The following is a 56,109-nucleotide window of genomic DNA, read 5'->3' on the forward strand; positions in this document are numbered from 1 at the left end:
GGCGTAATGCCCGATCTGCTCGCCGGTGGTCGGGTTGATCGAGATGGCGTGGGTCTGGCTGGAAATCTGGCTCATGGCGTTGTCCTGCATGTTCGTCGGATGAGCCTAGAGTAGGGTGGTGTTTGTTTTCTGGAAACTGAATAATAAAGATCGTTTCTTTCATGATTGGAGAATGACTGTGGACCTGGTGCAGCTGGAAATCTTCAAAGCCGTTGCCGAACACGGCAGCATCAGCGCCGCCGCCGCGCAGATCCATCGCGTACCGTCGAACCTGACCACGCGGATCAAGCAGCTGGAGCAGGATCTCGGCGTTGATCTGTTTATTCGCGAGAAAAGCCGTTTGCGTTTGTCGCCGGCCGGGTGGAGTTTTCTTGAGTACGCGCGACGGATACTCGACCTGGTGCAGGAGGCTCGCGCGACCGTGGCAGGTGAAGAACCGCAGGGCGCGTTCCCGTTGGGTTCGCTGGAAAGCACGGCGGCGGTACGCATCCCCGAATTGCTCGCGGCCTACAACCAGTTGCATCCGAAAGTCGATCTCGATCTGTCCACCGGACCCTCGGGGACGATGATCGACGGCGTGCTTTCCGGGCGGCTCGCGGCGGCGTTTGTCGACGGCCCGGTGCTGCACCCGACGCTGGAAGGCGTGCCGGCCTTCGAAGAGGAAATGGTCATCATCGCGCCGCTCAATCACGCCCCCGTGCAGCGTGCGGCGGATGTCAACGGCGAGAACATCTACGCCTTCCGCTCCAACTGTTCCTATCGTCACCACTTTGAAAAATGGTTCAGCACCGACGCTGCCGTGCCGGGCAAGATCTTCGAAATGGAGTCCTACCACGGCATGCTTGCATGCGTCAGTGCAGGCGCCGGTCTGGCGCTGATGCCGCGCAAAATGCTGCAGAGCATGCCGGGCAGCGCAACGGTGAGTGTCTGGCCGTTGGCAGCGGATTTCCGCTACCTGACGACGTGGCTGGTGTGGCGGCGCGGTACGGTGTCGCGCAGTCTGAGCATGTTTGTGCGTTTGCTCGAAGAGCGCGGAGTCGTGCGGGCGGAGGAATGAAGACTGCAATAAAAAGGTCAAAAACCGCTGATTCCGGAATTCGGGATCAGCGGTTTTTTCATTATGGCGTGCCGTTTCGCCCATACAGGCGATAACCGTTACGTTGGTTCAAACGGTCGTAGTAGGCGCTGACGGCGGGCAAGTGCGGATGGGCAAGCGGCGTTTCGAACCAGCGATTCACCGACAGCCCGATCGGAATATCCGCCAGTGAAAACACTTTGCCACTGACGTAAGCACCGGTCGATTGCAGCTGTCGATCAAGGATCTGCATGTTCTTCGACCATTGTTCGATCCCGGTGGCCAACGCAGCGCTGTCCTGATAGTCCGGCGACTTGCGCACCAGCGACATCAGCGGATAGGACCACGAGCGATTCAGCTCCGAAGCCTGCCAGTCGATCCATTGATCGACCCGTGCCCGAGCCATCGGCTCAGACGGATAAAGCTGCGCGCCGCCGTAGCGCGAGACCAGATAACGAATGATTGAATTGGATTCCCACAAGGTGAAATCGCCATCCTCGATCACAGGCACCATGGCGCATGGATTCAAGGCGAGGAACTGCGGCGTATTCGTCGATCTGAACCCCGAACCCCAATCTTCACGCGTGAAGGGAATCTGCAATTCAGCACACGTCCACAACACTTTGCGCACGTTGATCGATGAGGCTTTGCCAAGTATTCGCAGCATTGGATATCCCTATCCCTCTAGTCGTCGGACGTAAAGAAATACCACACCGAAACGAAGAAGACCCGCACATGGCGGGCCTCCGTTATTAAACAATCAATCTCACAGACTGCTCGCCAGTTTCCCGCCCATCATCCGTCGACGGTAGGAGGTATCCCGATTGGCCAGCCAGAAGTACAGCGGCGACGTCACCAGCAAACCCACCAGCCACGACAGGTCAGCGCCGTTGATGTGTGCCGACACCGGGCCGACGTACAGCGGCGTGTTCATGAACGGGATCTGCACGGCGATGCCGATCGCGTAGGCCAGCAACGCCTGCGGGTTGTAGCGCCCGTAGATGCCGCCATCGACCTGGAAGATCGACTGGATGTCGTACTGGCCTTTGTGGATCGCGTAGAAGTCGATCAGGTTGATCGCTGTCCACGGCACCAACACCACCAGCAACACCAGCACCATATCGACGAAGTGGCCGATGAAGTCCTTCGAGGCGCCGACGGCGGCGAAGCAGCAGGCCAGCAGCACGATGATCGAGATCACCGCACGGCTCTTGGCAGTGGGGATCCAGCGGTAGGCGAAGGTCTGCACCAGGGTGATCAGCGAGAGTACCGCGCCATAGAGGTTGAGGGCGTTGTGGCTGATCACGCTGAGCAGGAACAGCACCAGCATCAGCGGGCCGATGGAGCCGGTGGCGAGTTTGACCGCGTCCATGGTGTCCATGCCCACCGGCGTCGCCAGCACCGCGACGGCACCGAAGATGAACGCCAGGCTCGAGCCCAGCGCCGAACCCAGATAGGTTGTCCAGAAGGTCGACGAGACTTTGACGTCGGCCGGCAAGTAACGCGAATAGTCGGAGACGTACGGTGCGAACGCGATTTGCCACAACGCCGCCAGCGACACGGTGGCCAGCCAGCCGGAGAGGTTGAAACTGCCACGGGTGAGGAAGTCATCGGTTTGAATATGAGTGAAGATGTAGCCGAAGCCGACGACGATGCCGATCCCCAGCACCCAAGTGCCGATGCGGTTAAGCACGTGGATGAAACGGTAGCCGATGATGCCGATGATCCCCGAACCGAGCGCGCCGATAACAATGCCGACCGGCACTGGAACGCTATCGACCACGCCATGCAGCGATTTGCCGGCGAGGACGATGTTGGAAGCGAAGAAACCGATGTACATGACGCCGGCGATCAGCACCACCAGCAGCGCACCGAGGGAGCCGAACTGGGCGCGGCTCTGGATCATCTGCGGGATGCCCATCTGCGGGCCTTGCGCCGAGTGCAGCGCCATCAGCACGCCGCCAACCAGATGGCCGACGAGAATCGCGACGATGCCCCAGACCAGATTCAAGTGAAACAACTGCACGCCCAGCGCACCGGTGACGATGGGCAACGGCGCGATGTTGCCGCCGAACCACAGCGTGAACAGATCCCTGACCTTTCCGTGGCGATCTTCGGGGGGCACGTATCCTATCGTGTGTTTTTCAATCAGCGGAGCGGAGGATGCTGCAGGGGTAGCCATGACGAACTCCAAGGCAAGGATGAGTACGTGGACGTACTTCGGCAAGCGCCGGCACGGGCGGCGCATTTCTTGTTGAAGTGATCATGTGCAAAGCGTCGGGATAGATAAATTAGTAAGTTTGTTGCTACAGACGTTAAAAAAAATATGCTCTGGGTTACGCGCCGCTCCGGTATGTTCAGGCTTCTCTCTTATCTGAATTCATACCGCTTTCTGTAGGCGCTGCCAAAGGCTGCGATCCTTTGATTTTCTGGAGATTCCCATGGCCGCCTACAACCTGCGCCAGCTCAAATACTTCGTCACCACCGCCGATTGCGGCAGCGTCGCCGAAGCGTCGCGCAAGCTCTATATCGCGCAGCCATCGGTCTCCACCGCGATCAAGCACCTGGAAGAAAGCTTCGGCGTGCAGCTGTTCATCCGCCACCACGCCCAGGGCGTTTCCCTGACACCCAGCGGCTCACGTTTCTATCGCAAGGCGCTGGAGTTGTTGCGCGTTGCCCACGAATTCGAACAGAACGCTTTGGCCGACAACGACGTGGTCTCCGGGCAGATCGATATCGGCTGTTTCGAAACCGTCGCGCCGCTGTACCTGCCGCGCCTGATCGCCGGTTTCAAGGCGCGTTGGCCCGGTGTGGAAATCCGTATTCGCGACGGCGAGCAGCAAGAGCTGGTGCAGGCCCTGACCGCCGGCAGCATCGACGTGGCGATGATGTTCGAACACGATCTCGACAGCACCATCGAAACCACGCCGCTGATGCCGCCGCAGCAGCCATACGCCTTGCTCCCGGCCAACCATCGCTTCGCGCAACAGGCGAAGGTCTCGCTGCATGATCTGGTGCTGGAACCGATGATCCTGCTCGACGTGGTGCCGAGTCGAACCTACTTCGTGAGCATCTTCGAGGAGCGCGGACTGACGCCGAATATCGTCTTCAGCTCACCGTCGATCGAGATGGTGCGCGGCATGGTCGGCAATGGTTTCGGCTTTTCGATTCTGGTGACCAAGCCGTTCAGCGATTACACCTACGACGGCCAGCAAGTCGTGTGCGTGCCACTGGCGGAGAGCGTCACCGGATCGGGATTGTCGGCGGCGTGGCTGCGGCGCGTGCAACTGACCAAACCGGTGCAGTTGTTCGTCGATCATTGCCGAGAGGAGTTGGCCCGACTGTACGCTTGAGTACAGTCGGACCGGGCTTCAAGCGCGGATAAACGCCAGCACACGCTGGAGCATGTCATCGCAAGCCTTCAGTTGATCGAGGCTGACAAACTCGTCGGGTTTGTGGCCCTGATCCATGCTGCCGGGCCCGCAGACCACGGTGGCAATGCCCACCGCATCAAACAGACCGCCTTCAGTGCCGAACGCCACCGTGCCAAAATCTGTTGAACCGCAGAACGCCGCAATCAACTCGGCGGCCTGGCTCTGCGCATCGGTGACCAGCCCCGGATACGCCGACAATGCGCTGAAGCGGATGTCACTTTGCGCACTGACCGCACGCATGCGCGGCAGCACTTCGCGCTCGGCGTAGGCTTGCAGTGCTTGCGCGACCAGCGCCGGATCCTGCGAGGGCAGGGCGCGGATTTCGAAGTCGAAACGGCAATCGGCCGGGACGATGTTCAGCGCTTTGCCGCCGCTGATCAGCCCGGTTTGCACGGTGCTGTAGGGCGGATCGAAACGCGCATCGTGATGCTCTGGCGCCTTCAACTGCTGGCCGAGGCGACCCAATTCGCCGATGAGTTCGGCGGCGTATTCGATGGCGTTGACGCCGAGCGGGGCATACGCCGAATGGCACGGATGGCCATGCACGTCGCAGCGCATTGCCAGTTTGCCTTTGTGGCCGAGTACCGGTTTCAGTTCGGTCGGTTCGCCGATGATGCACAGCAGTGGTTTGACCGGACGCTGCTCCAGCACCTTGAGCAACGAACGCACACCGAGGCAGCCGACTTCTTCGTCATACGACAACGCGATGTGCACCGGGATGCGTAAGGACGCCTGCGACAGGGCCGGCACCAGGGCGAGCACGCAGGCGATGTAGCCCTTCATGTCCGCCGTGCCACGCCCGAACAGTTTGCCGTCGCGCTCGGTCAGTTGAAACGGCGGCAGTGTCCACGGCTGGCCATCGACCGGCACCACATCGGTGTGCCCGGACAGCACGATGCCCGGTTGATCCACCGGGCCGATCGTGGCGAACAGGTTGGCTTTGCTGCGCTCATCGTTGTAGATCAGCGCGCAGGGCACGTCGAAACCTTCGAGGTAATCACGCACGAATTCGATCAGCTGCAAGTTGGATTCACGGCTGGTGGTGTCGAACCCCACCAGCGCCTTGAGCAACTCGACGCTGTTCATCGATCATCACCGGCGACGCCATAACCCTTCGCTTTGGCGGGGTCGAGGGCGCGGTCGATGTAGTCCTGAAGCTGCGGCTGATAGGCATCCCAGAGCTTTTGCAACTGGCCGATCGGGTCTTCATCGGCCCAATCCACGCGCAAATTCACGATCGGCCAGGTCTGTTCACCGACCACGACGACAGCAGCCGAATGCACCGGGCCGGCTTCACCACCGAGCGCTTGCGCGGCGTGCAGGGCTTTGAGCAGACGATCGGCGAGTTGCCCTTCGCCATCCTCAAAGGCACTGACCATGGCTTCGATCACCGAGCGCCCGGCGAGCATGTTGCCGGCGGCAACGCATTGTTCGCCGGAGACCGCGTTGTGCACGCCGAGGGTTTGCGCACCGCTGAAATGCGCGGTCTGGCCAAGGTGGTTGATCGCGGTGATCTGGCGGTACTGGCTGTAGCCGTTGCGGGTGAGGACTTTGTCCAGCGCATCGTCCGGGGCCAGGCCTTGCTCCATCAACGCAAGGACTTCCGGGCCGAGGGACGGCAGGGTGATGTTCTGGCTCGACACGGCGCCAACGCCCGGCAGCAGCCATGGGCAGCGGGCGCCGACGGCGATGCTGGAGGAACTGATGGCGACACCGAACTGGCCGGTTTCGGCGCAGCGGGCTGCGATTGAAAAGGTCATCTAATGAACTCCTTGTGTGTCTGGGCTGGCCTCATCGCGAGCAGGCTCACTCCTACAGGTGAACGCATTCCCAATGTAGGAGTGAGCCTGCTCGCGATGGCCACAACTCGGTGTGATGTCTTACTCGGGAATCACCGCAATCACATCAATTTCCATCAACCACTGCGGCTGCCCCAGCGCCGACACCACCAGCCCGGTGGAGATCGGGAACACACCTTTGAGCCACTTGCCCACTTCGCCATACACCGCCTCGCGATAACGCGGGTCGATCAGGTAGGTGGTGGTCTTGACGATGTGGCTCATGTCGCTGCCGGCTTCTTCGAGCAGTTGCTTGACGTTGCGCATGGCTTGTTCGGCTTGCGCACGCGGATCACCCAGGCCGACCAGATTGCCGTCGAAATCAGTACCGACCTGACCACGGACATACACCGTGTTACCGGCACGCACGGCCTGGCACAGATCATTGTCCAGGGTCTGGTTCGGGTAGGTGTCTTTGGTGTTGAACATACGAATGCGCGTGTGGGTTGGCTTGCTCATGTGCAGCTCCAGAATCAGGGGTGCCCGGCGCAATCGGCGCCGGAGCGAAAAGGACATCAAGCGTCGACGGTGTCGGCAACTTTGTTGTGTGTCGGCGCGTGCAGCTCGGCTTCACGCTGCTCGGCATCGCGGTAGTCCAGATACTTGCGCTGGGTGGCAATGTGATCGGCGACGTGCTTGGCGTCGTGCCACACGCCCCAGATGAACGACGAACCCCGGCGCGACTGCCACGGCAAACCAAGGAAATACACACCCGGCTCGCTCGACACTCCGCGCTGATGCACAGGCTTGCCCTTGTCATCGAACGCGGCGACTTGCAGCCAGGAGTAATCCACGGCAAACCCGGTGGCCCAGATGATCGAGGTGATGCCAGCCTCGGTCAGATTCAAATCGGCCAGTGGGTTTTTCACGCACTCAGGCTCTGGATACGTTTCGCGGGCCTCCGGTTCTTCCGGCAGGTCGAGGCCGTTGCGCTCGATGTAGGCGTCGGCGGCATCGAGCAGCGCCAGATAGTTTTCGTCACCGCGATTGAGGTTGCCGACCAGATCCTGCTTGAAGGTCACCACGCCGTTATTGAACGACTCGGTGACGCCAACCAGCGTCATGCCGCGATGGGCCAGACCCCGGAAGTCGATAGTGCGCCCGCCATGGGCGCCACTGACCGCGATGGTCACGTGCTCACGCCCCGGTTTCATCGCCGCCTGGTCCCACTCGCCGAGCACGCCCAGCCACCAGCAGAAATCACGGTTGCGGTAAGCGCGAGGCGGGCGGTCGTGAGCGCCGACCGACAGGTAAACGCGCTTGCCGGAGCGTTGCAGTTCATCGGCGATCTGTACGCCGGAAGAACCGGCACCGACCACCAGCACCGAGCCTTCCGGCAGTTGCTGCGGGTTGCGATAGTTAGCGGAGTGGATCTGCAGCAGGCGTTCGTCTTGCGGGGCAATGGCCGGGATCACCGGTTTCTGGAACGGGCCGGTGGCGGCGACTACGCGACTGGCTTCGATCACGCCTTCAGAAGTCTGGACGGTGAAACCCGGACGCCCGACATTGCGCACCACGCTTTTGACCTCGACACCGGTACGAATCGGCGCGTTGAATTTCTTCGCATAGGCTTCGAAGTAGTCGGCCACGCGTTCTTTCGGGGCGAAGCCGTCAGGGTCGATGTCATCGAATTCCAGCCCCGGAAAGCGGTCGTGCCATGCCGGACCGTTGGCGACCAGCGAGTCCCAACGTCCGGTGCGCCAGCGTTCGGCGATACGGTCGCGCTCCAGTACGATGTGCGGCACCCCGAGTTTGCTCAGGTGCTCGCTCATCGCCACGCCCGCTTGGCCGGCACCGACGATCAGCGTGTCTGTTGTTATTATTTCAGTGGTCATCTCTACATCCTTCCTAGCAAGGCAGTTGGATTCGGGCGCTGTCAGGCTTGTCCGTTTTGCTTGAGGTCAGACTAGGGAGAGGGGGGGGTGTCGGTAAAATATTATTAAGCTGGGATATGAAGATAAAATTCTGATGCAGATGGGTTGAAGCCTTTGAATACGGGGCTTCAGGCCTCTGGAAGGGAAGGAATGACATCACGCGAGTCAGATACTTTCCACCGTCAGGCAACAAAGCCAGGACGACTTTGATCGCGGCGATTTTCGCTGCAGAACATCATCGAGACGCGCGTGATGACTCAGGGGCCGATTTGATTGCGCCGTGTTGTGCTACAGCGCCTAGGTCTTTCGCGTCTCGATTTGCCCGGACAAGTGGCCGGTCAGCAAGGTTTTCGCAGTCATCGGCTGAGCCGGCAAATGTTCGCTGAGATCCCAGATCTCAAGCATTTTCGCGTACTCGAAGGCATGGCGCGGATCCGCTTGCACCCACTGTTGAAATGCCAGTCGCTCGTCGGCGCGGCAATTGTCGTCGTGCAGCCGCATGCACCAATGAGCGGCCTGGTCGAGGACGGTTGCGTCCGTTTCCTCGGGTCGGGTCGTATACATAGAGCGCTACCTGTTGGGTCGATTCAGCCACTCTACGAAGCGGTTTGATAAAAAAACGTCAAAAAAACACGTGATGAACGTTTTTTCATCGACGGGCACGCTTTGTCGCTGTAGCTACTGAATCGATAGCTGACTGCGAGCTAATTGCCATCGGCAACCTTGCGCTCGATCTCGTCAATCTTGCGCTGCAGTGTTTCGGCATCCTGCTCTTTGGTTCGGTTCGTGGTGGGGGTGATCACCTCGTCCACGGCTTTGGTATCTGTATCCGTGTCCGCCAGATCGCGTTGCACCACATTGACCGGTTTGCCGGAAGTGTCGACGGCCGGTGTTGCGGGGCGGGTGTCGTCAGTGTTGTTCATTTTTCTCAACCTCCAGTGACCTGTACGTTGGATACGGTGGTCGGGCGGGAGTTCGAGATATTTTCACTGAGCAGCGATCATCCCTCTCCGTGGGCCGCCGCTGCCAGTTGCCCGGTATCGACCCGGACAAATACCGAATCGCCAATCGCAGTGAGCACCTCGCCGGCATAGACCTCGCAGATCACCCGGCTCTTGCGCCCGACTGCGCCTTCGACCTTCGCCCGCAGCGTCAGTGTCACGCCCATGGGGGTGGGTTTGATGAACTTGATACCGAGGTTGCCGGTGACGCAGTCGATGCGCGGCAGGCTGCCGGCTTCGCGTTGTTCGTTGCGGTAGTGATAGGCCATGGCGGTCCAGTTGGAGTGGCAGTCGACCAGCATCGCGATCAGGCCGCCGTAGACCAGTTGCGGCCAGCCACAGTATTGGGCGTCGGGCAAATGTTCGGCGACAACATGCACGCCATCTGCATGCCAGTGACTCTTGATGTGCAAACCCTGCGGATTGCTGCCGCCGCAGCCGTAGCAAACGCCTTCCGGGGCGGCGATGTCTTGCAGGGAGGTTTCGGGGCTGGACATGCGATGGGTCATCCTGGAGTAGTAAGCCCGTTCAGGCGTATGCGGTTGCGCCCACCGCGTTTGGACTCATAAAGCGCGGCGTCGCCTTGTTCGATCAGCGCTGTGAGGCTGGCCGGCGGTGTGTCGAACAGGCTGGCGCCGATGCTCAGTGTCACGGCGACGGGCGTGGGGAAAGTCTGTGAGGCGGTCGCGAGAAACTGCTCGCGCAGGGCGTTGCCCAGTTCGACGATGCGCTCAGTGGAGACGTTGCTCAGCAACATGACGAACTCGTCGCCACCCAGGCGCGCGGTCAAGGCATTGCGTGGCAGCAGCGAACGAACGATCTCGCTCAGGGCAATGAGCAATCGATCGCCGGCGGAATGGCCATAGAGGTCGTTGACCAGTTTGAAGTTGTCGATATCGATCAACAACAGAGCGCCGCGGCGTTCTGGCGAAACGTCGGCGAGCAGGTGTGGGGCGCGTTTTTCGAGGGCGCGGCGGTTGTACAGGGCGGTCAGCGGGTCCCGCTCGGCGAGGCGGGCGATTTGCTTTTCCCGGCGGTAGCGTTCGGTGCCGGTCATCGACAGTGCAATCAACATGATTGCCATCGCGCCCTCAACCAGAGAAATCTGGATGATTTCGCCCCTGAACGCGGCCAGATCGATCAGCGTGCCGGGAATCACCACGGTCGCCGCCTTGGCGACGTAGAACATGCCGTGGATCAGCAGCACATAACGCAACTGCACCGCGCCGACGCTCAACGACTTGCCGTGCGGACGCAGCAGAAAGCTGCCTTTGAGCGTTGCCGCCGCGACCAGCAGCGAGTTGGCCACCAGCATGACCTTCGACCACTGCGGTCCGTCCGGCAGCAGCAACAGCCCCAGCCAAAGCACGAAAATCAGGAACCAGGCACGCGACAACCGCGTCTGGGTGAAACGTGCGACACCGAGCAGGAACAGAAAATGTGCGGTGACCAGCAGGCCGTTGGCGAACCAGATTCCGATCAGCAGAAAGCCGTTGCTGCGCAGCAGGGCGAGGGTGGAACCCACGGTGATCGTGGCGAACCCGGCGCTCCAGAACAGCAGCGAAGGTTCACGAATGCTGCGCCACTCGACGGCCAGGTACAGCGCGGCAGCGGCCGCGAGCGCGATCGAAAGGGTCAACATCGTAGGCGGGTCGAGCGGCATTTCTTCTGGGGCCTGTCTGTGGGGCGGCAAGACTGGCGATTGTAAGCGTTTGGGGCGGTTTTGGCAGGAGGCTGGCGCGAGCGGCAGCGGCCGTCGCGCCGAACGGTTACCGACTGGCGTCGAGCACCACGCGGCGGCGCGCCTTGCCGCGGTGCAAATGCTCGACTGACTCGTTGACCTGGCGCGTGAGCAACATCTCGACCGCCGGCAGAGTCTGGTGCCGGACGCAGAATTCAAGCAGCGGCGCCATGGTGGCAAGCATTGCTGTCCAGTCGAGCTTGGCGTTGGCGAGTCAAATCGAACGTTGCGCCTGCGCGAGCCAGGTATCGACCACTCGACGATCCAGCTCCTCCCAGTACGCCATGCCCAATACCCGCGTGGTATTGAGGCCGCGCAAGTAACCGCGCAGTTGATTGGCGGTGTCCTGGATCAACTGCGGATCGGAGATGTTTTTGTCCAGCAAGACGGTTTCATAGTGGACGAGGTATTCGGCCACTCGCTCGCGAAAATCGGGCAGAACGGCGTCGCGGATCAGGTCAAACGTTCTCAAAGCGGGATCCTCATTGATCTTTTTCTACTTGTAGTGAGTGTGTAGCAGTCTGCTCGGCGCGCAACTATTGCTAGAAGTAATAGTGACCATCACTAAACGCAAGTTCTGCTTTGTCGGCAATCAGCGGAAAATCGGCGCCATCGAACACGCAGCTCAAGGAATTTGCGCGATGAAGACTTTGACCCGACTGGCTCTGGTCGCCCTGTTGATGGCCGGCGCGATTGCCACTGCACCGGCCTACGCGGGCAACGCCGGGTCTTGTCATCTTCAGGCCATCGCCGGCAGCAGCGCGGCGTTGCAGCATTCGCAGACCGTGGGTGTGCTGTTCAGCGAGAATACTCTGGAAAACCTGCAATACCTTGAGCGCTACCACGACATGGCGCTGAACGGCGCAAAAGATGCGCTCGATACACGGATTCGCCAGGCGTTCGTTGCCAGCTCCGATCCGGAACTGGCCATCGACTGGTTGATGAGTTCGTTGCAGCAACAGTTTCTGTCGGTGACCGTCTACGACAATCTCGATGCGCTGATTCAGGCGCATCCGGACATCGTGGTCAAGCTCGACACCTTCAATCGCTTGCTGACGCAACGCAACAGCCTGGTCGAAGCGCGGTTCAGCGCACGCTTCTACGACGCCGACTTGCAATACATCGGCAAGGCCGAAGGCGCTGTCGAGAAACAATTGCCTTCGGTCTGGGTGCATGACCAGGCAGCGCCGCAAATCGCCGCGCAGATCGACAGACAGCGTGACCTGCAACTCAGCGCATTGAAGCAATTCGATGTGTCGCTCAGGGCCTTGGTGGCGTCGAGCTGAACACTTAAAACATAAATGGCAACGGCGGCTCCGTGAGGCTGAACCGTTGTCGGTAGAACCGAACCTTTATTTTCAGGATTACACCGATGCGTCCTTTTGTGCCTGCCATGGCTTTTGCTTCCTTGTTGCTCGCCGGTTGCGCCTCTGCGCCGAACAACCCGACCCTGACCTTGCAGACCAGCAAGACCCCTGCGCAATACGCCGATTGCGTTGTGCCGAAACTGCAGGGCAGTGCGCTGAACCCGACGGTTTCGCAGACCCAGCGCAGCTACCGGATCGTGGTGCCGAGCAAGATTTCGGCGGACAACATACTGGAAGCCTACAAGGCTGGCACGGGCGGCAAGGTGTTCCTCTACGAGCGCCACTTGCTGGCCTCGAACTACCTGCCTTCGAGTTTTGAGCGCGCCGCGCAGGACTGCATCTGATTTCCTCCCGTACACGTATGTAACAGAGCTCCTTTGGTTGGCCGCAACCAACCAATTTTTTGCCCCGCGCCTTCATTCGGTCGCGGGGTTTTTTTTGCAATTTTTTCACTGAGAACAGGCAAGACCCATTGCAGGAACGGGCTGCTGTAATATGCCTCACCTCATTTATCACGAGCACTGAAAATGGATTCTCACTCGATTCTGACCTTCACCCTGGTTGCCGCGATCCTGACCATGCGCCGGCAGACGGCATAAACGCAGGGCCCTGGATCAAGCCCACTTGAATTGCGCCGGGAATCTTGCAACAAAGCAGGTTCCCGACTCGGCATGGGATGTCACCTGCAACGTGCCGTTGTGTGCGGCGGTAATCTGCGCGGCGATGTACAGGCCCAGCCCAAGACCTTCACCGCGCTGACCGGCTTCGGATCGGGAGAACGGTTCGAACAGCATTGGCATCAATGGCGCCGGAATCGGCGTGCCCTGATTGCTCACCGAGATGACGATTTCATCGCCCTCGGCACACGCCTTGAGGATGATCGGCGCGCTGGTCGAGCCGTGAGTGACCGCGTTGCCGAGCAGGTTGGAGAGCAACTGGCTGATGCGCAGGGCATCGCAATAGACCCCCGCCGGTACGTTCAATTCATGAATGAAGGTCGCGCGCGGGTGCGAAGCCTGGACCTCTTCCAGGGTCAGCAGCAATGTCCGTTGCAAGTCATCCACCAGTTTGCGCTGGACCGGAATCCCGCCACCCAGACGGCCACGGGCAAAGTCGAGGATGTTCTCGATCAGCACGCCCATGCGCATCGAGCTGTTGCGGATGGCCGACAACAGATTGAGTGAGCGCTTGTCTTCGGTTTTGGTTTGCAGCAGGTCGGCGCTCATGCGAATCGCGCTCAGCGGTGTGCGCAGGTCATGCCCGAGTACCGCGATGAATTGCTCGCGCAGACGCCCGAGTTCATTGGCGCTGGCCAACTCGACTTTGGTGGCCTCCAGATGGCTTTGCGTGTCCAGGCTCATGGCGATCAACTGGGCGAACAGCGTGAGGGTCTTGGCGATCGCCGGTTCATCAAGGTTCGCCGGTACGGAATCGATGGCGCAGAGCGTGCCGAAAAAATCGCCATTGGCTTTGACGATCGGGATGGAAATGTAGCTTTCCAGGCCGTAGGTCTTTGGCGTGTGATGACGGGAAAAGATCGGGTGCGTACTGGCGTGGCCGAAAATCACCGGTTGCTGGTGTTGGCGGATTTCGTGACAGATGGTCGATTCAAGCACCAGTTCGCCACCGGGCCTGAGACCGAAGTCGATCGAGTCGTCGACGGCGCAGGCGACCCAGTGGCGGTCAGTCACCCTTGCCACCGCCGCGAAGCGCATGCCGGTGAGGTGTTTGACCATGCTCAGAATCACCGGCACCGCATCAATCCTGCTGATGGCTTCGATATCTGGGACAAATTCCGGATTGTTCATGAGGCGGCGCTTGGCAATGAATTCGCTCAGAGACTATCCGTTATCGCCGGCCATGACTAATCGGCTGGCCGAAAACGACGAGGGGCGCCGTGGTTTTTCCCGGCGCCCCTCGTGCTCAAGCGTTTACCGCGTTTTTTTTAGAACTTGTACTTGGCCGTCAGCATGTAGCTGCGCGGGTTACCGTAGTTGTCGGTGGAGCCCCACGTGGTGTTGTAGCCGATGGAGGAATAGTAGACGCGGTCAAAGATGTTGTTGGCGTTGACCTGCAGATCCAGGTGCTTGTTGACTTCATAACCGGCCATCAGGTCCGTCACCGCGTAGCTGCCCTGTTCGAGGCGATAGCTGCCGACGGTGAGCGGTACATCGTTGTACATGCGGCTCTGCCAATAGACGTTGCCGCCGACGCGGAATTTCTCCAGCGGACCTTGCAGGCGATACATGGTCGAGACCTTGAACAAATGCTCGGGCGTATCGGTGTCGAAGCGCTGGTTATTGTTGTCCGGGTTTTCGTCCTTGATGTAGTGCGCGCGGGTGTAGGTGTAACCGGCGCCGACTTGCCAGTTCTCGGTCAGTGCGCCTTGCAGTTCGACATCGAGGCCTTGGCTGCGGACTTTGCCGGAGCCCTGGTAGCAGGTCATGACCGGGCAACCCAGCTGACTTTCGGCGAGGGTCGCACGGTTGGTCTGGTCGATCTGGAACACCGCCAGGCTGGCGTTCAGTGCGCCGTTGAAGTACTCGCCCTTGATGCCCACCTCATAGTTTTCGCCGACGATCGGGTCAAGCTGTTTACCGGAGAGATCCTGCTGGGTTTGCGGGGTGAAAATGTCGGTGTAGCTGGCGTACAGCGAGTGGTGATCGTCGAGCTTGTAGATCAGGCCCGAATAGCGCGTCAGGTTGCGGGTGACTTTGTAGTCGCCGTCACCGGTGCGGTCATCGTAGTCGTACCAGTCCAGACGGCCGCCGAGGATCAGCGTCAGCGGGTCGGCCAGGCTCAGGCGGGTGGTCAGGTACACCGCATCCTGCGTGGTCACCGTGCGGGTTTTGCTGTCACGCACGAAATCGGGTTTTGGTGCACCGATCGGCCAGGCCGTGGTGTAGGGGGCGTATTCCTTGGAGGTCGCATCGTAGGCGCGGTTGCTGGCACCCACGACCAGTTCGTGAGTACGGCCGAAGGCTTCGAACGGGCCGCTGGCAAAAGCGTCGAGGGCCGTTTGCTTGTCGGTGTGGTGCGACTGATAGGCAGTGGTCTCCAATGGGCCTGCGTAACGTGACAGGTAGGTGCCGGAGAACTCGCCGTTGAGCGTTGAGGACGAGCCGGCGAGGTGGAGTTTCCAGTCATTGTCGAAGCGGTGCTCGACTTCACCGAAGACGGTGTCGATCTGCAGCTTCCTGTTTTCCCAATCGGTGCCCGGGTAGGTGGAGCGGGGCAGGTCGAGGTGGTGGCCGTCGGTGCCGATTGGCAAGCCGCCCCAGAAATAGTTGGTCTGTTCGTTTTGACGGGAAAAGCCCAGGGTCGCCGTGGTGCTTTCGCTCAGGTCAGCTTCGCCGATGGCATAGAACAGACCGTGATCGTTCTGCTCTTTATCGCGGAAGCTGTCGGCGCCCTGATAGGAACTCACCACCCGGCCACGCAAGGTGCCGCTTTCATTCAGCTTGCTTGAGGCGTCGATCTCGCCACGGTAATCATCCCAGCTGCCGGCGGCGCCAGTGAGGGTCACTCGTTGGTCGGCCGTCGGGCGTTTGCGCACCAGGTTGATCGCCGCCGAAGGGTTGCCGGCACCAGTGACGAGGCCGGTCGCACCGCGGACGATTTCGACCCGGTCGAACATTGCCAGGTTCGGTTGCACCGCCATCGAGAATGGCGAATAAGAACTCGGCAGACCGTCGTACATGATGTTGTCGATGTCGAAGCCGCGAGCGCTGTAGGTCTGCCGGCCAGGGCCGCTGGACTGACTGAGGAACAACCCCGGCGTGGCCTTCACCACATCGTTGATGCTGGTCATGTTCTGGTCGTCCATGCGCTGCCGGGTGATCACCGTCACCGCTTGCGGCGTTTCGCGCATGGTCAGCGACAGCTTGGTCGCAGTCTGCATCGGGCCGGTGGTGTAGGAGTCCGAGCCCTCAGTGGTACTGCTCATCTGCGTCGCGCCGATTTCGGTGGCGCCCAGTTCCAGAGTGGTCGGCGCATCGGCTTTTTCAGGCGCGGCCTGGGGTTTTTCATCTGCAGAAACGCTTGTGATGCCCGCCATGCAGATGGCAATTGCCAGCAGGTTAGGCGAAAGGTTCGAACGGCGGTGAATGGTCTGAAACGACATCAATCTGCTTCCCCAAGGAGTACCAAAACGAATCTGATGCGGGCGCATCTAAGAAGTATTCGTATTAGCATGTCAGATTGATTCGCACGAAGAAAGATATACGAGTCAGATAGTTAACAAATTTTTCACATTTGGCGAGCTGGCTCGCACGCTTCAATCAGGACGATTTTGGCGAGTGAAGCCAGAGAATTCGCGGGGTGTAGAGGCGGGGGCGTGGGGGGGCGAACAGTGCGCAGCGGTGTCGATCCTGTGATTCTCGATCGACACCGCTACCGAAGGGATGATTCAGTCCAGATCTGCAGCCTGGTGGCGCTCGGCAACCTGACTCTCTTCATCGCCCCACGTGCGGTTGACGCGCATGCCGCGAACGACCGCAGGCCGCTGGGCGATGTTTTCGGCCCAGCGTTGGACATGGGTGTATTCCTGCGCGGAGAGAAATTCCGCCGCCGAATACACCGTGTTGCGTACCAGTTGGCCATACCACGACCACACCGCGATATCGGCGATGGTGTAGCTGTCGCCCGCCAGATAAGCGCTTTCGCCGAGACGCCGATCTAGCACATCCAGCTGACGCTTGGTCTCCATGGTGAAGCGGTTGATCGGATACTCAAGCTTCTCCGGCGCGTAGGCATAAAAATGTCCGAAGCCGCCGCCCAGATAAGGCGCCGCGCCCATTTGCCAGAACAACCAGTTCATGGTTTCGGTGCGTCCGGGCAAATCCCTGGGCAGCAAGGCGCCGAATTTTTCCGCCAGATACAGCAGGATCGAACCGGACTCGAAGACGCGGATCGGTGGCTCGACGCTGCGATCGAGCAATGCCGGAATCTTCGAATTCGGATTGATCCCGACGAAGCCGCTGGAGAACTGATCGCCTTCGTTGATGCGGATCAGCCAGGCATCGTATTCGGCACCGCTGTGACCGAGCGCGAGCAACTCTTCGAGCATAATGGTGACCTTCACGCCATTCGGTGTGGCCAGCGAATAAAGCTGCAACGGGTGCTTGCCGACCGGCAGGGTTTTTTCATGCGTTGGCCCCGCAGTCGGGCGGTTGATGCTGGCGAACTGGCCGCCGGACGGTGCGTCGTTTTTCCAGACCTTGGGCGGAACGTAGGGCGCTTTGCTCATGTAACTGACCTCATCGTTGGCTGGCTGAGAATAGACAGACACCCTAAGGAAAATTCAGCGCCCGTGCCAGGCTTACTTCGTGCTGTTTGCGTGACCGATATCCCCACAAAAAATATCCACGTTGCCATCGGTTGCGGCGGTGCGTACGACTACCGAATATTCGCCGGCAAGCAATGTCGACAATGCTACCGGCGCACTTCTGGAAAATGCCCAGCCGCGCACGGGCTGGCGTTCAGTGCTGACTTTATCGTTCATCGCGTAGGCCACCGGCCCCGGTTGTGCGCAACTGCCTTGATTGACGAAGGCATACAGGCGCAGGGGCAGCGAGGCGCCATTCGGTGCGCCGCTGATGAAGAAACTGAAGCCGGTTTGCTTGCCGCCCCAGTCAGCGAGGGTGACGTTGCCGATCTGCCCGCTGTTCTGGCGGGTGGCGGTGAGCGTCACGTTCGCGCCGGGGCTTGCGGAAGTGGCGCAGCCGGACAGGCTTGCTGCAAGCATCAATAGGCTGAGCGATTTTGCGGGTTTCATTGCCGAGCTCCTGTGCTGAAGAGTTTGCAACGATTCAGTTAAGCAGATTGCCCTGAAGGCTCATGCTCTGGCCCCTTCGCTGGCGAGCAGGCGAGATGAGTGCTGGATGTGCCGGCCCCATCGCGAGCAGGCTCACTCCTACAGGGATTTTTGGGTTGCCGGAGCATGGGCACCGCCGTTGGACAGTGTAGGAGTGAGCCTGCTCGCGATGAGGCCGGTGGGGTTACCGGCAATCTGTGCTGGCGTCGGCCGACTCAGCGCTCATCGGCCAACGTGTCTGCAGGTGCCCAGTCAGATAATCGACAAATGCCCGAACCTTTGGCGTCATCGCCGTGCGTTCCTGTACGCAGGCGTAAATTTCCATCGGTTCAACAACCGCGCTGTGCTGATGTTCAAACAGCGGCACCAGTCGACCACTCTCGATAAAGGGCGCCGCGACGAATTCTGCCAGCCGGGTAATGCCTGCACCGTTGGCTGCCATCAGCGCCAGCGCGTCGATGTCATCGCTGATCGCAGTTGCCTTGATGTCGGCATCGTAACGTTCTCCGTCGCGGATAAAGCTCCAGCGCAGAAATCGCCCATCCAGCGGATAACGGAACGCCAGGCAAGCGTGATGTCGCAGATCGTCCGATGATTGCGGCCAACCGGCGCGCTGCAAATAGGCAGGCGAGGCGCACATGATGAAAGGCAGGGAGACGATCTTGCGCGCAACGATGCCGTCCTCCAGTTGCGGCTTGATCCGCAGGCTCAGATCGATGCCGTTCTGGATGTGGCTGATCTTGCCATTGGTGGTCGACAGTTCAACGATCAGGCGCGGATGCAGCGCGGCGAAACCCGCGAGCAGCGGCGCCAGCACATGCCGGCCGAACGCTGAGGTCGAGGCGATGCTCAGGCGACCTTGCAGTTCGGTTTCGTGGCTGCTGATCAAGCTTCGCGCCGACTCCAGATCGGCGGCGATACGCTTGACCCTGTCGTAGTACACCGCGCCGTTTTCGGTCAGCGCCATGCTGCGCGTGGTGCGTTGCAGCAAACGCACGCCGAGATGTGCTTCCAGTCGATTGAGGGTCTGGCTCACCGCTGCCGCGCTGACACCCAATGCCTTGGCAGCGCTGACGATGGAACCCGATTCGACCACTTTGATAAAACTGGCAATCGCCGCTAACAGATTCATCCATGGCCCGCACAGAGGATTGATTCGTAAGTTGTGCTTTATAAAGTACCTGCGATTGGCCGTCTAGTTGCGGGGAAACGCCTTTGCTAAGGTGCCGGCTCCCTGCCAATGGATGGAACACCCATATGAATCAAAGCACTCGTTCCGACGCCGTTTATCCGAGGCGTCGCAGGCTTTCGTCGCGCGCCACCCCGTACGTATTTGCGTTGTACATGGCAACGATCATGGCGTTTCTGATGTCGCTGGTGATCACCGCCGCCAACTCCGGGATTGATAACGAATACCTCAATAATGCGTTGCACGCCTACAAACTGGCGATGCCGGTGGCGTTCCTGTGCATCCTCGTCGTGCGGCCCATCGTGATCAAACTGGTGGCGTTGACGGTGCATCCGCACCATTAGTGTTGCTCGAGCCAATATTGCACCAGCGCACCTTGCGATCCTTACCGGATCCTGCTCGGGAAACGGCGGATGATCGATACGTTGCTGTTGCTCGTGGCTCGGTCTCTCACGGCAGATATCGGCGTGCTACTGCGGTGGATACGCGCCAACGAGCAGAAAGCCTGCGACCTGAACCGGTGCAAATCAATCGAAACTTCGTCGCCGGCCCGACTGTCCAGACCCTTACATCTGCCGACGGGTATTACGTGGGCGAAGGCTCCATGCACCGGTGACAAGCGAGGATCGAAATGACGACGACAGTGGGAGATTTTCTGGTTGAGCGGCTCAGCCAATGGGGTGTCACGCGGATTTTTGGATATCCGGGCGACGGCATCAATGGCGTCTTCGGCGCGCTCAGCCGGGCCCAGGGAAAAATCGAATTTGTTCAGGCGCGGCATGAAGAAATGGCGGCGTTCATGGCCTCGGCGCATGCCAAGTTCACTGGTGAGCTGGGTGTGTGCATCGCCACTTCCGGCCCCGGCGCCTCGCACCTGATCACCGGGCTCTACGACGCGCGGATGGATCACATGCCGGTGCTGGCAATTGTCGGCCAGCAGGCGCGTACCGCGCTCGGCAGTCACTATCAGCAAGAACTTGATCTGCTATCGATGTTCAAGGATGTCGCTGGCGCATTCGTGCAGCAGGCGTCGGCGCCTGCGCAAGTCCGCCATCTGCTTGACCGCGCCGTGCGCACGGCCATTGGCGAGCGACGTGTCACGGCAATCATCCTGCCCAATGACTTGCAGGATCTGCCCTATGAAGCACCGGCCCGGGCGCACGGCACCGCACATTCCGGGATAGGCTATAGCAAGCCGAAAGTTCTGCCTTACGACGTGGATCTGCAGCGCGCAGCGCAGGTGTTGAATGCCGGCGACAAGGTCGCGATTCTGGTCGGTGCCGGTGCGTTGCAGGCGACCGATGAAGTGATTGCGGTGGCGGAAAAACTCGGCGCCGGGGTGGCCAAGGCTTTGCTGGGTAAAGCTGCGTTGCCGGACGATCTGCCGTGGGTCACCGGCAGCATCGGCCTGCTTGGTACCGAGCCCAGCTACAAACTGATGGCTGAGTGCGACACCTTGTTGATGGTCGGCTCGGGTTTCCCCTATTCCGAATTTCTGCCCAAGGAAGGCCAGGCTCGCGGCGTGCAGATCGACTTGCAGCCGGACATGCTCAGCTTGCGTTATCCGATGGAGGTCAATCTGGTCGGCGATGCCGCCGAAACCCTCGCCGCGCTGTTGCCATTGCTGGAACAAAAGACCTCAAGCAAATGGCGCAAGAAAGTCGAAAGCTGGCGCGGCAGTTGGGAGAAAACCCTGGAAAAACGCGCGATGGCCAAAGCCAGTCCGATCAACCCGCAGCGGGTGGTGTACGAACTGTCTCCGCGCCTGCCCGATCAAGCGATCATCACCAGCGACTCTGGCTCCTGCGCCAACTGGTATGCACGGGATCTGAAGATCCGGCGGGGCATGCAATGTTCGTTGTCCGGTGGCCTGGCGTCGATGGGCGCTGCGGTGCCCTATGCGATTGCCGCCAAGTTCGCCCATCCCGAGCGCTCAGTGATTGCTCTGGTGGGTGACGGCGCGATGCAGATGAACAACATGGCCGAGCTGATCACGGTCGCCAAGTACTGGCGACAGTGGGCGAGTCCCCAATGGATCTGTGCGGTGTTCAACAACGAAGATCTCAATCAGGTGACCTGGGAGCAGCGGGTGATGGAGGGGGATCCGAAGTTCGAAGCGTCGCAGAGTATTCCCGATGTGCCGTATCACTTGTTCGCGATTTCCATTGGCCTCAAAGGCATTTTTGTCGATCGCGAAGAAGACGTCGCCGCTGCGTGGGAGCAGGCGCTGGCATCGGATGTACCGGTGCTGATCGAGTTCAAGACCGACCCGAACGTGCCGCCACTGCCGCCGCATATCAAGCTTGAACAGGCGAAGAAGTTCGCCACGACCTTGCTCAAGGGCGACCCTGACGAGGCGGGCGTCATCCTGCAAACTGCCAAACAAGTGCTCAGCTCGGTCCTGCCCGGCAAAAAATGACCGGCTAAATCCCCTGTAGGAGCTGCCGAAGGCTGCGATCTTTTGATCTTTGTTTTTAAGATAAAGATCAAAAGATCGCAGCCTTCGGCAGCTCCAGTACGGGGGAATGGAGGTGTGATGATTTTTGTGGGTTGTGCGGGATGGAGTCTCGGGCGCGAATATTGGCCGGAATTTCCCGCTGAGGGTACGCACTTGCAGCGCTATGCCGCACGTCTCAATAGCGTGGAAATCAACAGCTCGTTCTACCGTCCGCATCGTCGCCAGACCTATGAGCGTTGGGCAGACCCAGTGCCGGACGGGTTTGCTTTTTCAGTGAAGATACCCAAGCTCATCAGCCATGAATTGCGCCTGGCAGGTAGCGCAGCAGCACTCGATGAATTCCTCGAACAGTGCGGCGGACTGGGCGATCGCCTCGGTTGTTTATTGGTGCAGTTGCCGCCTTCGCTGGCGTTTGATGCCGCCATCGCCGAGGCATTTTTCATGGCTTTGCGGGAGCGGTTCGGCGGGGCCGTGGTGCTGGAACCCCGGCATCAATCGTGGTGCGAGGCCGAGCGGTTGTTGCTCGATTACCGGATTGCCCAGGCAGCAGTCGATCCGTCGCGCCTCAGCAGTGACGCTACGCCAAGAGGTTGGGCGGGCGTCAGATATTGGCGCTTGCATGGCTCACCGCGCATTTACCACAGCCGCTACGATTCAGCGTTTCTGCAACGATACGCACAAGCCGTACAAATCGCGGCGGCCGAGGGCGCCGCGACGTGGTGCATCTTCGACAACACCGCCAGCGGCGCGGCGCTAGGCAACGCGTTGAGCCTGGCGGCATTGACGTCGCGTTGAATCAGACCGTCAGGTGTTCAGCGAGAGTTGCCAATCTCTGCTGCATCTTAACGCTGGAGAAACGCCAGCAGGTCTTCATTCAATGCTTGTGCGTGCGTCACCGCAAACCCGTGCGGCGCGCCGGCGTAGACCTTCAGTTCGGCGTCCTTGATCGAAGCGGCGGCCAGTTTGCCGGTGGTTTCGAACGGCACGATCTGATCGCCGTCGCCATGGATCACCAGCGTCGGTACATCGATCTTGGCCATGTCGGCGCGGAAGTCGGTTTCCGAGAATGCCGTCACGCAGTCGACGGTGCCTTTGAGTGAGGCCAGCAGCGCGATGTTCAGGGTTTGCGTGAGGACGCCGTCGGAGACTTTCTGGCCCTGATTGGTGCCATAGAAGGGCGCGGCGAAATCCGCGATGAACTGCGCACGATCCTGCAGCAGGCCGGCCTTGATGCCGTCGAACACCGACGTGTCGACGCCTTGCGGGAAGTCGGCTTTCTTGCCGAACACTGGCGTGACCGCACCCAGCAATACCAACCCGGCGACACGCTCGCTGCCATGCCGGGCGATGTAGCGGCTGACATCGCCACCGCCCATGGAAAAACCGACCAGGGTGACGTCGCGCAGATCCAGATGGTTGATCAGTTGCGCGATGTCATCGGCAAACGTGTCGTAGTCGTAGCCGGTCCACGGTTGATCGGAACGGCCGAAACCACGGCGGTCGAACGCAATGGTGCGGTAGCCGCGACTGCTCAGGTATTCCATCTGGTATTCCCACATGTCGGCATCCAGCGGCCAGCCGTGGCTGAACAGCACGGGCTTGCCGCTGCCCCAATCCTTGAAATAGATCTCGGTGCCGTCTTGAGTGGTGAATGTGCTCATGCAAACTCCTTGGGTCGGGGGAGGGACGTGTCGATGCCGAATTGGCCATGTTTACTATCCGCGCAAAGTCCGTTTGCCACTTGTACGCAGGTGCTGGGTTGCAGCACTGAGGGTTGTATGATGCAACCCTGAGCCACAAGGCCGCCCACCGATCTGCTGGAGAACATTTACGTGAAGCGCAAAAGCCTGCAAGGCAACGCCTGCCCGGTCGCCCGGACACTCGACCTGATCGGTGACTGGTGGTCGCTGTTGATCATTCGCGATGCGCTGGAAGGCATTCGCCGCTTCAGCGATTTTCAGAAGAGCCTCGATATCGCGAAAAACATCCTCAGCGCTCGGCTCAAGGCGCTGGTTGAGCAGGGGATTCTGCAAACGGTGCCGGCCGCTGATGGTGGCGCCTATAAGGAGTACGCGCTGACTGAGCGCGGCAAGGCCTTGCAGACGGTGATCGTTGCGTTGTCGCAGTGGGGCGGGGAATTCATGTACGCGCCGGGTGAGTCGGGCTCGGTGATGGTCGATGCGCAGCATCGTCAGCCGATTCGCAAGCTGGAACTGCTGGCTGAGGATGGGCGAAAGTTGCAGGCGGATGAAGTCGCAACGCGCCTTGGTGTGGCGCACTGAGGTGCTTCGGCGATCTTCCTGTACAGTTCGTGAACTAGAAAATCCGGGAGCAGCAAATTGATCGACAGAAAAACCGGCCAGCGAATTCTGGTTCACATCGATGAGCTCTACGGCCCCTATATCCGTGTCTCAACCTTTGAAGACGGCGGTGCGCTGGAAGACCTGCTGGACGAAAAATTCTTCGTCCTCTACTGGAAGGGCACTCACGACGATCTGAAGGATGCGGGAGGCAACGAGTACTTTTTTGGCGGTGCTGCCGACCCGGTGAAACTGCAAGCGATCCTGGATTCAATCGACTTCGACTGAAAAAAAACCGACTTGCTCGGGGCCTTTTCATCTACGAGCGGAATGCTTTTCAAACAGTGAAGTAATACATCGGTCTTTGAGGGGAATTTTCTCAGCCGCTGCTTGATAACCTGGAGTTGAATTGATGAAGGTTTACCAGGGTCATATATCCAAGGAGTCGTTGAACCTGTTTGTTTCAGGTGTTGGCTCTGGGGAGTTTTTTTCATACGTAGGGAACTTGGTTTCATTGGAGCAAGCGATTTCTGTTGTAGGTGTGCTCTCTCCTGATTTTATCGAGGTGGAAGGCCACGTCTTCTGGCTGCCTGACGCTCAGCAATACGATTCGCAAAAAATTCAATTGAAGGGTTTGGTCGAGTCTGAATCTGGTGTAATGGAACAAAGTACATCGCGTAGAGACGTTGAGCGATACAGAAATGTTTTTTCAATAAGTCAGTTTTTTTCAAAGTGGGAAGATGCGCCGGGCCGACCCATATTCAGGGTTGGCCTGTCGGAAGAAGATTATCGTCTTTGTCGTTTGTTTGCCGAGCAGATCAGTAGATATTGGAGGCGTGCGTTATCAGATTCCTTCCCAGAGAAGGTATTCCAGTTTGAAATTGCTGATGATCTTCTCGATGAATATGGGGTTTGTCTGACTTTCTGGCAGACATAGTTGATGGGGCAGGGGAACCTCGTTTAGAGAATACTCTTCTGTGACTATGAGGGGCTTACGGGTATTCGTTAGCGCATCAATGGCGAAAGCGGAACGGCCAGCTTCCTGCAGGCAGGCGTTTGCTGCCGAAAGTGTCGTTTGTTCCGGGTGGTGAGTTTGTGGTGGATTGTTCAGGTATTTTCAGTCGATTGCTGGGACCGACAACGCCAAAGACAAATTGCGACTCCTGTCTCAGGCGCACAACCCGGTTCTGTCTGAGCTTGCGGCCAGGCACATGGGTCGCAGCGACTGGCCATGAAGCTGGCACGCTTTTTCGTAAATGGCGAGTTCCCCCGAAAAAAATCAGTGGGCTTCTTGAACGTTTTTCACCATTACCTGTAGCGGATTTAAAAACAAACCAGCGCCTTTGAACTGTTTGATTCTGATCCGCCGTGTGGGAGGGAAATTCTGATGCCGTGCGAGCAGTGTGGCGCAAAGCGGGTTGCCTTCAAGGCTGGCCGCACTCAGGGCGTACAGTGTGTCCGGTGTGGCGCATCAGTGGTAACCAGCCATTTTTCGACTATAGAAATTGATGAGACTCAGTATGAGCTGCGCTGTCGTGGGGACTATCGAGATCAGGCGCATGTCAGAGCGGTAGCTGCAGCGACCGGTGACAACTTTTTAGTGGCAAGAAACCTGCTCCAGCAGGACCGCCCTCTGCTGATGGTCGGTCAGGCGCAAGAGGTTTTGAAGGTTCGCAATAGTCTTCTGGCTGTTGGAATGGCTTGCGAAATCTGCCCCGAATTTCGTTGGGAATAAGGGAGTCAGGCCTGAAAAAAACGCCCCGAGTCTATCGGGGCGTTTTTCATTCACCGAACACTGAATCCCAAGTGCTTAGCGAAACGCCGGCACCACATGCTTGATAAACAACTCCAGCGACTTCTTTTTCTCTTCGTGCGGCAAGCTGTTGTCGCACCAGAAGCTGAACTCATCCACGCCCAGTTCCTGGTAATACTTGATGCGCGGAATGATCTCTTCCGGCGTGCCGATCATGGCGGTCTTGTGCAGGCTCTCCAGTTCAAACTCCGGACGCCCGGCAAACTTCTCTTCCGGGCTTGGGTCGAGGAAGCCGTTGACCGGCGTTGCCTTATTGCCGAACCAGGCATCGAACGTGCGATAGAAACGCGAGATCGCTTTGGCGCCGACTTGCCAGCCGTCCGGGTCGTCGGCGGTGTGCACGTGGGTGTGGCGCAGGACCATCAGTTGCGGGCGCGGTACGTCCGGGTTGTTGTCCAGGGCAGTCTGGAATTTGTTCTTCAGGTCGAGGACTTCCTCGTCGCCCTTCATCAATGGCGTAACCATCACATTGCAACCGTTGGCCACGGCGAAGTTGTGCGAATCCGGGTCGCGGGCGGCGATCCACATTGGCGGATTGGGCTTTTGAATCGGCTTCGGCACGCTGGTCGAAGTGGGGAATTTCCAGATGTCGCCATCGTGGGCGTAGTCGCCTTGCCACAGGGCACGGACCACCGGAACCATCTCGCGCAGTGCCTGGCCGCCGGATGAGGCGGGCATGCCGCCAGCCATGCGATCAAACTCAACTTGATAGGCGCCACGCGCCAGTCCGACTTCCATGCGCCCGTTGCTGATGACGTCGAGCAGGGCGCATTCACCGGCCACCCGCAACGGGTGCCAGAACGGCGCGATGATGGTGCCGGCGCCGAGATGAATGGTCGTGGTTTTCGCCGCGAGGTAGGCCAGCAGCGGCATCGGGCTCGGCGAGATGGTGTATTCCATGGCGTGGTGTTCGCCGATCCACACGGTACTGAAACCGCCGGCCTCGGCCATCAGGGTCAGTTCGGTCAGGTCTTCGAACAGTTGGCGGTGGCTGACGCTTTCGTCCCAGCGCTCCATGTGTACGAACAGGGAAAATTTCATGACGCTACCTCGGATCTCTTGTTGATGGCCGGTCGTTTGCGGGCCTGTGTCACTGGCGTGAGCGATGAACGCTCGCAAGTCTTCTCACCATTCAAGCACGCCTTCGAGGACGGCTGGTCGGTTGATTGAATATTGGTATACCATAATACGGAATATCCGCAAAATATTTCTGACCGACACTTCGAACAAGGAAGGCGCAACAGATGAACATCAAACAAAAACTGACCCTGGCGTTCGCGGTGATCGCCAGTCTGCCGGTGTTGCTGGTGGCCGTGCTGATCATCCTCAATGTCCGCGATGGGGCGCGGGACAACTTCATCGACAGCACCGGGAGGGAGGTGCGTCAGGTCGAGAACGCCATGCAGCTGTTCTTCGAAGGCATCAGCCAGAACGTTGCCTATCTGGCTGAGCATCCGCAATTGCAGGGAATTGATGGCAGCCTTAAACGCTACCTGAGCAGTGACGCCGCGCAGATCCCGATGGGGCCGCAGGATCAGCAAGTGTTCACGCTGTTCGCCGGACTGGCCAAGGCCCATCCGGCTTACACCTATCTCTCGCTGGGCACCGAGCAGGGCGGTTATCTGTTCTGGCCGGGTGATCCGAACCTGGCCAGTTACGATCCGCGCACGCGGCCCTGGTACCAAACCGCGATGGCCAGTCCCGGCAAGACGCTGCGCACCGATGCCTATTACTGGGCGGCGGATGATGTGGTGTTGGTGAGCACCGTGCGCAGCTTCAACAATCAGTTGGGCAGCAACGCCGGCGTTGTGAACATCGATGTGTCGCTCAAGCAACTGACTGATCTGGTCAAGCAGATCCGCCTCGGCGACAGCGGTTATCTGATGCTGATGGAGGCCAACAATACGGTGTTGGTCGACCCGAGCGACCCGGCGCACAACTTCAAGCAACTCACCGACCTGGGCGAAGGCTACAAACAACTCGCCGAGGCGGGTAAAGGTCTGGTGGAAGTGGAGCTGGCCGGCGAGCGCTACATGGCGCTGGTCTGGCCGTCAGAGGCGCTGGGCTGGCGCTTCGTCGGTGTGGTCAAGGCTAGCGAAGTCATGGCCGGTGCCACGCGGCTGACGTGGATCATCGGCGCCATCGCTTTGGTGTGCGCGCTACTGTTCGCCATGGCCGGTGCCTGGTTTGCCGGGTTGATGGTCAAGCCGATTCGTGGCGTGGCCAGTGGTCTGGAAGGCATTGCACAGGGCGAAGGCGATCTGACCGCGCGACTGGATGTGCGCGGGCAGGATGAAACCGCGCAACTGGCTGGCTGGTTCAACCAGTTTCTCGAAGCGATCCGCACCTTGATCCAGCGCATCGGTCAGGCGGCCGGGCAGATTCACAGCAGCTCCGCCAGCGCCACCGAGGTCTCGGCGGAAATGGCGGACGTCGCCTCACGGCAACGCGAGGCGGTGGACATGGTTTCCACGGCGTTTCATGAAATGGTCGCCACCTCCAACGAAGTCGCGCGCTCGTGCAGCCAAGCGGCAGATTCGGCCGACAACGGCCAGCGCCAGGCTCACGCCGGGCAACAGCAGATCGACGCAGCGGTGAACAACGTCGGGCGTCTGAGTCAGGAGATTGGCCATAGCGCTGAGTCGATGCAGCAATTGGAGCAGGACAGTAACGACATTCAGTCGATCCTCGGCACCATCCGCTCGATTGCCGAGCAGACCAATCTGCTGGCACTGAACGCGGCGATCGAAGCGGCGCGGGCAGGGGAGCAAGGCCGTGGTTTTGCCGTGGTCGCCGATGAAGTGCGCGCACTGGCCAAACGCACCGCAGACTCCACTGGCGAGATCGACGCGTTGCTCGGCAATCTGGCGCGGCGCACCCATCAGATGGGCAAGCAGATGCACGCCAGCCTTGAGGTGTCGCAGGACACCGTGGTGTCGATCAACGAAGCGCGGGCGAGTTTTGGCTTGATTCGTGAGTCGGTGGACGTGATCCGCGACATGAACACGCAGATCGCCACGGCGGCGGAAGAACAGCATCAGGTGGCCGAGGATATCAATCGGCATATCAGCCAGATTCATGGGGATGCGCAGTTGGTGGCGAGTCTGGCCGATTCGACGCGGCAGGATGCGCAGAATCTGACGGCGTTGTCGCAGACGTTGAATCAGTTGGTGAGCCGGTTCCGCACCTGACCCCGCCAGCCCAAACACCCTAAAACCTGTAGGAGCGAGCCTGCTCGCGATAGCGTTATGTCAGTCGACCTTTAGTTAACTGACACACCGCTATCGCGAGCAGGCTCACTCCTACAGTTGATTTATGTTGATCTGGCGTTCTGGATCAAGCCACCGCAGGCAACGCACCCATCTTCCCGTGGCAATACACCAGCGGTGCGGACACTTGTTCCGGCACGATCAGATTCTTCACCGCACCAACCATGATCGCGTGGTCGCCCCCTTCATATTCGCGCCACAACTCGCACTCGATCACGGCCGTCGCATTGGCCAGGATCGGGTTGCCCAGTTCGCTCAGCGTCCACTCGATACCCTGCGCCTTGTCCTTGCCTTTACGCGCGAAGGCGTAGGCCTCGCTCTGCTGCCCACCGGACAGCACGTGAATGGCGAAGCGTTTGTTCTTGATCAAAACCGGGTAGGAATCGGAGCTGTAGTTGGGGCAGAACAGCACCAGTGCCGGGTCCATCGACAGCGAACTGAAGGCGCTGGCCGTCAGGCCGACGATCTGGCCGTCGTCGTCCAGCGTGGTGATGACAGTGACGCCGGACGGGAACGAGCCCATGACTTGTTTGTAGATGGCAGCATCGATCATTGGGTGGTCCTCGGGTGTTTTGACACGGTTTTTATGTGTTTGTAGGTCTGATGGTATACCGTAATACATTCTTTGCAAGGGATTTTCAGGTGAACCGATAAGCGTGCTGCTTTCGTCGGAAAGCCAATGTTTACGGGGCTTTTATCTAGCCAGAGGCAGGCAGTATCAGCGAGGATAGCAGTGCAGATCGCGTGCAAATCAGCGGATCAGTCTTGTGCAAAGTTTGGAATACCATAATATGGTTGGCATCTGAGGGGCGGCCATAGAGTCCCCCCGGTTTGGCTTCATACAACGATAAGAACAGACAAACTCGAGTTCATGCATATGTCCCAGATGTCCCGGCAAGATCCGTTGATCGAGAACCATACGGTCGACTATGTCCCACTCGCGGAACGCCACGGGAAGGCCCGCGACCTGTTCACCCTTTGGTTCAGCACCAACATTGCGCCACTGCCCATCGTCACCGGCGCCATGGTGGTTCAGGTGTTCCATCTCGATTTGTTCTGGGGGCTGCTGGCGATTGCGCTGGGGCACATGATCGGCGGCGTGGTGATTGCGCTGGCGTCGGCCCAGGGCCCGCGCATGGGCATTCCGCAGATGGTCCAGAGTCGCGGCCAGTTCGGCCGTTATGGTGCGCTGCTGATCGTGTTTTTCGCGGCGATCATCTACATCGGGTTCTTCATTTCCAACATTGTCCTTGCCGGCAAATCCATCGTCGGCATCGCGCCCTCGGTGCCGGCGCCGCTGAGCATTCTGATCGGTGCGTTGGCGGCCACGGCCATCGGTGTGATCGGCTACAACTTCATTCATACGCTGAACCGCATCGGTACCTGGGTGATGGGCAGCGCGTTGCTGGCCGGTTTCATCTACATCTTCGCCCATGACTTGCCTGCGGACTTCTTCACTCGCGGCAGCTTCAACCTGTCCGGCTGGCTGGCGACCGTGTCGCTGGGGATCATCTGGCAGATCAGCTTCTCGCCGTACGTCTCTGACTATTCGCGTTACCTGCCAGCCGACATCGGCATTGCCAAGCCGTTCTGGGCAACCTATCTGGGCGCGACGCTCGGCACCATTCTGTCGTTCACCTTCGGCGCGGTGGCTGTGCTGGCGACGCCGCAAGGCACTGAAGCGATGGTCGCGGTCAAGCAGTCCACCGGTTGGCTGGGGCCGATTCTGATGGTGTTGTTCCTGCTCAACATCATCAGCCACAACGCGCTGAATCTGTACGGCGCGGTGTTGTCGATCATCACCTCGATCCAGACTTTCGCCAGCCAATGGACGCCGAGCATCAAGGTGCGCGTGGTGCTGTCGAGTGGGGTGCTGGCGGGCTGCTGTGTGGTGGCGCTCGGGGCTTCGGCGGATTTCATTTCCGAGTTCATCGGCCTGATTCTGGCGCTGCTGCTGGTGCTGGTGCCGTGGGCGTCGATCAACCTGATCGACTTCTACCTGATCAAGCGCGGCTGCTACGACATCACTTCGATCTTCCGCGCCGATGGCGGCATTTACGGGCGTTTCAATCTGCACGCGATCATCGCCTATTTCATCGGCATCATCGTGCAACTGCCGTTCGCCAACACCTCGCTGTACGTCGGGCCTTACGCCAACCTGGTCGACGGCGCCGATCTGTCATGGCTGGTCGGTCTGGTGGTCACTGTTCCGCTGTATTACTGCCTGGCGACGCGCGGCCAGACTCAGCAGAGCAGGGCAGCGAAACTGGGTTACACCGATTGACGCATTCAACGTAAACAACAATGCCCGGCCAAGTGCCGGGCATTGTTTTTTCAGTATCCGGGCGGTCATTCATATTGGCCATATCGATCCCCTTTTGGCCGATCAACCACTGTGAACCAACTACGCTGTCAGCAAGAATCAAAACCATAATTAAACGCTGGACTGTTTTTGCCCTTGGCTACCTTTCAAGCCGCTGCCGTGTACAGAACATAAAAACCATCGAACTCACGCCGCATTTTGGGGAAACAACCATGGTCACGATGAAACGCATTCTGGGTGCCACCGTGTGTGGGCTGACGCTGTTGGCCTGCGCCGTCCAGGCCGAGCAGCGCGAACTGCGGGTGTACAACTGGGCGGATTACATCCTGCCCTCCGTGCCCAAGGATTTCGCGGCAAAAAGCGGCATCAAAGTGACCTGGGACACCTTCGACACCAACGAATCCCTGGAAGCCAAACTGCTCACCGGCAACTCCGGTTACGACCTCGTCGTGCCGTCGAACCAGTTCCTCGAAACGCAGATCAAGGCTGGCGTGTTCCAGAAACTCGACAAGTCGAAACTGCCGAACTGGAGCCACCAGGATCCCGAGTTGTTGAAACTGCTCGGCAAGAACGATCCGGGCAACCAGTACGGCGTGCCTTACATGGTCGGCACGGTGCTGATCGGCTTCAACCCGGCCAAGGTCAAGGCAGCATTGGGTGACAACGCGCCGGTGGACAGTTGGGATCTGGTGTTCAAACCCGAGAACATGGAAAAGCTCAAATCCTGCGGTGTAGCGATGCTTGATTCGCCGACCGAAATTCTGCCGTTGGCTCTGCATTACCTCGGCCTCGACCCGAACAGCCAAAACCCCGCCGACTATGAAAAAGCCAAAGAGCTGATGCTCAAGGTTCGGCCCTACGTCACCTATTTCAACTCGGCCAAATACATGACCGACATCGCCAACGGCGACATTTGCGTGGCCATCGGTTACTCGGGCAGTTTCTATCAGTTCGGCAACCGTGCCAAAGAGGCGAACAATGGCGTGGTGGTCGACTGGCGCTTGCCGAAGGAAGGCGCGCCGATCTGGTTCGACACCTTCGCGATTCCGAAGAGCGCGAAGAACGTCGAAGAAGCCCACGAATTCCTCAACACCTTGCTCGATCCGAAAGTGATTGCACCGATCAGCGACTTCCTCGGTTACCCGAATGCGAACAAGGATTCGATGCCGCTGATCAACAAGGAAATCACTGGCAACCCGAACCTGACACCGACCCCCGAAGCTCTGAAAAACCTCTACGTCGTCCAGCCATTGCCGCAGAAAATCGAACGCGTACGTACTCGTGTGTGGACCAACATCAAATCTGATAAATAATCTCCGTCCAGACGAAGTTCCCCGGTAGGAGCTGCCGCAGGCTGCGATCTTTTGATCTTGTTTTTAATCATCAAAGTCAAAAGATCGCAGCCTGCGGCAGCTCCTACAGGGGTTCGGTTTGGTTTTGTTTTCGGGTGGTGACCAGGCTCAGCAGCACCGACCCGAAAATCACCGCACCCACCACCGCCAGCGACCACTCCACCGGCATATGCACCCATGGCATCAGCACCATCTTGCCGCCGATAAATACCAGCACAATCGCCAGTCCATACTTGAGCAAATGAAAGCGGTCAGCCATGTCCGCCAGCAGGAAGTACAGTGCACGCAATCCCATGATCGCGAAGATGTTCGAGGTGAACACGATGAACGGATCGGTGGTGACGGCGAAGATTGCCGGGATGCTGTCGACCGCGAACATCAGGTCGCTGGCTTCGATCAGCACCAGCACCAGAAACATCGGCGTTGCCCAGCGTACGCCGTTCTGCAGGACGAAGAATCGTTCGCCATGGAAGCCGCTGGTAATGCGCAGATGCCCGCGTACCCAGCGCAGCAACGGATTGTTGTCGAGATCAGGTTGCTGCTCGGCAAACACCAGCATCTTGATCCCGGTGATGATCAGGAACACCCCGAAGGCGTACAGCAACCATTCGAACTGCGACACCAGCCACACACCAGCGAAGATCATCACCGCGCGCATCACGATCGCCCCGAGCACACCGTACAGCAGCACGCGACGTTGCAACTCGGGGGGCACGGCGAAGTAGCTGAAGATCATGACGAAGACGAACATGTTGTCGATCGACAGCGACTGCTCGATCAAATAGCCGGTGAGGAATTCGAGGGTTTTCTGCCGGGCGATCTCGCCGCCGAACTCGCCGTGCAGATACCACCAGAGCAAACCGGCGAAACTCAGGGCGAGCAGGCACCAGGCAATGACCCAGGACAAGGCTTCGCGCACGGACACCCGATGTGCCTTGCGCCCGCCGAAGACAAACAGGTCCAATGCCAGCATGGCGAGAACGAAAACGATGAAGGCGCCCCACATCCACGGTTCGCCGATATTGATGTTCGTGGCTGGCATGGCACGCTCCCTGTCTTATTGGTTTAGAGTCAGACGGGGTGATGCTAGCGACGACGTTGCGGCAAAGAAAACTCGTTTATTTCTGCTTAACAGTTCGTAAAAAACGAAGTGTCGGGCTACGGCAGTGTCCCCAACCTTTCTCGTCCATCTCTTACAGAGCGGCAATTTCAGCGATGAGCAATGACCCTTTGGAACCTCAAGCCGTCGGCAGTCCGATCACCAGCAGCGCGATTTTCATTGTCGCCACGCTCAATGCAGGCGCCGACGCCGTGCAGACAGTGAAGGACTGGTGCGGTGATGTTGCCGGGCTGGTGCGATCGGTCGGCAAGCGCGTACCGGCGGGCAACCTGACGTGCGTCTGCGGGTTTTCGTCGAATGCCTGGAATCGTTTGTTCGGCAGCCCGCGGCCGGCGTCATTGCACGCGTTTCGTGAGTTCGGCGTAGAAGGGCGGCAGGCACCGGCCACGCCGGGTGACCTGTTGCTGCACATCCGCGCCGATCAAATGGACCTGTGTTTTGAGCTGGCCACCCAGATCATGGCCGTGCTCGGCGATGCGGTGACCGTGGTCGACGAGGTTCAGGGTTTCCGCTATTTCGACATGCGCAGCATCATCGGTTTTGTCGACGGCACGGAGAATCCGGTCGGGCGCAAAGCGCTGAACTTCACCATCGTCGGCGATGAGGATGCGGACTTCAGCGGCGGCAGTTACGTGCTGGTGCAGAAATATCTGCACAACATGACGGCGTGGAACAGCTTGAGTGTCGAGGCCCAGGAGCGAGTGATCGGTCGCACGAAACTGTCGGATATCGAATTGGGGGAAGACGTCAAACCGAGCAATTCCCACAGTGCGCTGACCACGATCACTAACGCTGCGGGCGAGGAAGTGAAGATCCTGCGCGACAACATGCCATTCGGCCGGCCAGGAGCGGGGGAGTTCGGCACGTTCTTCATCGGTTATGCGCGTTCGCCCGAACCGATGGAGCAGATGCTGGAAAACATGTTCGTCGGCAAACCGCCGGGCAATTACGACAAGTTGCTGGATTTCAGCACCGCCGTCACCGGTGGCCTGTATTTCGTGCCGTCGGCCGATTTGCTTGATGCGTTAGCGGATTAATAACGGCAAACGGGGTCGGGACTGAAAAGTCCCGACCCCGTTTTGTTTCAGGACAGCGGCGGCGTGCGCGGCGGCACCAGACGTTTGGAGCCCGTCGATTCAAACGCCGAGGCCAGACGCAGCAGTGTCGAGTCGTCGTAGGCGCGACCGGCAAAGGTCAAACCGGCCGGCATGCCGATGTCGGCCATGACGCCCATTGGCACCGTTACCGTTGGCACGCCAAGGTGGCGAATCGCGAGGTTGCCGTTGGCGACCCAGACCCCGTTGCTCCAGGCGATGTCCGCTGATTGCGGATTGACATCGGCATCCGCCGGGCCGACGTCGGCCACCGTCGGGAACAGCACCGCGTCGAGTTTCAGCGCATCCATCCAGTCTTCAAGATCGAGCTTGCGGGTCTTTTCCAGACCGCGCAGACCGTCCGGCAACGTTGAAATCTGATCCCACGGTGTGATGCCACGCTCGGCCATGCGCACGTATTCGTCCATGCCGGCCGCCAGATCGCCTTCGCGGTTAGGCAGAGTGCCCGGGTCGTGGGGGAAGATTTTCGGCCCATCGACATCGACCAGACGATTGAGCTTCGGGTCGCCGTTGGCGCGCAGGAAGTCGTCAAAAGCCCAAGCCGACAGATCCCACAATTCGTGGTGCAAAAACTCTTTGGAGACGATGCCGCGATTGAACACGGTCGGCGCGCTCGGGCGGTCGCCTTCGCAGTTGGACACCAGCGGAAAATCGACTTCAATGACTTCGGCACCGGCCGCTTCCAGCGCAGCGCGCGCCTGTTTCCACAGGTCGATCATCGACTCGCGGGTGTTGATGCGTTGCCCGGTCGGGCCGCCAATGCCGGGTTCTGCGCTGGTGCCGGCCTCAGGGTCGGCGTTGATGTACATCTTCGGCACGCCCAGACGTTTGCCCGCCAGTGCGTCGGCCTTAACCGCCAGTTCGGCATAGGCAGCAGGGCGCACGGACATCACGCTCGGGATCGGCACCCACGGCTGCAGGCGCCAAAGATCACCACGGGTGTCGGTGTCTTCGGCGACCACGACGTCGAGCACTTCGAGCAAGTCGGCCATGGTGCGCGCGTACGGCACGACGACGTCCATGGTTGGGGTCAGCGGCCAGTTGCCGCGCACCGAAATCACCCCGCGCGACGGCGTGTAGGCGCACAAACCGTTGTTCGACGCCGGGCCGCGCCCGCTCGACCAGGTTTCTTCAGCCAGACCGAACGCGGCGAAACTGGCCGCTGTGGCGGTGCCGGCACCGTTGGACGAGCCGGAGGCGAATGGCGCCGTCAGGTAATCAGCGTTATACGGACTTTCGGCGCGGCCATAGACACCGCGCTGCATGCCGCCATTGGCCATCGGCGGCATGTTGGTCTTGCCCAGGCAGATCGCTCCGGCCGCGCGCAGACGTTCGATGGTGAACGCATCGCGATGGGCGACAAGATCGACAAATGCCGGGCTTCCGGACGCTGCCGTCAGGCCTTTGACCAAGTAGCTGTCCTTGGCGGTGTACGGAATGCCGTCGAGCGGGCCGAGGGTTTCGCCCTTGGCGCGGCGCTCGTCGGCAGCCTGCGCTTCTTGCAGCGCATCGGGGTTGCGCACCACCACGGCGTTGAGCGCGGTGGCGGTGTCAGCACCGTCGTAGGCATCGATTCGCGCCAGATAAGCCTGCACCAACTCGACCGAAGTGGTCTGGCCGGAGACCAGCGCAGCGCGCAATTGGGCAATGGAAACTTCAGTGACTTCGATCATGTCATTACCGCCGTCAGGTTCTCAAAAAGGTTTTTTATTGTGGAACGTGCGAAAGATTTTCGATGGGTGTAACTCTACCCTGAACGTTGAGCAAAGGCATGTGCAAGTTCGATAATTATCGGGTTATTCAGCGGAAAAATTCCCCCGGTGTCTCTCCAAACTGCTGACGGAAGGCTGAAATGAATGCCGAAGTCGAGTCATATCCGCACGCCAACGCCACGTCGGTGACGCGCTCGCCACGCTCCAAGGGTGTCAGCGCACCGAGCAGGCGCAAGCGTTGACGCCAGGCACGAAAGGTCAGGCCGGTGTCGCGCAGAAACAGACGGGTGAGGGTTTTCTCGGTGACGCCGAATTTTTCGCTCCAGTGGCTGAGCGTGGTCTGCTGTTCCGGATGTTGCTCCAGGCTCTGATAGATCTGCTTCAGGCGGGCGTCTTGTGGCAGCGGCAGCATCAGGTCGATCTGCGGTGCTTCGGCCAACTGGTCGAGGATCACCTGCGCGAGTCGCCCGTGCGCACCGCTCTGGTCATATTCCACCGGCACCTGACTGAAGGCGCGGATCAGCTCCCTGAGCAAATCGCTGACGCCCAGCACATGGCAACGCTCGATCGCCCAACCGGCGACGCTGCAATCGATGTACAGGCTGCGCATCTCGGTGTGCGGCGAACTGAACACCCGATGCGGCACACCTGCGGGAATCCACACTGCGCGCTCGGGTGGCGCGACGAAGCGCCCGGCGCTGGTCTGCACTTCGAGTACGCCCTGGATCGCGTAGGACAATTGCACCCACGGGTGACTGTGGCGGCGGGTCAGCGCACGATTTGGCAGCGATTCGGTGCGTCCGTACAGCGGACGCGGCAAGCTGGGAAGTCCGGGAATACTGCGTCTGACGCTTTTGTCGTGTCCTTTTGGCGGCATCTGGAGGATCTTCGGCGTTAGTCGGTAATTTGCAGTCACGTTAGAGTCGCTGTCACGTACTGGCAACCCCCGGATGAGTAAACCATGACGCGCCCACGATTCCTCCCCGACAACTTCACCCTGACATTGATCGCCGTCGTACTGCTCGCCAGTTTCCTGCCGGCCAGCGGTCAGGTCGCGGTCGGCTTCGGCTGGCTGACCAACATCGCCATCGCGCTGCTGTTTTTCCTGCACGGCGCCAAGCTGTCCCGCGAATCGATCATCGCCGGCGCCGGTCACTGGCGACTGCATTTGCTGGTGTTCGGCCTGACCTTCGTGCTGTTCCCGATTCTGGGTCTGGCGCTCAAGCCGCTGCTGTCGCCGTTGATCGGCGACAAACTGTACATGGGCATGCTTTACCTCTGCGCATTGCCGGCCACGGTACAATCGGCGATTGCCTTCACTTCGTTGGCGCGAGGTAACATTCCGGCAGCAATTTGCAGTGCGGCGGCCTCGAGCCTGTTCGGGATTTTCCTCACGCCGTTGCTGGTGACACTGCTGCTTGATGTGCACGGTGACGGTGGTTCGACGCTGGATGCGATCCTGAAGATCAGCGTGCAATTGCTCCTGCCATTCATTGCCGGGCAGATCGCCCGCCGCTGGATCGGCGCGTGGGTCGGGCGCAACAAGAACTGGCTGAAGTTCGTCGACCAGGGTTCGATTCTGCTGGTGGTGTACGGTGCGTTCAGCGAGGCGGTCAACGAAGGTATCTGGCATCAGATTCCGCTGGTCGAGTTGTTGGGGCTGGTGGTGGTCTGCTGCATTCTTTTGGCGCTGGTGCTGCTGGCGTCGACGATGCTCGGCAAGGCGTTCGGCTTCAGCCAGGAAGACCGCATCACCATTCTGTTCTGCGGCTCGAAAAAGAGCCTGGCCACCGGTGTGCCGATGGCGCAGGTGTTGTTTGCCGGCAGCACCATCGGCGTGCTGATCCTGCCGCTGATGCTGTTCCATCAGATTCAGTTGATGGTCTGTGCGGTGCTGGCGCAGCGCTACGCCAAGCGCCCAGAATCGGTGCCCGAGCTGATGGCGCAAGTCGACCCATAACATGATGGTGTTGTAGGAGCTGCCGAAGGCTGCGATCTTTTGACGTTGTTTTAAAGACAAGATCAAAAGATCGTCCGAACGCGGCCCGAGCCTTCGGCAGCTCCTACAAAGTGCCCGTGTATTTCACCGCCGCTGCGGCCCGTGAGGGCACGTTCAGCGTGCGCAGCAAGGAAGACACATGAATGCGCACCGTGAACGGTGAGATATCCAGTTCGCGGGCGATTTCCTTGTTGGTCTTGCCTTGGGCAATCAAGCGCAACACGTCCTGTTGACGAGGCGTGAGAGCGGCGCCGGTTTCCAGAGGCAGCAGGCCCGACGGCGCAAATTTCACCAGTACTTCACCTTCACGAATCGCCAGAATCGCTTGGCCGATTTCATCGGGGGCAATGTTCTTGCCGATGAAACCGTCGATCCCGACGGCCATGACTTCGCTGATCAACGACTCATCATCGACCATCGACACCACGATCAACGTGGTGCGCGGCAGGCGCCGACGCAGTTCGCCGAGCTGGCTGACACACTTAAGGCCGGGGAACCGCAGGTCGAGAATCAAGGTGTCCGGCTCCTCCCCCAGAGGCAGCAGGGCCAGCACCGCGTCGAGATCACCGGCTTCGTCGATAACGGCTGCGGGCAGCAAACGCTGCACCGTGCGCAGCATCGCCTCGCGAAACAACGGGTGATCGTCGGCTATGATAATTCGGCATGTCATGGCGTGACCCTCCCTGGGTCAGGCGTTGCTCAAGGCCTGCACATTAGCACCGAGCGCAAGGGTTGCCTGTAGGTTCCTGCTGATTCTGACGATTGCCGCACAAGGACGTTTAACCATGAAGTTCGAGAAAAACACCGAACTCGACCAGGCCAACCTGCGCATCATCATCGCCGGTATCGCCGTGGTTTATATGCTGGCACTGGGTTTTTTGCCGGGCCAGCGCTTCGATACTTATCTGCCGGTGGTCACCTACATCACTGTATTTCTGCTGGCCTCGATCGGTTTGCGTCAGGCGATTGCACGCTGGCCGGGGCATTACCCGGCACGGCGGATTTTCGCCATGGTTCACGATTACACCGGCACCTGCTTTGGTCTGGTGGTCGGTGGCGAGGCGGCATTGCCGCTGTATGCGGTGATCATCTGGGTCAACCTCGGCAATGGCATGCGCTATGGCTCGCGCTATCTGGCGATTGCCACGGCATTGGCCTTGCTGGCATTGCTGTGTGTTTATCGCCTGACCCCGGTATGGCAGGCGCAGCCGTTCATGGTGTTGATGCTGATGATCACCAGCACGGTGATCCCGTTCTATGCGCATCTGCTGCTGGAGCGCACACGTAAAGCCTCCGAAGAAGCCGTCGCGGCGAATCTGGAAAAGTCGCGGTTTCTCGCCCAGGCCAGTCATGATCTGCGCCAGCCGATTCATTCCATCGGTCTGTTTACCGCGTGTCTGCGTGAGTCGCGATTGGGTGAGGAGGAGCGGCGTCTGGTCGACAATATTGACCGTTCGCTGCTCAACGTCTCGCAGTTGTTTCGTTCGATCCTTGACCTGTACACCCTCGATAACGGTCGGGTGTTGCCCAAACTGCAGGCTTTCAATTTAGGGCAATGGTTGGCGGAACTGATTCGCCAGAACGCTGAAGCAGCGCGTTGGGCTGGAGTGGAGTTGCGTTTGCGCCCCTGTGAGTATTGGGTGCAAACCGATCCGGCGTTGCTCGCGACCATGGTGCAGAACGTGCTTTCCAACTGTTTCAAATATGGCGCGCATCGGCCGGTGCTGATCGGCGTGCGCCGGCGCGGAGCGGGGCTGGCCATCGTGATTTATGACCGCGGCAACGGTATCGCCGAAGAACATCTGGCCAAGGTGTTCGAAGAGTTTTATCGGGTGCGCCAAGTGCGCGACAAAGACGTCGAAGGCGTGGGGTTGGGGCTGTCGATCGTCAAGCGTTTGGGTGAGTTGATCGGTGTGAACGTTGCCCTGCGCTCGCGGCTCGGGCGGGGAACGGCGGTGACTTTGTACGGCTTGCCAATCACTGTGCCGCCGCGGGTAACGGTCAATCGTGATGAAGCACGTCAGGTCGGTCTGCTGACCGGGTTGAAGGTGTGTCTGGTGGAGGATGATCGTAACGTGCTACTGGCGACTTCAGCGTTGCTGGAGCGTTGGGGCTGTGTGGTTCAGGCCGAGTTGACGGCTCAGGATCTGGTCACCGACTGCGACATCATCGTCGCCGACTATGACCTCGGCACTCATGCCACCGGCATCGAATGTATCGACGACGTACGCAGGCAGCGCGGTTGGGCGGTGCCGGCGATGATCATCACCGGGCATGACGTCGAAAAAATCCAGGCGGCACTGCACGACCGCGACATCGCCATCCTGTCCAAACCGGTGCGCCCGGCCGAACTGCGCGCGACCCTACGAGCCCTGCGCGATCGCCGACCGCAAATCCAACCCCTGTAGGAGCTGCGGCACGCTGCGATCTTTTTGATCTTCATTTTCAGGATGAGGATCAAAAGATCGCAGCCTCGTTGCACTCGACAGCTCCTACAAGTTAATGCGTGCTCAGCGTTTGCACAGGTAATCCTGGGTGATGGTGGTCTGCAGGCAGTTGTATTGCCCCATGGTGCGGCAGATGTTTTTCTCCGAGCCGGTGACCTCGGCATTTTTGTAGCCCCAGGTCTTGCAGCGTTGCGCGGCAACGGTCAGGCCTTGTTCGGCGCTGGTCTGGCCGCTTTCGAACTGGCCCAGTTCATAGGAAACCTGGACGACGCCATCGTTTTTGCTGCCGCCGGTGGCTTCCCATTGTTTCGGCGTTGCGCAGCCAGTGAGGAACAGGGCGCTGAGGGTGAGTGTTGCGATCAGGGTTTTCATGGTGTTTCTTCCTTGGTGTTGTTCTGATTTCCAGGCACAACGATCCCGCACGCTGCACACAGGCAACGTTGGGGAACATCGGGGGTTGCGGGGGAATATAACGCCAGGCGACAGGGCGGTCGATTAGCACAAATGTGCTAGTGCGGAGCGCAACAGACGGCTCGCTGGAGCCGCCCGTTGGGCCGCGGGAAGATTACTGGGGACTGTTGAACTGGTCGGAATAGCTGCCCGTCATCAACGCGGAGGCGACGCGATCAGAGCCAACGCCGACACGAGAATAGGCAAACCGGTTGACGCCGGTACGATCGGCGCCATCTGAAGCAAGAGCGCCAGCACCGACATGATCGGCGCCATCGGAAGCCAATGCACCGGCCCCGACATGATCGGCGCCATCGGAAGCCACTGCACCGGCCCCGACATGATCGGCACCATCGGAAGCCACTGCACCGGCCCCGACATGATCGGCACCGTCGGAAGCCACTGCACCGGCCCCGACATGATCGGCGCCATCGGAAGCTACTGCCCCCGCACCAACATGGTCGGAACCGTCAGAGGCTACGGCTGGAGCGCCAACATGATCCGCACCATCCGAAGCCACTGCCTGCGGCTGTCCCGCCCAGGCACCGGGCATCACTACAGCGGCCGTGACAGCAATTACCACGCCTGACAAAAACCTGTATTTCATGATTTTCTCCACGTCCCGGCAGCCGCTCGGCGAAAACGCTTCGTGCGCCGCACAGGCGCTTGCGCGTCGACTCATCGGCTCGGGTCAGTCTGGTTGGCGGAAGGCACGGGCGCACCGTCAGGCGCACGGGTGTCGACGTAATCAGTATCGAACTGATCCAGTATAGATCGCCGTCTGGACGCGGTAGGGCGGGGGGATCGACGGGCGTTAGGTGTTTCTTTTCCTTCACCCGACGGGCAAAGTTGAATTCAGTCTAAAAACAGAGAAACAAGCCGGCGAGCCTTTGCTAATCTCAAAGATGTAGGCGAAGACGCAGACTGATGCGCAATCGGATAGCAAGGGGGCGTGGGGCGCGCTCCGAAAGGTACACGGTTAGAAAGATCTCCGCGCTGAGATCCAGCCCTTATGCCGTGTGAAGCAGCCGAGGCCGTACCTTTTCAATTTGGCCCGGTACTGTGGGAAGCCCGATAAACCTTGTAAGCCAGAGACCAGCACTGGCCGCCTACTCGAACACCAAAGCCCGCTTCGTGCGGGCTTTGTCGTTCCTGCAAGGTCAGATCGATTGCAGCGCCTGCGCCAGATCGGCGCGCAGATCTTCGACGTCTTCAACGCCCACCGACAGACGCACCAGACCATCGCCAATCCCCAGTTTCGCCCGGGTATCAGCCGGAATGGTCGCGTGGGTCATGATCGCCGGATGCTCGATCAGGCTCTCCACGCCGCCGAGACTTTCCGCCAAGGCGAAGATCTTCACGTTCTCAAGGAAGCGCCGCGCGCCCGCCAGATCACTGTTCAGGTCCACCGAGATCATCCCGCCGAAACCACGCATCTGGCGCTTGGCCAACTCATGCTGTGGATGCGAGGCCAGCCCCGGATAGTAGACGCGTTTGACCTGCGGCTGCTGCTCCAGCCACTGCGCCAGTTCCAGTGCGTTGCTGCAATGACGCTCCATGCGCAACGCCAGGGTTTTCACCCCGCGCAAGGTCAGGAACGCATCGAACGGCCCGGTAATCGCACCGACCGCGTTCTGCAAGAAGCCCAGCTTCTCGGCCAGTTCTTGGTTCTGGCCGACCACGGCGATACCACCGATCACATCGGAGTGGCCGTTCAAATACTTGGTGGTCGAGTGCAGCACGATGTCGAAACCCAACTCCAGCGGCCGCTGGATATACGGGCTGGCAAAGGTGTTGTCGGCCACGCTGATGATCCCGCGTGCACGGCAGATACGGGCGATAGCGGCGAGGTCCGACAGGCTCAGCAGTGGGTTGGTCGGTGACTCGACAATCACCAGGCGTGTGTCGTCCTGCAGCGCCGCTTCGAACGCCGCCAGGTCAGTCAGATCGACGTAGCTGAAACGGTGTCCGGCACTGCGCTGACGGACCTTGTCGAACAGGCGGAACGTGCCGCCGTACAAGTCATTGCCGGAGATGACGTGCGAACCGGCATCGATCAGTTCGAGCACCGTGGAAATCGTTGCCAGCCCGGAAGCAAAGGCAAACGCCTGGGTGCCGCCTTCAAGATCCGCAACACAGCGCTCCAAGGCAAAACGCGTCGGGTTGTGCGAGCGCCCGTAGTCGAAACCCTTGTGCACGCCGGGGCTGTCTTGCAGGTAGGTGGAGTTGGCGTAGATCGGCGGCATCAGCGCGCCGGTGGTCGGATCCGGCGCCTGCCCGGCATGGATCACCCGGGTCGCGAAGCCTTGGGATTTATCGTCGTGCTGACTCATGCGAGGGATCTCCGTAATTGGTTGAGCATGTCGGTGCGGGTGATCAGGCCATGGAAGCCCGATGCATCGGCGATGATGGCGACGAGGCCACGGCTGAGCACCGATTCCAGTTCAGCGAGGCTGGCGCCGGGCGCGAGGGTCTGCAGCTTGTCGGTCATCACGCTGGACACCGATTGGCTGAAGCGGGCCGCATCTTCGTGTACCGGCAACAGGATGTCGGATTCGTCAATCACGCCGACCAGTTGCTTGCCTTCGACCAGCACCGGCAATTGCGAAACATCCGCCAGACGCATGCGCTGGAACGCGGTCAGCAGGGTGTCGTCGGGGCCGACGCTGATCACGCGGCCGTCCTCGAAACGCCGGGCGATCAGGTCGCGCAAATCGCCGTAGCCCTTGCGCTGCAGCAGGCCTTGATCGGTCATCCACTGATCGTTGTAGACCTTCGACAGATAGCGCGTGCCGGTGTCGCAGACAAAACTCACCACACGTTTCGGCTCGGTCTGTTCGCGGCAATAACGCAACGCCGCAGCGAGCAGGGTGCCGGTCGACGAGCCACCGAGAATGCCTTCAGCCTTGAGCAACTGGCGGGCGTGATCGAAGCTTTCCTCATCGCTGATGGAGTAGGCGTGGCGCACGCTGGAGAGGTCAGTGATCGACGGAATGAAATCTTCACCGATGCCTTCCACCGCCCATGAGCCGGGCGTCGGCAGGGAGCCGTCGCGACTGTATTGCGCCATCACCGAACCGACCGGGTCGGCCAGGACCATTTCCAGATCCGGTTGCACACGTTTGAAGAAACGGCTCAGGCCCGTCAGCGTGCCCGCCGAACCGACACCGACGACGATGGCGTCCAGATCATGTTCGGTCTGCGCCCAGATCTCCGGCGCGGTGCTGCACTCGTGGGCCAGCGGGTTGGCCGGGTTATTGAACTGATCGGCGAAGAATGCGCCGGGAATGTCTTTCGCCAAACGGGCGGCGACGTCCTGGTAATACTCGGGATGGCCCTTGCCGACATCGGAACGGGTGATGTGCACTTCGGCGCCCATGGCCTTCAAGTGCAGGACTTTCTCGGTAGACATTTTGTCCGGTACCACCAGCACCACGCGGTAGCCTTTGGCGCGGCCAACCAGTGCCAGACCCAGGCCGGTGTTGCCGGCGGTGGCTTCGACAATCGTGCCGCCTGGTTGCAGGCGACCATCGCGCTCAGCGGCGTCGATCATGGCCAGACCGATGCGGTCCTTGATCGAACCACCGGGGTTCTGCGACTCGAGTTTGAGAAACAGCGTGCAAGGCCCGGTGTCGAAGCGGGTGACTTGAACCAGTGGAGTATTGCCGATCAGCCCAAGTACGGCAGGGCGTGATTCCTTTGACATTTCTTCACCTCTTTGTGGTGTTGATCGCGTTCCGTTCGCGGGGAAAAGACTCGCGTGCAACATAGGCTCAGACATCGGCTGTCGCAACCTTTAGTCGGTCGCCAATTCAGCCATTTCGATCTAACGATAGATCGAAATCAAAGACCTGCCGGGGTGCTTTCGGTTGCGTTTATACGGAGGCGTCATCGAGTTTTCAAAGGGCGTCTTCATGGCGACGAACAGCTTGAATTGCCGAGAAATTTCCTGCCGCAAAAACTGTTCAGCCGTCGGGCGCTCGCTCAGCTCTGGAGTGCTTTCAGGCGTCTGGCTGCGATCAATTGATCATGAGGGAAACTTGTGTTGATCAAGATTAAATTGAGTTTGTCTCACTAACGACCGATGCCGACAATGGCCACCATCAACAAGACATTGGAGTTGTTTGTTATGGCACTGGCCCATTCCCTTGGATTTCCGCGCATCGGTCGCGACCGCGAACTGAAGAAAGCGCAAGAGGCGTTCTGGAAAGGAGAACTGAACGAGGCCGGCCTGCGTGAAGTGGGTCGCGAACTGCGCAAGGCCCATTGGGACTTGCAGAAAAACGCCGGCATCGAGTTGCTGCCGGTTGGCGATTTCGCTTGGTACGACCAGGTGCTGACCCACTCGCTGATGTTCGGTGTGATCCCTGAGCGCTTCCGTCCGCACGACGGCAAAACCAACCTGCACACCCTGTTCGGCATGGCCCGAGGCGTCAGCGACAGTTGCTGCGGCGGTGCCCACGCTCAGGAAATGACCAAGTGGTTCGACACCAACTATCACTACCTGGTCCCTGAATTCAGCGCGGATCAACAGTTCCAATTGGGCTGGGAGCAGTTGTTCGAAGAAGTTGAAGAAGCGCGCGCACTGGGTCACAACGTCAAACCGGTGATCATCGGCCCGCTGACTTATTTGTGGCTGGGCAAGGCCAAGGGCGCCGAGTTCGACAAGCTGGAACTGCTTGATCGCCTGCTGCCGCTGTACGGGCAGATTTTCGCGCGTCTCGCCGCTCAAGGCGTGGAGTGGGTGCAGATCGACGAGCCGATTCTGGTGCTCGACCTGCCGCAAGAATGGAAGAACGCTTTCGAGCGTGCCTACAACCAGATCCAGCGTGACCCGCTGAAGAAGCTGCTGGCGACTTACTTCGGTGGCCTGGAAGAAAACCTTGGCCTGGCCGCCAACCTGCCGGTCGACGGTTTGCACATTGATCTGGTGCGCGCACCGGAGCAATACCCGACCATTCTTGATCGCTTGCCGGCTTATAAAGTGTTGTCCCTGGGCGTGGTCAATGGCCGTAACGTCTGGCGCTGCGATCTGGAAAGTGCCTTGGCGACTTTGCAGCACGCACATGAGCGTCTGGGTGATCGCCTGTGGGTTGCGCCGTCCTGTTCGCTATTGCACAGCCCGGTGGATCTCGGTCGTGAGGACAAACTCGATGCCGAGCTGAAAAGCTGGCTGGCCTTTGCCGTACAGAAGTGCGAAGAAGTCGCTGTGCTGGCTCAGGCTGTCAACCAGCCCGAAGCGCCGCAAGTCCTGCGTGCACTGACCGAGAGCCGTTCGGTGCAGGCCGCCCGCGCGGCGTCGCCACGTATTCACAAGCCTGCCGTTCAGGCTCGGGTGGCGGCAATCACCGCCAAGGACAGCCAGCGTCAATCACTGTTTGCCAAGCGCATTGCCAAGCAGCGCGCTGGCCTGGATCTGCCGCTGTTCCCGACCACGACCATCGGTTCGTTCCCGCAAACCGGCTCGATCCGCCTGGCGCGCCAATCGTTCAAGCAAGGCAAGCTGACCCTGGCCGAATACACCGAAGCCATGCACAGCGAAATTCGCCATGCGGTGGAAATCCAGGAGCGTCTGGGCCTCGATGTGCTGGTGCACGGTGAAGCCGAACGCAACGACATGGTCGAATATTTCGCCGAACAACTGGACGGCTATGCGTTCACCCGTTTCGGCTGGGTACAAAGTTACGGTTCGCGCTGCGTGAAACCGGCGGTGATTTTCGGCGACCTCAGTCGTCCGAAAGCCATGACGGTCGAGTGGATCCGCTACGCCCAGGGTCTGACTGACAAGGTCATGAAAGGCATGCTGACCGGCCCGGTGACCATGCTGATGTGGTCGTTCCCGCGTGAAGACGTCAGCCGTGAGGTACAGGCTCAGCAACTGGCGCTGGCAATCCGTGACGAAGTGGTCGATCTGGAAGCCGCCGGCATCAAGATCGTGCAGATCGACGAAGCGGCATTCCGTGAAGGCCTGCCGTTGCGTCAGGCGCAGTGGCAGCATTATCTGGACTGGGCGACCGAAGTGTTCCGTCTGTGCGCCTCGGGTGTGCGTGACGAAACCCAGATCCATACGCACATGTGCTACAGCGAATTCAACGATGTGATCGAGTCGATTGCGGCAATGGATGCCGACGTGATCACCATTGAAACCTCGCGCTCGGACATGGAATTGCTGGATGCGTTCGAAGCCTTCGCTTACCCGAACGAAATTGGCCCGGGCGTCTATGACATTCACTCACCACGCATTCCGGACGCTTCGGAAATGGCTAATCTGCTGCGCAAGGCGGCAAAGCGGATTCCTGCCGAGCGGCTGTGGGTCAACCCGGATTGCGGTTTGAAAACCCGTGGCTGGCCGGAGACCGAAGCGGCGCTGGTGCACATGGTCACCGCCGCCCGGCAGTTGCGTAAAGAGCTGGCGTAACACCTGAATCACCTGAATGCACACAACCCCTTGTAGGAGTGAGCCTGCTCGCGATAGCGGTGTGTCAGTCAAATCATCGGTGACTGACACACCGCTATCGCGAGCAGGCTCACTCCTACAGGGGGTGTGTATGTATTCTCAGAAACGGGAATTCTCATGGCATCGCCGGGAGGCTGTTGCTACTGTGCCCAGCCGCAATCCAGGTGTTTGCCGCTACATGAGTGATCAACCCGTTATCCAGGCAGTGTCTGACGCCGACATTCCTGAAGTTCTTGATTTTGTACTAAAGGCCCGCGCCGAGCTTTTCCCCAAGCTCAGCGAGACCGGCATGCCTGATGATCTGGCGCGGTTCACCGAGGTTTATCTGCGTGGGGCAGGGCGCTTTCTGATCGCTCGCCACGAAGGGCAGATCGTTGCCTCCATCGGCTATCTCGCCTATGACCGGCGCTTCCCGCACTTGCTCTATCCGGACGTTAAAGTGGTGGAAATCGTCCGTCTGTTTGTCTTGCCATCGCAGCGCCGCTCAGGGCTGGCCGGCGCGCTGTATCGATCACTCAAGGAACTGGCACTCGCCGACGGAGTTGAGGTGATCTACCTGCACACCCATCCGTTTCTGCCGGGGGCCATCGCGTTTTGGCAACGGCAGGGTTTCGAGATTATTGACGTCGACGCTGACCCGGTCTGGCAGACCACGCACATGCACGCCGTCATGAGTGGAATCGAAGAATCTGCGCCCCATCAAACGGGTCCGTCAAATAGTGCGCCCTAACCCCGAACGTCTCCTTTAAGCGCTGCGGTGTCAGCACCGCCAACGGTTCGCCCAACGCCACCAGTCGCCCGCGCTCCAGCACCGCCAGACGATCGCATTTCAACGCCTGATTAAGATCGTGCAGAGCGATCAGCGTGGTCACCGGCAACGCCTGCACCACGTTGAGAATGGTCAATTGATGCTGAATGTCGAGGTGGTTGGCCGGTTCGTCCAGCAACAGGATTTGCGGTCGCTGCGCCAGTGCCCGAGCGATGTGTACCCGTTGTCGCTCGCCGCCGGACAGACTGCGCCAGAGACGGGTGCGCAGGTGCATCGCGTCAACGTCAGTCAACGCCTGCTCAACGATGGCGTCGTCCACCTGCGACCACGGTTGCAGCGCCGACAACCAAGGGGTGCGTCCCAGCGCCACCGCATCGAAGACGCGGATGCCGTCATCGGTGTCGGCCTGTTGTTCGACCACCGCAAGCTTTTGCGCAATGCTGCGCCGGGCCATTATGCCCAGGCGCTGACCTTCGAGCAGGACCTCGCCAGCGCTCGGTTCACGTAGCCCGGCCAGCAACTTCAACAGGGTGGATTTGCCCGAGCCATTCGGTCCGACGATGCCCAGGGTTTCGCCGCGCTGAACCTCAAGGCTGACACCGTTGAGCAACTCGGCGCCGCGTACCTTGAAGGTCAACCCGGCGCAACTCAGAACACTGCTCATCGCGCCGATCTCCGACCCACCAGAATCAGGGCAAACACCGGCGCCCCGACCAGTGCGGTAATCACCCCGACGGGAATCACCTGACCCTTGATCAAGGTGCGTGACAACACGTCAGCGGCAATCAGAAACACCGCGCCACCCAACGCACTGGCCGGCAACAGCCGAGCATGCCCGGTGCCGAGCAACAGCCGCGCGGCGTGGGGAATTACCAACCCGACAAAACCGATCGAACCGACAATCGACACCATCACCGCCGTCACCAGCGCCGCACAACCAATCAGCAAAATCTGTACGCGCCGCACCGGTATTCCCAGGGACGCAGCGGAATCGGCGCCAAAGGTAAACGCATCCAGCGCCCGCCGATGCCACAGACACACGACCAATCCCGCCACGGCCACCGGCACTGCCAGCCACACCGATGGCCAGCGCACCCCGCCAAGATTACCCAGCAGCCAGAACATGATGCCGCGCGCCTGTTCGGAACTGGCCGAGCGGGTAATCAGAAACGCCGTCAGCGCATTGAACAGCTGCGAGCCGGCGATCCCTGCGAGAATGATCTGCCCGGTGCCACTGGCCGAGCCGCTGACCCGCGCCAGCACAATTACCAGCACGAACGCCGTGACTGCACCGGCGAAGGCACCGACTGACAAGGAGATGATACCGGCGCCAACACCGAGTAACGCCACCATCACCGCACCGGTCGAAGCGCCGGCAGAAATCCCCAGCAGATAGGGATCGGCCAGCGGGTTGCGCAACAGCGACTGCAAAATCACCCCGCACGTCGCCAGTCCGGCACCGCATGCGGCCGCGACCAGTGCGCGGGTCAGGCGATAGTTCCAGACGATGCCTTCGTCGATAGGATCCAGCGCGTACCCGGCGCCCCACAATTTGTTCGCCAGCACTTGCACGACCACGCCCGGTTCAATCGAGGTTTCACCGATGGCCACGCCAGCGACCACTGCCATCAACAGTGTCGCCAGGGCCAGCAGCGTGCGGATCAGGCTGGCACTCATTGCGACAGGTCATAGCCGTTGATGGCCGTGGCCAGTTGCTCGATGCCGTCGAACATGCGCAGGCTGGCCTGCATGGCCATGGCGTCGAGAATGATGATGCGGTTGTGTTTCACCGCGTCCATGTTGCGCGTCACCGGGTCGCTGCGCAGGAAGGCAAGTTTCTTTTCATAGTCGTCGGCAGGGAAGCGTCGACGATCCATGCGCGCGATGACCAGGAAGGTCGGGTTGGCCTTGGCGATGGTTTCCCAGCCAACCGTTGGCCACTCTTCATCGGACTCCACCACGTTGCGCACGCCGAGGGTGCTGAGCATGAAATCGGGAATGCCTTTGTGCCCGGCCACAAACGGCTCGATGTCCATTTCGGCGCTGGAGAACCAGACCAGTGCGCTGGCGTCCTTGAGCTGTTTGCCCTGGGCGGTGGCGATGGATTTGGCGAGGCTGGCCTTGAGCTGATCATTGAGCTGCTGCCCGCGATCCTGCACATCAAAGATTTGCGCCAGTTGGCTCACGCTTTTGTAAATCGTATCAATGCGAAACGGTGCCAGCCGCGTGCCGTCGGCGCCGACGAGGTTGTCCTTGGCTTCGCAATCGGAGGGCAGCAGGTACGTCGGAATCTTCAATTCATGAAACTGCTCGCGGGTGCCGACCGCGCCTTGCGGGCCAACCATCCATTCCAGCTCCACGGCGACCAGTTCCGGGCGCTTGCCGATCACCGATTCGAAACTTGGCTCGTTGTCAGCCAAACGCTCGATCTTGTCGTCCTGGGCTTTGTATTTGGCCAGCACATTGTTGAACCACAGCGAGGTGCCGACGACTTTGTCGCCCAGGCCCATGGCGTAGAGCATTTCCGTGCCGGCCTGGCCGATGGTCACGGTGCGCGTCGGTGCGTGTTGGAAGGTCAGGGTGCTGCCGCAGTTCTCGACCGTCAGCGGATACACCGTCGGGGCCGCCTGCGCCAAGGCGCCAAGGGTCAGGCCGGTGATGAGGGTGGCGATGCGGGGCAGCAGCATGGGGCAGTCTCCGAGGGAACCGTACGGGGAGCGGGAGAGTACGGTCGGGAAACACACCATCGAACGCGGTCAGGAAAACAGCGCAAGGCCGGTCATCAAACAAAGACGCGCACGGCACGATGTCCTTCCCGGACACCCCGCCGGTTAGTAGTCACTGTGCCGGCAGGTCTCCTGACTGATGCGTCATCGCCTGGCTCCGGCCTTCCCGGGATTCACCCAGTGGCAGTCGTGGAGCAGGCTCGGCACCTACAGTTGCGGGGGCAGTTCCGATCAGTGCTGAGCAAGCACCTCGGATTCCCTATTATTCCCGTTCGGGAACCGGCGGCGGCATGGTAGTCGATCGAGCCGCTGAAGGGGAGACGAATCTGCCGTGGCGAAGATTAGTGTTGGCTCATCAAACCGTGCAGCACGCCTAAACGCAGGCCCGGTTCGGAGGGCACCATCTGCGCAATGCCGAACACTTTGAAGGCCGCCAGCATCAACACCAGACCGCCGGGCAGAATGCTTTGACGATGCGGTTGCAGGCCGGCGAGCTTGAGCTGTTGCACGTTGTTCACTTTCAACAAAAGCAGCGACAGGCGCAGCAGCCCGCCGTAGGTGATGCCGTCCTGGCCGAAGTCGTTGAGACGATTGGCCTTGAGCACTTTGGCGAGCATGCGTGCGGTGCCGGAGGAACCGATGGTCTGCTGCCAGCCCTGAGCACGGTAGCGTCGTGCAACTCTTTCAAACTGCAGGATGGCGAAGCGTTCGGCTTCCTGTAGCGCGCCGGCGGACAGATCACCGCCGCGAAAGAACCGCGTGCTCAGCGTGCCGCTGCCGATGGCGATGCTTTCGGTGAGCAACGGCTGTGAACCCTGGCCGAGGATCAGCTCGGTGGAGCCGCCGCCGATGTCGACCACCAGGCGCATGTCTGCGGCGCTCGGCAAGGCGTGAGTCACGCCGGCATAGACCAGCCGCGCCTCTTCATGGCCGCAAATGACATCGATGGGAAAGCCCAGATGCCGTTCGGCGCTGGCCAGAAAAAGTTGCGCATTGTCCGCTTCACGCACTGCACTGGTTGCCACCGCGCGAACCCGACCGGCCTCGAAACCGCGCAGTTTTTTACCGAACCGCGCCAACGCCTGCCAGCCACGATCCAGTGCCAACGCATCCAGCACGCCGCTGTCAAAACCCTCGGCCAGACGCACCGGTTCTCGCAGGGTTTTCACTTCCTGAATCTGCAAGCCCTTTCGACAGCGCACCGATTGGCCGATCATCAGGCGAAAGGCATTCGAACCCAGGTCGATGGCGGCAAACAGCGAGGCGTCGTCTTTCATGGGAATCCTTGCAGAGCATCCGTCGCGAGGCTCAAGACGGTTTGCGAGGATTCTGCCGTGATCTTGATGACATCCTGATGACGGGGCAGGGGCGGTTGAATGAATTTTCGGCTGTCATGACACTGTCATTATCCGGCGTCTATGCTGAGGCCAATACATCGCGTGTTCTTAAAGTTTTTGCTGCCGGTTTTGGCAGCTTTTTTTTGCCCGCGATTTGGCAATGCCGCGAACTGATCGTTCCCACGCTCCGCGTGGTAATGCCTCTAGGGACGCTCCGCGTCCAGTGACGCGGAGCGTCACGGGATGCATTCCCACGCGGAGCGTGGGAACGATCAGGGGTAAGGGGGATGCGTCAGCAGGCTTGCGGGGTTTCGCCGCGCGCCAGGCGTGCGTTGATGTCTTCGATTACCTCAGGCAACTCGGCGATGGTGTCGATCAGGTAATGCGGACGTGAAGGCGCGAACATCTTGCCGATCCGCGTACGTTCTTCCGCCAGTCGATCCGATGGCAGCGCTTTGAACTGCTCATAGGTCAGCCCCAACGCATTCCCCGAGCAGGTCAACGCCACCGTCCACATCCCCGCGCTACGCCCTTCAAGAATTCCGGGCCAGGTGTCATCAACCTTGACGCACGCGGCCACGTCATCGATGCCCAAGGCAATCACGTTAGCCAAGGCCTGCGCCGGATGCGGCCGGCCATTCGGCACTTCATCGGTGGCGACGACATGGTCAGCGACGTAGCCATTTTCCCGCGCCAGTTCGACGACCTTGGCCATCACCACCGCCGGATAACCGGAGCACGAACCGATTTTCAAACCTTTGTTGCGCAACGCCGCAATGGCTTCGAGTGCGCCCGGGATCAACGCCGAATGCAGGGCGATTTTCTCGATTTGCAACGGCATGAAGCGCTCGTAGATCGCCGTCACATCGTCATCGCTCGGCAAGCGGTCGAACGCCGCACGATAACGCTCGGCAATCTGCGGCAGGTTGCACAGGGTGCGGATGTGATCCCACTTGCCCATGCCCATCGGCCCGCGCGCTTCTTCCAGCGACACGGCGACGCCGAACTCGGCAAAGGCCTCGACGAATATCTGCGTCGGTGCAAACGAGCCGAAATCGACAACGGTGCCGGCCCAGTCGAGGATCGCGGCTTGCAGGTGAGTCGGTTGTTGGTACTGCATGGTCAATCTCCGTTTTCAGGTAAGCGTGGACCGTCCCTCGGTGATGAGGTAGGCGGTTCAAGGGTCAGTGCTGATCAGGTCAGCGGTGGATTCGCATCAAACAGTTCGGCAATTACTGGCCGGTTCCGTCGAATGCCGAGGCAGCACAGGTGGTATTCGATAAAGAACGGGTGGTCGACAAACGTAATTGGCGTGGTACCCGGGGTTTCGGCGTACTCGACGGCCGAGACAAACCCGATGCCGATGCCCTTGACGATGGCGTGGACGATGGCTTCGCGGCTGTTGAGTTGCATGACGCAATTGAGCTCGATGTCGAGGCGCTTGCAGCTTTCTTCCACCAGTTGGCGGGTGCGCGCACTTTGCTCGCGCATCACCCATTTTTCGCGGCTGATTTCGTTGATGTGTACCTGCGCCTGACTGGCCCACGGATGGTCATCGCGCACCACAGCGATGATCGGATAACGGTGATACAGCCGCGTATGGAAGCGCTCATCGAATTCCGACAAAGCCAGAATCGCCACGTCGATGTCGAAGTTGAACAGCCGCGCCAGGGTGTCCTTTTCCGAGGAAAACGAGGTTTCCAGTTCAATGTCCGGATGTCGCTGCATCAGTTCGTAGGTCAGGTTCATCGCGATTGGCGGCGATACCGCGCCGAGCCGCAGCATGCCGTTTTTGCGTTGCTTGAAACTCTGCAGCAGTTGCACCGCTTCATCTTCCTGGCCGAACAAACCTTGAGTGATTGCGTAAAGCTTGTGCCCGGCGGCGCTCATTTCGATGTAGCGTCCACGGCGATGGAACAGCTCGACCGAGAAGGTGTTTTCCAGCGCGTTGACCTGCTCGCTGACGGTCGGCTGACCGACGCTGAGAAACTCGGCAGCAAGGGTAAAACTGCCGGTCTTGGCCACCGCATGGAACGAACGCAACCACTTGTGATACTGGTACATGCAAGCCCCGTCAGCGTCGAATGAACAAGGCCACTGCCGCGCTGCACAGGCAGGCGCTGGTGACCACTATGAAGATGAGAGACGTGTTTGCCGTGGTGTCAAGCAGACGCCCGATCAGTGGCTCGGCCAATCCGGCGAACAGGTAGGACGAAAAGTTCATGATCCCGGTCGCCGTACCGGCGCGTTTGGCACCGACCAGATCCGGGCACAGCGCCCAGAAACTCGAGGCCGGGCCGTAGACGAAGAAGCCACAAAGGAACAACGCCACCAGGCCGATCACGCTGTGCGGCGGCAGGCTCCACATCCACAGGCTGGTCGCGGCGCCGAGGAACATGTAGAGCATGATCGCCAGATACCGCTTGGAGCCGAACAACTTGTCCGACACCCAGCCGTTGCTCAGTGCACCGACTGCCATGCCGACGGGGAGGGCGACGGTGATCCATTTCGGATCGATCATGCCGTCACCGCTTTTCCAGTCAGCGCCGAGAAAGTGCACCGGTACCCAAACGATCAAGCCGTAGCGCGCCGCGTTTTGAAAGCCCAGTGACAGCGCGGCGATCAGCAAACGAGGATTCTTCAACACGGCTTTATAGCGTTGTGCCGAGGTCTCCACTTCGCCATGCGCGGCTTCCTGATGTTTGTCGTCGGCGTTGGCCACGCCAGTATCACCTACCGGTTCGAAGCCTAGATCCTGCGGCCGTTCACGGGCAACCAGATAGAAAATGATCCCGCCGGCGAGCATCAGCAGCACCGGCAAACGGAAGATCCAGCGCCATTCCAGTTGCAGCACTTCGAGCACGACGATAGAGGTGACGTACGACAGAATCGACGCGCAACCGGCGGCGAAAGTGTAGAAGCCATAGACCTTGCCGCGCTCGCCCGCCGCCCACCAATTCGCAATCAACCGACCGCCCGGCGCCCAGCCCAAGGCCTGAAAGTAGCCGTTGACGCCCCACGGCAGGATCAGACTGGTGAAACCGCCGGCAAAACTGGTCACCCAGTTCGCCGCGCAGGACAGCACTGCGCCGAGGGTCATGATGCGCCGGCCACCGAACTTGTCGGCG

54 protein-coding genes, 2 pseudogenes and 1 riboswitch (2 of these 57 only partly in view) are annotated in these 56,109 nt (G+C 59.8%); of the genes and pseudogenes, 20 read left to right on the forward strand and 36 right to left on the reverse strand.

All coding sequences use genetic code 11. The features are described 5' to 3' along the window. Nucleotides 1–75, reverse strand: the 5' portion of a protein-coding gene (locus tag CQ009_RS04465; protein WP_105704995.1) for an aldehyde dehydrogenase family protein. It extends 1,317 nt beyond the left edge of the window; only the first 75 of its 1,392 coding nucleotides appear in the window; the start codon lies at nt 73–75; the stop codon falls past the left edge of the window. A gap of 103 nt (nt 76–178) precedes the next feature. On the opposite strand from CQ009_RS04465, the gene CQ009_RS04470 reads away from it, so the two are divergent. Beyond that, nucleotides 179–1,057, forward strand: coding sequence for a LysR family transcriptional regulator (locus CQ009_RS04470; protein ID WP_045122799.1), 879 nt, complete (start codon nt 179–181; stop codon nt 1,055–1,057). Nucleotides 1,058–1,118: 61 nt separating this feature from the next. Here the strand turns inward: CQ009_RS04470 and CQ009_RS04475 are convergent, their stop codons facing one another. Both CQ009_RS04475 and CQ009_RS04480 read right to left on the reverse strand, forming a co-directional pair. Beyond that, nucleotides 1,119–1,742 (reverse strand): glutathione S-transferase family protein, encoded by a 624-nt coding sequence (locus tag CQ009_RS04475; protein ID WP_105704996.1) that lies wholly within the window; start codon nt 1,740–1,742, stop codon nt 1,119–1,121. Nucleotides 1,743–1,841: 99 nt separating this feature from the next. Then, the gene (locus CQ009_RS04480; RefSeq protein WP_064389438.1) at nt 1,842–3,257 is read right to left on the reverse strand and encodes a cytosine permease; all 1,416 of its coding nucleotides are present in this window, start codon (nt 3,255–3,257) and stop codon (nt 1,842–1,844) included. Nucleotides 3,258–3,516: 259 nt separating this feature from the next. Between CQ009_RS04480 and CQ009_RS04485 the strand changes: the two genes are divergently transcribed. Then, entirely contained in the window at nt 3,517–4,428 is a 912-nt protein-coding gene (locus CQ009_RS04485) for a LysR family transcriptional regulator (RefSeq protein ID WP_105704997.1), read from the forward strand. 18 nt (nt 4,429–4,446) lie between these two features. On the opposite strand, the gene argE is transcribed toward CQ009_RS04485, so the two are convergent. From argE to CQ009_RS04530, 10 genes are all read right to left on the reverse strand, one after another. Further along, a complete protein-coding gene (argE, locus tag CQ009_RS04490; protein ID WP_105704998.1) occupies nt 4,447–5,595 on the reverse strand; it encodes an acetylornithine deacetylase in 1,149 nt (382 codons plus the stop codon). Next, the gene (locus CQ009_RS04495; protein ID WP_105704999.1) at nt 5,592–6,269 is read right to left on the reverse strand and encodes a DUF1028 domain-containing protein; all 678 of its coding nucleotides are present in this window, start codon (nt 6,267–6,269) and stop codon (nt 5,592–5,594) included. Before CQ009_RS04495 ends, argE begins: the two co-directional genes overlap by 4 nt. A gap of 120 nt (nt 6,270–6,389) precedes the next feature. After that, entirely contained in the window at nt 6,390–6,806 is a 417-nt protein-coding gene (locus CQ009_RS04500; protein ID WP_008086115.1) for a RidA family protein, read from the reverse strand. A 56-nt stretch (nt 6,807–6,862) separates the two neighbouring features. Next, complete coding sequence (locus CQ009_RS04505; protein WP_105705000.1) at nt 6,863–8,182, reverse strand: NAD(P)/FAD-dependent oxidoreductase; 1,320 nt, start codon at nt 8,180–8,182, stop codon at nt 6,863–6,865. Between the two features lie 336 nt (nt 8,183–8,518). Next, a complete protein-coding gene (locus tag CQ009_RS04510) occupies nt 8,519–8,785 on the reverse strand; it encodes a DUF4880 domain-containing protein (RefSeq protein WP_064389443.1) in 267 nt (88 codons plus the stop codon). 140 nt (nt 8,786–8,925) lie between these two features. Continuing rightward, a complete protein-coding gene (locus CQ009_RS04515; protein WP_064389444.1) occupies nt 8,926–9,144 on the reverse strand; it encodes a hypothetical protein in 219 nt (72 codons plus the stop codon). A 77-nt stretch (nt 9,145–9,221) separates the two neighbouring features. Further along, complete coding sequence (locus CQ009_RS04520; protein WP_105705001.1) at nt 9,222–9,719, reverse strand: PaaI family thioesterase; 498 nt, start codon at nt 9,717–9,719, stop codon at nt 9,222–9,224. A gap of 8 nt (nt 9,720–9,727) precedes the next feature. Then, nucleotides 9,728–10,885 (reverse strand): GGDEF domain-containing protein, encoded by a 1,158-nt coding sequence (locus tag CQ009_RS04525; RefSeq protein ID WP_105705002.1) that lies wholly within the window; start codon nt 10,883–10,885, stop codon nt 9,728–9,730. 106 nt (nt 10,886–10,991) lie between these two features. Continuing rightward, nucleotides 10,992–11,147, reverse strand: coding sequence for a hypothetical protein (locus CQ009_RS29925; RefSeq protein ID WP_158260940.1), 156 nt, complete (start codon nt 11,145–11,147; stop codon nt 10,992–10,994). Between the two features lie 30 nt (nt 11,148–11,177). Then, nucleotides 11,178–11,435, reverse strand: a complete 258-nt coding sequence (locus tag CQ009_RS04530; protein ID WP_105705003.1) for a hypothetical protein — start codon at nt 11,433–11,435, stop codon at nt 11,178–11,180. Nucleotides 11,436–11,604: 169 nt separating this feature from the next. Here CQ009_RS04530 and CQ009_RS04535 point away from each other — a divergent pair, with 169 nt between their 5' ends. Next, on the forward strand, nt 11,605–12,249 hold the full coding sequence (locus CQ009_RS04535) for an ATPase (protein ID WP_105705004.1): 645 nt from the start codon (nt 11,605–11,607) through the stop codon (nt 12,247–12,249). Nucleotides 12,250–12,335: 86 nt separating this feature from the next. Further along, a complete protein-coding gene (locus CQ009_RS04540; RefSeq protein ID WP_064389449.1) occupies nt 12,336–12,674 on the forward strand; it encodes a hypothetical protein in 339 nt (112 codons plus the stop codon). 270 nt (nt 12,675–12,944) lie between these two features. On the opposite strand, the gene CQ009_RS04545 is transcribed toward CQ009_RS04540, so the two are convergent. The 5 genes from CQ009_RS04545 to CQ009_RS04565 all read right to left on the reverse strand — a co-directional run bounded on the left by CQ009_RS04545 (nt 12,945) and on the right by CQ009_RS04565 (nt 19,277). Next, nucleotides 12,945–14,138 (reverse strand): GAF domain-containing sensor histidine kinase, encoded by a 1,194-nt coding sequence (locus CQ009_RS04545; protein ID WP_105705005.1) that lies wholly within the window; start codon nt 14,136–14,138, stop codon nt 12,945–12,947. 137 nt (nt 14,139–14,275) lie between these two features. Next, the gene (locus tag CQ009_RS04550) at nt 14,276–16,453 is read right to left on the reverse strand and encodes a TonB-dependent siderophore receptor (RefSeq protein WP_064389451.1); all 2,178 of its coding nucleotides are present in this window, start codon (nt 16,451–16,453) and stop codon (nt 14,276–14,278) included. Nucleotides 16,454–16,738: 285 nt separating this feature from the next. Next, nucleotides 16,739–17,578 (reverse strand): glutathione-dependent disulfide-bond oxidoreductase, encoded by an 840-nt coding sequence (gene yghU / locus CQ009_RS04555; protein ID WP_105705006.1) that lies wholly within the window; start codon nt 17,576–17,578, stop codon nt 16,739–16,741. Nucleotides 17,579–17,650: 72 nt separating this feature from the next. Next, entirely contained in the window at nt 17,651–18,106 is a 456-nt protein-coding gene (locus CQ009_RS04560; protein ID WP_064393021.1) for a hypothetical protein, read from the reverse strand. A gap of 223 nt (nt 18,107–18,329) precedes the next feature. Then, the gene (locus CQ009_RS04565) at nt 18,330–19,277 is read right to left on the reverse strand and encodes a LysR family transcriptional regulator (RefSeq protein ID WP_105705007.1); all 948 of its coding nucleotides are present in this window, start codon (nt 19,275–19,277) and stop codon (nt 18,330–18,332) included. A 125-nt stretch (nt 19,278–19,402) separates the two neighbouring features. On the opposite strand from CQ009_RS04565, the gene CQ009_RS04570 reads away from it, so the two are divergent. The 3 genes from CQ009_RS04570 to CQ009_RS04580 all read left to right on the forward strand — a co-directional run bounded on the left by CQ009_RS04570 (nt 19,403) and on the right by CQ009_RS04580 (nt 22,587). Then, nucleotides 19,403–19,678: a DUF2798 domain-containing protein gene (locus CQ009_RS04570; RefSeq protein WP_105705008.1), complete on the forward strand. Its 276-nt coding sequence runs from the start codon at nt 19,403–19,405 to the stop codon at nt 19,676–19,678. 287 nt (nt 19,679–19,965) lie between these two features. Further along, nucleotides 19,966–21,753 (forward strand): thiamine pyrophosphate-requiring protein, encoded by a 1,788-nt coding sequence (locus CQ009_RS04575; RefSeq protein WP_105705009.1) that lies wholly within the window; start codon nt 19,966–19,968, stop codon nt 21,751–21,753. A 117-nt stretch (nt 21,754–21,870) separates the two neighbouring features. Next, complete coding sequence (locus tag CQ009_RS04580; protein ID WP_105705010.1) at nt 21,871–22,587, forward strand: DUF72 domain-containing protein; 717 nt, start codon at nt 21,871–21,873, stop codon at nt 22,585–22,587. A 47-nt stretch (nt 22,588–22,634) separates the two neighbouring features. Here the strand turns inward: CQ009_RS04580 and CQ009_RS04585 are convergent, their stop codons facing one another. Further along, on the reverse strand, nt 22,635–23,453 hold the full coding sequence (locus tag CQ009_RS04585; protein WP_105705011.1) for an alpha/beta fold hydrolase: 819 nt from the start codon (nt 23,451–23,453) through the stop codon (nt 22,635–22,637). A 171-nt stretch (nt 23,454–23,624) separates the two neighbouring features. On the opposite strand from CQ009_RS04585, the gene CQ009_RS04590 reads away from it, so the two are divergent. The 3 genes from CQ009_RS04590 to CQ009_RS04600 all read left to right on the forward strand — a co-directional run bounded on the left by CQ009_RS04590 (nt 23,625) and on the right by CQ009_RS04600 (nt 25,029). Then, on the forward strand, nt 23,625–24,074 hold the full coding sequence (locus tag CQ009_RS04590) for a helix-turn-helix domain-containing protein (protein WP_064393015.1): 450 nt from the start codon (nt 23,625–23,627) through the stop codon (nt 24,072–24,074). 57 nt (nt 24,075–24,131) lie between these two features. Beyond that, complete coding sequence (locus CQ009_RS04595; protein WP_064393014.1) at nt 24,132–24,380, forward strand: hypothetical protein; 249 nt, start codon at nt 24,132–24,134, stop codon at nt 24,378–24,380. Between the two features lie 124 nt (nt 24,381–24,504). After that, nucleotides 24,505–25,029 carry a hypothetical protein gene (locus tag CQ009_RS04600; protein WP_105705012.1) on the forward strand — a complete coding sequence of 175 codons (525 nt, stop codon included), beginning with the start codon at nt 24,505–24,507 and terminating at the stop codon, nt 25,027–25,029. 873 nt (nt 25,030–25,902) lie between these two features. On the opposite strand, the gene CQ009_RS04615 is transcribed toward CQ009_RS04600, so the two are convergent. After that, nucleotides 25,903–26,946, reverse strand: a complete 1,044-nt coding sequence (locus tag CQ009_RS04615; RefSeq protein WP_064393011.1) for an LLM class flavin-dependent oxidoreductase — start codon at nt 26,944–26,946, stop codon at nt 25,903–25,905. Nucleotides 26,947–27,305: 359 nt separating this feature from the next. Between CQ009_RS04615 and CQ009_RS30340 the strand changes: the two are divergent. Both CQ009_RS30340 and CQ009_RS30345 read left to right on the forward strand, forming a co-directional pair. Beyond that, nucleotides 27,306–28,190: pseudogene (locus tag CQ009_RS30340) on the forward strand (cache domain-containing protein); the annotation flags it as partial. 309 nt (nt 28,191–28,499) lie between these two features. Beyond that, nucleotides 28,500–29,096, forward strand: a pseudogene (locus CQ009_RS30345) (methyl-accepting chemotaxis protein); the annotation flags it as partial. Between the two features lie 145 nt (nt 29,097–29,241). Here CQ009_RS30345 and CQ009_RS04625 read toward each other — a convergent pair. Further along, nucleotides 29,242–29,727, reverse strand: coding sequence for a flavin reductase family protein (locus CQ009_RS04625; RefSeq protein ID WP_064393009.1), 486 nt, complete (start codon nt 29,725–29,727; stop codon nt 29,242–29,244). Nucleotides 29,728–30,051: 324 nt separating this feature from the next. Here CQ009_RS04625 and CQ009_RS04630 point away from each other — a divergent pair, with 324 nt between their 5' ends. Further along, nucleotides 30,052–31,458 (forward strand): cytosine permease, encoded by a 1,407-nt coding sequence (locus CQ009_RS04630; protein WP_064393008.1) that lies wholly within the window; start codon nt 30,052–30,054, stop codon nt 31,456–31,458. A gap of 251 nt (nt 31,459–31,709) precedes the next feature. Next, on the forward strand, nt 31,710–32,810 hold the full coding sequence (locus tag CQ009_RS04635) for a polyamine ABC transporter substrate-binding protein (RefSeq protein WP_105705015.1): 1,101 nt from the start codon (nt 31,710–31,712) through the stop codon (nt 32,808–32,810). 103 nt (nt 32,811–32,913) lie between these two features. Here CQ009_RS04635 and CQ009_RS04640 read toward each other — a convergent pair whose 3' ends face one another. Continuing rightward, complete coding sequence (locus CQ009_RS04640) at nt 32,914–33,891, reverse strand: TerC family protein (protein WP_105705016.1); 978 nt, start codon at nt 33,889–33,891, stop codon at nt 32,914–32,916. A gap of 173 nt (nt 33,892–34,064) precedes the next feature. Here CQ009_RS04640 and CQ009_RS04645 point away from each other — a divergent pair, with 173 nt between their 5' ends. Further along, the gene (locus CQ009_RS04645; RefSeq protein ID WP_105705017.1) at nt 34,065–35,006 is read left to right on the forward strand and encodes a Dyp-type peroxidase; all 942 of its coding nucleotides are present in this window, start codon (nt 34,065–34,067) and stop codon (nt 35,004–35,006) included. Nucleotides 35,007–35,053: 47 nt separating this feature from the next. Here CQ009_RS04645 and CQ009_RS04650 read toward each other — a convergent pair whose 3' ends face one another. Together CQ009_RS04650 and CQ009_RS04655 are read right to left on the reverse strand one after the other, a co-directional pair. Continuing rightward, complete coding sequence (locus CQ009_RS04650; RefSeq protein WP_105705018.1) at nt 35,054–36,757, reverse strand: amidase; 1,704 nt, start codon at nt 36,755–36,757, stop codon at nt 35,054–35,056. A gap of 127 nt (nt 36,758–36,884) precedes the next feature. Further along, nucleotides 36,885–37,673: a helix-turn-helix domain-containing protein gene (locus tag CQ009_RS04655; protein ID WP_064393003.1), complete on the reverse strand. Its 789-nt coding sequence runs from the start codon at nt 37,671–37,673 to the stop codon at nt 36,885–36,887. An 84-nt stretch (nt 37,674–37,757) separates the two neighbouring features. On the opposite strand from CQ009_RS04655, the gene CQ009_RS04660 reads away from it, so the two are divergent. Continuing rightward, nucleotides 37,758–38,756, forward strand: a complete 999-nt coding sequence (locus CQ009_RS04660) for a bile acid:sodium symporter family protein (RefSeq protein ID WP_105705019.1) — start codon at nt 37,758–37,760, stop codon at nt 38,754–38,756. A 103-nt stretch (nt 38,757–38,859) separates the two neighbouring features. Here the strand turns inward: CQ009_RS04660 and CQ009_RS04665 are convergent, their stop codons facing one another. Continuing rightward, complete coding sequence (locus tag CQ009_RS04665) at nt 38,860–39,465, reverse strand: response regulator transcription factor (protein ID WP_105705020.1); 606 nt, start codon at nt 39,463–39,465, stop codon at nt 38,860–38,862. Between the two features lie 115 nt (nt 39,466–39,580). Between CQ009_RS04665 and CQ009_RS04670 the strand changes: the two genes are divergently transcribed. Beyond that, entirely contained in the window at nt 39,581–41,203 is a 1,623-nt protein-coding gene (locus tag CQ009_RS04670) for a hybrid sensor histidine kinase/response regulator (protein ID WP_105705021.1), read from the forward strand. Between the two features lie 102 nt (nt 41,204–41,305). On the opposite strand, the gene yecR is transcribed toward CQ009_RS04670, so the two are convergent. The 4 genes from yecR to CQ009_RS04690 all read right to left on the reverse strand — a co-directional run bounded on the left by yecR (nt 41,306) and on the right by CQ009_RS04690 (nt 45,398). Next, entirely contained in the window at nt 41,306–41,614 is a 309-nt protein-coding gene (gene yecR, locus CQ009_RS04675; protein WP_007918065.1) for a YecR family lipoprotein, read from the reverse strand. A gap of 193 nt (nt 41,615–41,807) precedes the next feature. After that, the gene (locus CQ009_RS04680) at nt 41,808–42,299 is read right to left on the reverse strand and encodes a phage infection protein (protein WP_371920150.1); all 492 of its coding nucleotides are present in this window, start codon (nt 42,297–42,299) and stop codon (nt 41,808–41,810) included. A gap of 553 nt (nt 42,300–42,852) precedes the next feature. Further along, complete coding sequence (locus CQ009_RS04685; protein WP_105705022.1) at nt 42,853–44,025, reverse strand: cystathionine gamma-synthase; 1,173 nt, start codon at nt 44,023–44,025, stop codon at nt 42,853–42,855. Next, nucleotides 44,022–45,398, reverse strand: a complete 1,377-nt coding sequence (locus CQ009_RS04690; protein WP_105705023.1) for a pyridoxal-phosphate dependent enzyme — start codon at nt 45,396–45,398, stop codon at nt 44,022–44,024. Before CQ009_RS04690 ends, CQ009_RS04685 begins: the two co-directional genes overlap by 4 nt. 423 nt (nt 45,399–45,821) lie before the next feature. On the opposite strand from CQ009_RS04690, the gene metE reads away from it, so the two are divergent. Together metE and CQ009_RS04700 are read left to right on the forward strand one after the other, a co-directional pair. Then, a complete protein-coding gene (gene metE, locus CQ009_RS04695; protein WP_105705071.1) occupies nt 45,822–48,110 on the forward strand; it encodes a 5-methyltetrahydropteroyltriglutamate--homocysteine S-methyltransferase in 2,289 nt (762 codons plus the stop codon). A 217-nt stretch (nt 48,111–48,327) separates the two neighbouring features. Next, nucleotides 48,328–48,879 (forward strand): GNAT family N-acetyltransferase, encoded by a 552-nt coding sequence (locus CQ009_RS04700; protein WP_177430990.1) that lies wholly within the window; start codon nt 48,328–48,330, stop codon nt 48,877–48,879. Here the strand turns inward: CQ009_RS04700 and CQ009_RS04705 are convergent. The 4 genes from CQ009_RS04705 to CQ009_RS04720 all read right to left on the reverse strand — a co-directional run bounded on the left by CQ009_RS04705 (nt 48,818) and on the right by CQ009_RS04720 (nt 52,921). Beyond that, nucleotides 48,818–49,582, reverse strand: coding sequence for an ABC transporter ATP-binding protein (locus CQ009_RS04705; RefSeq protein ID WP_105705025.1), 765 nt, complete (start codon nt 49,580–49,582; stop codon nt 48,818–48,820). The two genes, CQ009_RS04700 and CQ009_RS04705, sit on opposite strands and share 62 nt — an antisense overlap. Further along, nucleotides 49,579–50,583: an iron ABC transporter permease gene (locus CQ009_RS04710; RefSeq protein ID WP_177330988.1), complete on the reverse strand. Its 1,005-nt coding sequence runs from the start codon at nt 50,581–50,583 to the stop codon at nt 49,579–49,581. The genes CQ009_RS04705 and CQ009_RS04710 overlap by 4 nt, the downstream gene beginning before the upstream one ends. Before the next feature lie 8 nt (nt 50,584–50,591). Beyond that, the gene (locus tag CQ009_RS04715; protein WP_105705026.1) at nt 50,592–51,605 is read right to left on the reverse strand and encodes an ABC transporter substrate-binding protein; all 1,014 of its coding nucleotides are present in this window, start codon (nt 51,603–51,605) and stop codon (nt 50,592–50,594) included. A 143-nt stretch (nt 51,606–51,748) separates the two neighbouring features. Beyond that, nucleotides 51,749–51,943: riboswitch (cobalamin riboswitch) on the reverse strand. Between the two features lie 42 nt (nt 51,944–51,985). After that, nucleotides 51,986–52,921, reverse strand: a complete 936-nt coding sequence (locus tag CQ009_RS04720) for a Ppx/GppA family phosphatase (protein WP_105705027.1) — start codon at nt 52,919–52,921, stop codon at nt 51,986–51,988. An 8-nt stretch (nt 52,922–52,929) separates the two neighbouring features. Here CQ009_RS04720 and CQ009_RS04725 point away from each other — a divergent pair, with 8 nt between their 5' ends. After that, nucleotides 52,930–53,208 (forward strand): hypothetical protein, encoded by a 279-nt coding sequence (locus tag CQ009_RS04725; RefSeq protein WP_146117521.1) that lies wholly within the window; start codon nt 52,930–52,932, stop codon nt 53,206–53,208. A 65-nt stretch (nt 53,209–53,273) separates the two neighbouring features. On the opposite strand, the gene phnX is transcribed toward CQ009_RS04725, so the two are convergent. The 3 genes from phnX to CQ009_RS04740 form a co-directional block, all read right to left on the reverse strand. Then, the gene (gene phnX, locus CQ009_RS04730; protein WP_105705029.1) at nt 53,274–54,101 is read right to left on the reverse strand and encodes a phosphonoacetaldehyde hydrolase; all 828 of its coding nucleotides are present in this window, start codon (nt 54,099–54,101) and stop codon (nt 53,274–53,276) included. A 74-nt stretch (nt 54,102–54,175) separates the two neighbouring features. Beyond that, nucleotides 54,176–55,045, reverse strand: a complete 870-nt coding sequence (locus CQ009_RS04735; RefSeq protein ID WP_105705030.1) for a LysR substrate-binding domain-containing protein — start codon at nt 55,043–55,045, stop codon at nt 54,176–54,178. Between the two features lie 10 nt (nt 55,046–55,055). Beyond that, nucleotides 55,056–56,109: the 3' portion of an MFS transporter gene (locus tag CQ009_RS04740; protein ID WP_064392989.1), read on the reverse strand. It continues 242 nt past the right edge of the window; 1,054 of the gene's 1,296 nt are visible here — the last part of the coding sequence; its start codon lies off the right edge, out of view — the gene reads right to left on this strand; the stop codon is at nt 55,056–55,058.

It is taken from the genome of Pseudomonas sp. MYb2 (assembly GCF_002979955.1).
Classification (GTDB): domain Bacteria; phylum Pseudomonadota; class Gammaproteobacteria; order Pseudomonadales; family Pseudomonadaceae; genus Aquipseudomonas.

What these genes read in the sequence shown, in the direction of transcription:
- CQ009_RS04475 (WP_105704996.1), bottom strand. Translation starts at nt 1,742, where the DNA reads ATGCTGCGAATACTTGGCAAAGCCTCATCGATCAACGTGCGCAAAGTG.
- CQ009_RS04480 (WP_064389438.1), bottom strand. Translation starts at nt 3,257, where the DNA reads ATGGCTACCCCTGCAGCATCCTCCGCTCCGCTGATTGAAAAACACACG.
- CQ009_RS04485 (WP_105704997.1), top strand. Translation starts at nt 3,517, where the DNA reads ATGGCCGCCTACAACCTGCGCCAGCTCAAATACTTCGTCACCACCGCC.
- argE (WP_105704998.1), bottom strand. Translation starts at nt 5,595, where the DNA reads ATGAACAGCGTCGAGTTGCTCAAGGCGCTGGTGGGGTTCGACACCACC.
- CQ009_RS04495 (WP_105704999.1), bottom strand. Translation starts at nt 6,269, where the DNA reads ATGACCTTTTCAATCGCAGCCCGCTGCGCCGAAACCGGCCAGTTCGGT.
- CQ009_RS04500 (WP_008086115.1), bottom strand. Translation starts at nt 6,806, where the DNA reads ATGAGCAAGCCAACCCACACGCGCATTCGTATGTTCAACACCAAAGAC.
- CQ009_RS04505 (WP_105705000.1), bottom strand. Translation starts at nt 8,182, where the DNA reads ATGACCACTGAAATAATAACAACAGACACGCTGATCGTCGGTGCCGGC.
- CQ009_RS04510 (WP_064389443.1), bottom strand. Translation starts at nt 8,785, where the DNA reads ATGTATACGACCCGACCCGAGGAAACGGACGCAACCGTCCTCGACCAG.
- CQ009_RS04515 (WP_064389444.1), bottom strand. Translation starts at nt 9,144, where the DNA reads ATGAACAACACTGACGACACCCGCCCCGCAACACCGGCCGTCGACACT.
- CQ009_RS04520 (WP_105705001.1), bottom strand. Translation starts at nt 9,719, where the DNA reads ATGTCCAGCCCCGAAACCTCCCTGCAAGACATCGCCGCCCCGGAAGGC.
- CQ009_RS04525 (WP_105705002.1), bottom strand. Translation starts at nt 10,885, where the DNA reads ATGCCGCTCGACCCGCCTACGATGTTGACCCTTTCGATCGCGCTCGCG.
- CQ009_RS29925 (WP_158260940.1), bottom strand. Translation starts at nt 11,147, where the DNA reads ATGCTTGCCACCATGGCGCCGCTGCTTGAATTCTGCGTCCGGCACCAG.
- CQ009_RS04535 (WP_105705004.1), top strand. Translation starts at nt 11,605, where the DNA reads ATGAAGACTTTGACCCGACTGGCTCTGGTCGCCCTGTTGATGGCCGGC.
- CQ009_RS04540 (WP_064389449.1), top strand. Translation starts at nt 12,336, where the DNA reads ATGCGTCCTTTTGTGCCTGCCATGGCTTTTGCTTCCTTGTTGCTCGCC.
- CQ009_RS04545 (WP_105705005.1), bottom strand. Translation starts at nt 14,138, where the DNA reads ATGAACAATCCGGAATTTGTCCCAGATATCGAAGCCATCAGCAGGATT.
- CQ009_RS04550 (WP_064389451.1), bottom strand. Translation starts at nt 16,453, where the DNA reads ATGTCGTTTCAGACCATTCACCGCCGTTCGAACCTTTCGCCTAACCTG.
- yghU (WP_105705006.1), bottom strand. Translation starts at nt 17,578, where the DNA reads ATGAGCAAAGCGCCCTACGTTCCGCCCAAGGTCTGGAAAAACGACGCA.
- CQ009_RS04560 (WP_064393021.1), bottom strand. Translation starts at nt 18,106, where the DNA reads ATGAAACCCGCAAAATCGCTCAGCCTATTGATGCTTGCAGCAAGCCTG.
- CQ009_RS04565 (WP_105705007.1), bottom strand. Translation starts at nt 19,277, where the DNA reads ATGAATCTGTTAGCGGCGATTGCCAGTTTTATCAAAGTGGTCGAATCG.
- CQ009_RS04570 (WP_105705008.1), top strand. Translation starts at nt 19,403, where the DNA reads ATGAATCAAAGCACTCGTTCCGACGCCGTTTATCCGAGGCGTCGCAGG.
- CQ009_RS04575 (WP_105705009.1), top strand. Translation starts at nt 19,966, where the DNA reads ATGACGACGACAGTGGGAGATTTTCTGGTTGAGCGGCTCAGCCAATGG.
- CQ009_RS04580 (WP_105705010.1), top strand. Translation starts at nt 21,871, where the DNA reads ATGATTTTTGTGGGTTGTGCGGGATGGAGTCTCGGGCGCGAATATTGG.
- CQ009_RS04585 (WP_105705011.1), bottom strand. Translation starts at nt 23,453, where the DNA reads ATGAGCACATTCACCACTCAAGACGGCACCGAGATCTATTTCAAGGAT.
- CQ009_RS04600 (WP_105705012.1), top strand. Translation starts at nt 24,505, where the DNA reads ATGAAGGTTTACCAGGGTCATATATCCAAGGAGTCGTTGAACCTGTTT.
- CQ009_RS04615 (WP_064393011.1), bottom strand. Translation starts at nt 26,946, where the DNA reads ATGAAATTTTCCCTGTTCGTACACATGGAGCGCTGGGACGAAAGCGTC.
- CQ009_RS04625 (WP_064393009.1), bottom strand. Translation starts at nt 29,727, where the DNA reads ATGATCGATGCTGCCATCTACAAACAAGTCATGGGCTCGTTCCCGTCC.
- CQ009_RS04630 (WP_064393008.1), top strand. Translation starts at nt 30,052, where the DNA reads ATGTCCCAGATGTCCCGGCAAGATCCGTTGATCGAGAACCATACGGTC.
- CQ009_RS04635 (WP_105705015.1), top strand. Translation starts at nt 31,710, where the DNA reads ATGGTCACGATGAAACGCATTCTGGGTGCCACCGTGTGTGGGCTGACG.
- CQ009_RS04640 (WP_105705016.1), bottom strand. Translation starts at nt 33,891, where the DNA reads ATGCCAGCCACGAACATCAATATCGGCGAACCGTGGATGTGGGGCGCC.
- CQ009_RS04645 (WP_105705017.1), top strand. Translation starts at nt 34,065, where the DNA reads ATGAGCAATGACCCTTTGGAACCTCAAGCCGTCGGCAGTCCGATCACC.
- CQ009_RS04650 (WP_105705018.1), bottom strand. Translation starts at nt 36,757, where the DNA reads ATGATCGAAGTCACTGAAGTTTCCATTGCCCAATTGCGCGCTGCGCTG.
- CQ009_RS04655 (WP_064393003.1), bottom strand. Translation starts at nt 37,673, where the DNA reads ATGCCGCCAAAAGGACACGACAAAAGCGTCAGACGCAGTATTCCCGGA.
- CQ009_RS04660 (WP_105705019.1), top strand. Translation starts at nt 37,758, where the DNA reads ATGACGCGCCCACGATTCCTCCCCGACAACTTCACCCTGACATTGATC.
- CQ009_RS04665 (WP_105705020.1), bottom strand. Translation starts at nt 39,465, where the DNA reads ATGACATGCCGAATTATCATAGCCGACGATCACCCGTTGTTTCGCGAG.
- CQ009_RS04670 (WP_105705021.1), top strand. Translation starts at nt 39,581, where the DNA reads ATGAAGTTCGAGAAAAACACCGAACTCGACCAGGCCAACCTGCGCATC.
- yecR (WP_007918065.1), bottom strand. Translation starts at nt 41,614, where the DNA reads ATGAAAACCCTGATCGCAACACTCACCCTCAGCGCCCTGTTCCTCACT.
- CQ009_RS04680 (WP_371920150.1), bottom strand. Translation starts at nt 42,299, where the DNA reads ATGAAATACAGGTTTTTGTCAGGCGTGGTAATTGCTGTCACGGCCGCT.
- CQ009_RS04685 (WP_105705022.1), bottom strand. Translation starts at nt 44,025, where the DNA reads ATGAGTCAGCACGACGATAAATCCCAAGGCTTCGCGACCCGGGTGATC.
- CQ009_RS04690 (WP_105705023.1), bottom strand. Translation starts at nt 45,398, where the DNA reads ATGTCAAAGGAATCACGCCCTGCCGTACTTGGGCTGATCGGCAATACT.
- metE (WP_105705071.1), top strand. Translation starts at nt 45,822, where the DNA reads ATGGCACTGGCCCATTCCCTTGGATTTCCGCGCATCGGTCGCGACCGC.
- CQ009_RS04700 (WP_177430990.1), top strand. Translation starts at nt 48,328, where the DNA reads ATGAGTGATCAACCCGTTATCCAGGCAGTGTCTGACGCCGACATTCCT.
- CQ009_RS04705 (WP_105705025.1), bottom strand. Translation starts at nt 49,582, where the DNA reads ATGAGCAGTGTTCTGAGTTGCGCCGGGTTGACCTTCAAGGTACGCGGC.
- CQ009_RS04715 (WP_105705026.1), bottom strand. Translation starts at nt 51,605, where the DNA reads ATGCTGCTGCCCCGCATCGCCACCCTCATCACCGGCCTGACCCTTGGC.
- CQ009_RS04720 (WP_105705027.1), bottom strand. Translation starts at nt 52,921, where the DNA reads ATGAAAGACGACGCCTCGCTGTTTGCCGCCATCGACCTGGGTTCGAAT.
- phnX (WP_105705029.1), bottom strand. Translation starts at nt 54,101, where the DNA reads ATGCAGTACCAACAACCGACTCACCTGCAAGCCGCGATCCTCGACTGG.
- CQ009_RS04735 (WP_105705030.1), bottom strand. Translation starts at nt 55,045, where the DNA reads ATGTACCAGTATCACAAGTGGTTGCGTTCGTTCCATGCGGTGGCCAAG.